Source organism: Streptomyces sp. NPDC051677 (genome assembly GCF_044453465.1).
Classification (GTDB): Bacteria; Actinomycetota; Actinomycetes; order Streptomycetales; family Streptomycetaceae; genus Streptomyces.
Genome location: NZ_JBITCT010000064.1, coordinates 1 through 42,120, shown reverse-complemented (window position 1 = coordinate 42,120; position 42,120 = coordinate 1). Strand labels below are relative to the sequence as shown.

At 68.0% G+C, this 42,120-nt stretch carries 30 protein-coding genes and 6 pseudogenes; 16 read left to right on the top strand and 20 right to left on the bottom strand.

Annotated features, from left to right (window positions below):
• Positions 1 to 802 precede the first annotated feature (802 nt).
• The 4 genes from ACIBAF_RS43430 (at position 803) to ACIBAF_RS43415 (ending at position 3,898) form a co-directional block, all read left to right on the top strand.
• Positions 803 to 1,021 (top strand): hypothetical protein, encoded by a 219-nt coding sequence (locus ACIBAF_RS43430; protein ID WP_399471321.1) that lies wholly within the window; start codon positions 803 to 805, stop codon positions 1,019 to 1,021.
• A gap of 811 nt (positions 1,022 to 1,832) precedes the next feature.
• Complete coding sequence (locus ACIBAF_RS43425; protein ID WP_399471319.1) at positions 1,833 to 2,177, top strand: hypothetical protein; 345 nt, start codon at positions 1,833 to 1,835, stop codon at positions 2,175 to 2,177.
• A 70-nt stretch (positions 2,178 to 2,247) separates the two neighbouring features.
• Positions 2,248 to 3,261 (top strand): helix-turn-helix domain-containing protein, encoded by a 1,014-nt coding sequence (locus ACIBAF_RS43420; RefSeq protein WP_399471317.1) that lies wholly within the window; start codon positions 2,248 to 2,250, stop codon positions 3,259 to 3,261.
• 403 nt (positions 3,262 to 3,664) lie between these two features.
• Complete coding sequence (locus tag ACIBAF_RS43415; protein ID WP_399471315.1) at positions 3,665 to 3,898, top strand: hypothetical protein; 234 nt, start codon at positions 3,665 to 3,667, stop codon at positions 3,896 to 3,898.
• 73 nt (positions 3,899 to 3,971) lie between these two features.
• On the opposite strand, the gene ACIBAF_RS43410 is transcribed toward ACIBAF_RS43415, so the two are convergent.
• The 9 genes and pseudogenes from ACIBAF_RS43410 to ACIBAF_RS43370 form a co-directional block, all read right to left on the bottom strand.
• A complete protein-coding gene (locus ACIBAF_RS43410) occupies positions 3,972 to 4,151 on the bottom strand; it encodes a hypothetical protein (protein WP_399471313.1) in 180 nt (59 codons plus the stop codon).
• A 69-nt stretch (positions 4,152 to 4,220) separates the two neighbouring features.
• Entirely contained in the window at positions 4,221 to 4,424 is a 204-nt protein-coding gene (locus tag ACIBAF_RS43405) for a hypothetical protein (protein ID WP_399471311.1), read from the bottom strand.
• Between the two features lie 68 nt (positions 4,425 to 4,492).
• Positions 4,493 to 5,020 (bottom strand): hypothetical protein, encoded by a 528-nt coding sequence (locus ACIBAF_RS43400; protein WP_399471309.1) that lies wholly within the window; start codon positions 5,018 to 5,020, stop codon positions 4,493 to 4,495.
• Positions 5,021 to 7,949: 2,929 nt separating this feature from the next.
• A complete protein-coding gene (locus ACIBAF_RS43395) occupies positions 7,950 to 8,159 on the bottom strand; it encodes a DUF6207 family protein (protein WP_399471307.1) in 210 nt (69 codons plus the stop codon).
• Between the two features lie 546 nt (positions 8,160 to 8,705).
• The gene (locus tag ACIBAF_RS43390) at positions 8,706 to 9,791 is read right to left on the bottom strand and encodes a patatin-like phospholipase family protein (protein WP_399471305.1); all 1,086 of its coding nucleotides are present in this window, start codon (positions 9,789 to 9,791) and stop codon (positions 8,706 to 8,708) included.
• 17 nt (positions 9,792 to 9,808) lie between these two features.
• The gene (locus ACIBAF_RS43385; protein ID WP_399471303.1) at positions 9,809 to 12,319 is read right to left on the bottom strand and encodes a ThiF family adenylyltransferase; all 2,511 of its coding nucleotides are present in this window, start codon (positions 12,317 to 12,319) and stop codon (positions 9,809 to 9,811) included.
• A complete protein-coding gene (locus tag ACIBAF_RS43380) occupies positions 12,316 to 13,611 on the bottom strand; it encodes a hypothetical protein (RefSeq protein WP_399471301.1) in 1,296 nt (431 codons plus the stop codon). The genes ACIBAF_RS43385 and ACIBAF_RS43380 overlap by 4 nt, the downstream gene beginning before the upstream one ends.
• A gap of 445 nt (positions 13,612 to 14,056) precedes the next feature.
• On the bottom strand, positions 14,057 to 14,431 hold the full coding sequence (locus ACIBAF_RS43375) for a hypothetical protein (protein ID WP_399471327.1): 375 nt from the start codon (positions 14,429 to 14,431) through the stop codon (positions 14,057 to 14,059).
• A gap of 48 nt (positions 14,432 to 14,479) precedes the next feature.
• Positions 14,480 to 16,157, bottom strand: a pseudogene (locus ACIBAF_RS43370) (ISAzo13 family transposase); the annotation flags it as partial.
• A gap of 53 nt (positions 16,158 to 16,210) precedes the next feature.
• Here ACIBAF_RS43370 and ACIBAF_RS43365 point away from each other — a divergent pair.
• The 3 genes and pseudogenes from ACIBAF_RS43365 to ACIBAF_RS43355 form a co-directional block, all read left to right on the top strand.
• Positions 16,211 to 16,672 (top strand): annotated as a pseudogene (locus tag ACIBAF_RS43365) (transposase); the annotation flags it as partial.
• Positions 16,669 to 16,944: pseudogene (locus ACIBAF_RS43360) on the top strand (hypothetical protein); the annotation flags it as partial. The pseudogenes ACIBAF_RS43365 and ACIBAF_RS43360, both read left to right, overlap by 4 nt.
• Positions 16,945 to 17,023: 79 nt before the next feature.
• Positions 17,024 to 17,428 (top strand): hypothetical protein, encoded by a 405-nt coding sequence (locus ACIBAF_RS43355; RefSeq protein ID WP_399471299.1) that lies wholly within the window; start codon positions 17,024 to 17,026, stop codon positions 17,426 to 17,428.
• A 238-nt stretch (positions 17,429 to 17,666) separates the two neighbouring features.
• Here ACIBAF_RS43355 and ACIBAF_RS43350 read toward each other — a convergent pair whose 3' ends face one another.
• The 7 genes from ACIBAF_RS43350 to ACIBAF_RS43320 all read right to left on the bottom strand — a co-directional run bounded on the left by ACIBAF_RS43350 (position 17,667) and on the right by ACIBAF_RS43320 (position 26,103).
• On the bottom strand, positions 17,667 to 18,113 hold the full coding sequence (locus tag ACIBAF_RS43350) for a hypothetical protein (protein ID WP_399471297.1): 447 nt from the start codon (positions 18,111 to 18,113) through the stop codon (positions 17,667 to 17,669).
• The gene (locus tag ACIBAF_RS43345; protein ID WP_399471294.1) at positions 18,106 to 18,663 is read right to left on the bottom strand and encodes an RNA polymerase sigma factor; all 558 of its coding nucleotides are present in this window, start codon (positions 18,661 to 18,663) and stop codon (positions 18,106 to 18,108) included. Before ACIBAF_RS43345 ends, ACIBAF_RS43350 begins: the two co-directional genes overlap by 8 nt.
• A 4-nt stretch (positions 18,664 to 18,667) precedes the next feature.
• On the bottom strand, positions 18,668 to 18,910 hold the full coding sequence (locus ACIBAF_RS43340) for a hypothetical protein (RefSeq protein WP_399471292.1): 243 nt from the start codon (positions 18,908 to 18,910) through the stop codon (positions 18,668 to 18,670).
• A 611-nt stretch (positions 18,911 to 19,521) separates the two neighbouring features.
• Positions 19,522 to 22,779, bottom strand: a complete 3,258-nt coding sequence (locus ACIBAF_RS43335; protein WP_399471290.1) for a tetratricopeptide repeat protein — start codon at positions 22,777 to 22,779, stop codon at positions 19,522 to 19,524.
• Positions 22,776 to 23,774, bottom strand: a complete 999-nt coding sequence (locus ACIBAF_RS43330) for a hypothetical protein (protein ID WP_399471288.1) — start codon at positions 23,772 to 23,774, stop codon at positions 22,776 to 22,778. The genes ACIBAF_RS43335 and ACIBAF_RS43330 overlap by 4 nt, the downstream gene beginning before the upstream one ends.
• A gap of 6 nt (positions 23,775 to 23,780) precedes the next feature.
• Positions 23,781 to 24,701, bottom strand: coding sequence for an AAA family ATPase (locus ACIBAF_RS43325; RefSeq protein ID WP_399471286.1), 921 nt, complete (start codon positions 24,699 to 24,701; stop codon positions 23,781 to 23,783).
• Between the two features lie 94 nt (positions 24,702 to 24,795).
• Positions 24,796 to 26,103 carry a toll/interleukin-1 receptor domain-containing protein gene (locus ACIBAF_RS43320; protein ID WP_399471325.1) on the bottom strand — a complete coding sequence of 436 codons (1,308 nt, stop codon included), beginning with the start codon at positions 26,101 to 26,103 and terminating at the stop codon, positions 24,796 to 24,798.
• Between the two features lie 165 nt (positions 26,104 to 26,268).
• On the opposite strand from ACIBAF_RS43320, the gene ACIBAF_RS43315 reads away from it, so the two are divergent.
• The 4 genes and pseudogenes from ACIBAF_RS43315 (at position 26,269) to ACIBAF_RS43300 (ending at position 29,355) form a co-directional block, all read left to right on the top strand.
• Positions 26,269 to 27,357, top strand: a complete 1,089-nt coding sequence (locus ACIBAF_RS43315) for a hypothetical protein (RefSeq protein ID WP_399471284.1) — start codon at positions 26,269 to 26,271, stop codon at positions 27,355 to 27,357.
• 122 nt (positions 27,358 to 27,479) lie between these two features.
• A pseudogene (locus ACIBAF_RS43310) lies at positions 27,480 to 28,109 on the top strand (IS701 family transposase); the annotation flags it as partial.
• Positions 28,110 to 28,171: 62 nt separating this feature from the next.
• Complete coding sequence (locus ACIBAF_RS43305; RefSeq protein ID WP_399471282.1) at positions 28,172 to 28,471, top strand: transposase; 300 nt, start codon at positions 28,172 to 28,174, stop codon at positions 28,469 to 28,471.
• On the top strand, positions 28,468 to 29,355 hold the full coding sequence (locus tag ACIBAF_RS43300; protein ID WP_399471280.1) for an IS3 family transposase: 888 nt from the start codon (positions 28,468 to 28,470) through the stop codon (positions 29,353 to 29,355). Before ACIBAF_RS43305 ends, ACIBAF_RS43300 begins: the two co-directional genes overlap by 4 nt.
• Here ACIBAF_RS43300 and ACIBAF_RS43295 read toward each other — a convergent pair.
• Positions 29,301 to 29,603 (bottom strand): helix-turn-helix domain-containing protein, encoded by a 303-nt coding sequence (locus ACIBAF_RS43295; RefSeq protein WP_399471323.1) that lies wholly within the window; start codon positions 29,601 to 29,603, stop codon positions 29,301 to 29,303. The genes ACIBAF_RS43300 and ACIBAF_RS43295 overlap by 55 nt on opposite strands.
• Positions 29,604 to 29,863: 260 nt before the next feature.
• Between ACIBAF_RS43295 and ACIBAF_RS43290 the strand changes: the two are divergent.
• Positions 29,864 to 30,019, top strand: a pseudogene (locus tag ACIBAF_RS43290) (IS5/IS1182 family transposase); the annotation flags it as partial.
• A 3-nt stretch (positions 30,020 to 30,022) separates the two neighbouring features.
• Here the strand turns inward: ACIBAF_RS43290 and ACIBAF_RS43285 are convergent.
• Positions 30,023 to 30,595, bottom strand: a complete 573-nt coding sequence (locus ACIBAF_RS43285) for an SMI1/KNR4 family protein (protein ID WP_399471278.1) — start codon at positions 30,593 to 30,595, stop codon at positions 30,023 to 30,025.
• Positions 30,596 to 30,804: 209 nt separating this feature from the next.
• Complete coding sequence (locus tag ACIBAF_RS43280; protein ID WP_399471276.1) at positions 30,805 to 33,018, bottom strand: DUF262 domain-containing protein; 2,214 nt, start codon at positions 33,016 to 33,018, stop codon at positions 30,805 to 30,807.
• 2,368 nt (positions 33,019 to 35,386) lie between these two features.
• Between ACIBAF_RS43280 and ACIBAF_RS43275 the strand changes: the two genes are divergently transcribed.
• The 3 genes from ACIBAF_RS43275 (at position 35,387) to ACIBAF_RS43265 (ending at position 37,312) form a co-directional block, all read left to right on the top strand.
• On the top strand, positions 35,387 to 35,875 hold the full coding sequence (locus tag ACIBAF_RS43275; RefSeq protein WP_399471274.1) for an RNA polymerase sigma factor: 489 nt from the start codon (positions 35,387 to 35,389) through the stop codon (positions 35,873 to 35,875).
• 2 nt (positions 35,876 to 35,877) lie between these two features.
• Positions 35,878 to 37,077, top strand: a complete 1,200-nt coding sequence (locus ACIBAF_RS43270; protein WP_399471272.1) for a sugar transferase — start codon at positions 35,878 to 35,880, stop codon at positions 37,075 to 37,077.
• Between the two features lie 109 nt (positions 37,078 to 37,186).
• Positions 37,187 to 37,312: a hypothetical protein gene (locus ACIBAF_RS43265; RefSeq protein WP_399471270.1), complete on the top strand. Its 126-nt coding sequence runs from the start codon at positions 37,187 to 37,189 to the stop codon at positions 37,310 to 37,312.
• A gap of 2,305 nt (positions 37,313 to 39,617) precedes the next feature.
• Here ACIBAF_RS43265 and ACIBAF_RS43260 read toward each other — a convergent pair.
• A pseudogene (locus ACIBAF_RS43260) lies at positions 39,618 to 40,178 on the bottom strand (transposase); the annotation flags it as partial.
• Between the two features lie 823 nt (positions 40,179 to 41,001).
• Between ACIBAF_RS43260 and ACIBAF_RS43255 the strand changes: the two are divergent.
• Positions 41,002 to 42,078, top strand: a complete 1,077-nt coding sequence (locus ACIBAF_RS43255) for a helix-turn-helix domain-containing protein (RefSeq protein ID WP_399471268.1) — start codon at positions 41,002 to 41,004, stop codon at positions 42,076 to 42,078.
• Positions 42,079 to 42,120 lie beyond the last annotated feature (42 nt).

The window sequence follows — 42,120 nt, the reverse complement described above, 5'->3', positions numbered from 1 at the left end:
CGGGGCGGAGGGGCATAAAGCCCCTTTGGGAATTCCTGGCGGAATTCCTCGCCCCGGAATTCGCCTGGCGGCGAATTCTCTGTGAGTTTATGCCGGGCCGCTGGCGCGGCCCTTGGTTTGGCGCGTGAATTTGCCTGGCGGCAAATTCTGGGTTTTTGGGTGGAGTTTGGGTTTATGTATTTTGCCTGGCGGCAAAATTCTCGTTTGGGTTTTATTGGGCCGCTGGCGCGTCCTTTCATTGAGTTTTTGAGTGGTGTGAATTTTCGAGAGCGCTGGCGCGCTTAGTTCCTCGTCCTGGAATTCGCCTGGCGGCGAATTCTGTGTGGCTTATGCCGGGCCGCTGGCGCGGCCCTTGGTGGTTGACTGTTTTTCAGATGTAGCGCGGCGTCATTTCGGGCGTCGTGACTGGGTGTTGGGGTGTTGCGGGCCTGGTGGCCCGCAGGTGGGTGGGGCTGGCGCGCCTGTCGGCGCTCGGGGTGGTTTTGCGGGTGCTCTGTATATGGGTGTGGGGGTTGGACCGAGGAGGAGCGGCTGGCCTCCGTACTGCTGAGCGTCAGCGTCGCGGAGGGCCGAAGGGCTCGGGGCCCCTTGGGGATCGGCAACCTCCTCGCCGGGGAGCCGATCCGTCATCGCCGGCTTCGGCGTGCGGTACGAGGGGCTGCATGGCGTCGACGAACCCGTCCTGCTCCTCCACAGTGGGCTCGGTCTACCGGTGAGGCGTCCTCTCCCTCCCTCGTTGGAGGCTGGCGCCTCCGGGTGCGTCACGGCCACCGTCTGTCTGTTCGTGTCCGGGGAGGCGGTGGTGACCGCCCTCCTCTTGGTGCTGCCGCCGATCTCGGTGACGGTCATCTCCTCGATCGACTTGGAGAAGACCGTGCGCTCGGTCGTCTCCTTCAAGGCCTTGGTGGCCATGTGCTTGGCCACGGCGGCGTCGGTCCTCAGGTGCGTCGTCGCGATGCTCCTTCTCCTGCTCGGGGTGCGGTCGCGGTCCGGGGCGGCGCGAGGTTGCCCTCGGTACTGAGTGACGCGGCGGGGTGGTGGTCATGGTGTGCGTCTGCTCAGCCGGGTGGCTGCCGGGGCCGGGCAGGTCGGCGCCGAGGTGTGCGCTCCGCGCTGAACGTCTCTTCGTTCGGGGCATGTTGTCGCAGTTCACAGTTCCTGTGGCTGAGGTCGTGGTGGCCGCCGCGATGGTCGTTCCGGACTCGATCGCCGGATCGCCGGGGTTGCTCCTCGGCGTGCGGGCGATGGTTGGGAACTCGGCGCGGGGGCCGGTCCGTTGGGGTGTCGTTGGGCTGCTTCGGCGAGCGCGTCGTGGACTGGGAGGGCCTTCATGGACTGTGTGCCGGGTTCTCGATTCCGCGGCGGCGCACCGATGTTGAGCGCGGCATCAGCTGCCGCTTGAGCAGGTGAAATGCCCAACTGACGTGGGGGCAGGGGCCGCTGAATGATCTTCAGAAGTGGCTCACGGCCTCAGCGAGTGGTAGCGCGTAGGTAATGATTGGTACCGAGGACCTCTCGCACCTCGACAGCGTCGGCTGCAACTGACGCGACGGGGGCACGGTGCTCGAGCACGACCCAAATCCCTGTCTGGACCACCAGGTGAAAGGAGTTCAGGAGCCCTCGACGGTGGCGCCGCTTATCGGCGCCACCGTTTCGACCACATCTGAACAGATAGTGACGGATAGTTAGGTATAGGCGTGATCCATTCCTACGAGCCCTCGAGCTCGTCTTCCATCGGGACGGGGCCGTTCTTTCTTATGGACGGCCGGCTGGTCCCCTGTACTCCTGCGCAGGACGCTCCCGGTGTTGTGGCTGGCTCGACGTTCTCGGCCTTGCCGGCCGCGCCGACGGGCCCGTACTTCATCGTCAACGGCGCCATGCAGGCCTCCGAGCCGGTCATGCCGACGGCCTCGGTGTCCGTGCCGGTGTCCGGCTCCGCGCCGCTGGTCGTCCACGGCGTTGTCCTGCCCCCGCCCGGGGCGGGTACGGCGATCGGCGCGGCCAACGGCACGGCGAACACCGTGTCCTGGCCGTCCGTGGCGATCACGGCGATCGTCGCGGCGGTCGTCGTGACGTGCATGGTCCTGGGCAAGTCCACCGAGGCGACCGGCGCAGGCGTCCTGCTGATCGTCCTGCTGGCCAACCATGTCCGGGCCTCGCTGGGCTCCGGCTCCTGACGTCCTGGACCCCTTCGGCCGGGGCCCTGACGGGCTCCGGCCTTCGGGCCGGACAGGAAGGAGACCGGCGATGGCCCGTACACCCGACCCGCTGCCCCAGCGGGACGATCCGGTGATCAAGCTCGCGCGGTTCCTGCGTGTCACGCAGTCCGACGCCAGCACGATCACCGAGTCCATGACCCTGAAGAAGATCTCGCAGATGTCCGGGGTCTCGGAGGGCTCGCTGTCCAAGGCGCACAACGGCGATCCCCGCGTCTCGTGGCGGACCGTGGAGGGCTGGATCCGCGCCTGCAACGGCGACCTCATGACCGCGCGTCGCCTGTGGAACAAGGTGTCCGAGCTGCAGGAGGAGGAGACTCCCGCCGACGCGGCCGCGCTGCAGGCCCGGGCGTTCGGCTACTGGGAGCGCACCCGGGGCCGGGCGGTCGTGCCGGGCCTGGAGACCGAGACGCAGTTCCTCCTCGCCCTGACCGCGCTGCGCAAGTACACCGGTATGTCGCTGCGCGAGTTGTCGCAGGCCACCGAGCGCATCGGTGTCCCCTACAGTCGGGCCACCCTGGGCGCCGTCCTGGCCGGGGAGCGCGCCATGTCCTTCGAGCACCTAGCCGCGGTCCTGGCCGGCTGCGGCGTGCCGGTACGCCAGCAGCAAGGGTGGGCGCGCACCTTCGCCAGCCTCGACCCGGCGCGCGACGTGCGCACCGGCTGGAACCCGCGCTCCCTGCGCAGGTCTCGCCTGGTGGAGCCGGCCGGCGAACAGGCCGGGGATATCGTCTCCTCCCTCGCGCGCACGCGCTTCGCGTACGTGCTGGAGCGGGCGCTGACCGAGGAGGACGTGACCATCAAGGAGTTCGCCGCGCGCGCCAAGCTGGACATGCCGCTCGTCGACCGCCTGTTCGCCGGCAAGTTCCTGCCCGCCCACATGCTCTCCCGGGCGAGCGAGGCGGCCGTCGGGGCGAGCCCCCGCACCAGGAGGGAACTCACCGTGCTGGCCCAGACGCTCGTACGCTCCCCCACCCCCGAGGAACAGCGGGAGTGGGGCAGGTTCTGCCGCGAGAGCGGCACCGCCGAGCCCTGGGCCGGGTAACCGGCCTGCTTGTCTGGGGCGGGTACGAAATGTTCGTCGGCCTCGCGCCCGCCCCTCTTTTTCTTGGCTGCAGGGCGTGGGCCTGTTCGGGTGGAGCGGGATGCCCGTCGGGCGGAGGGGTGTTGTCCTGGCAGCTCGGTCACCACCGGCAGCACGGCATACGGCGGCTCGGCGGCGCGGTCCGGCTCCGGGTTCGCCTGCTGCCCTCTGTCTGAAAGGGGCGCCGGTCACAGGCCTGGACCGGCCGGTGGGACACAGACATGCGAGGGCACCCTGGCTGCGCCGCCGATCCCATGCAGCACCGTCGTCTCCGACTCGCCGGAGGCGGCCGCCGGACGGTCGCGCACCGCGCCGGCTCACCGTGAGCGCGGCCGGCCAGGCGCACACCGTCTCCTCGGCCGTCATGGCTCCTTGGCCTCGCGCCCTGCGCATGACGTGCGCCTCCACCAGCGTCTCGGACCTCCACGTCGAGGTCGTCGCCGGTACCGCCATGCCGGAGAAGGCCTCCGTGTTCTTGGCCACGGCGAACACCGTCAAGGGCGGCAGCCGGTGCAGCCGCGCGGCCATGTCCGGCTCGCCGAAGCTGCCCTCCGTCTCCCGTACGGCGGGGAGCGAGGAGCTCTCCTGGGCTCCGTGACCACGGCAGCGCCGGGTGGACGGGACACCGGCAAGTCCACGCGGCCGTCGTGACGGACACCGCCCCCTGCGGATCACCCCGGTGCCGGTGGTGGGCCGGTGAGGAGGGCCGCCGACGATGTCATGGTGCAGATGTCCTCCACGCCGCCGAGGACGCGACGGAGCAGGCCGCCGCAGGTGAGCAGCACAAGCTCGACGGCCTCTCGCGCCGGCTCGCTGTTCCCGGTTTTGTGGCTGTCTCCCTTGCCGGGCACGCTCTCTGTGCCTGAGTGCCCCGTCCGGTGAAGCCCGCGCGGACGGCGGTTCTCACGACCGTGGCCATCTCAGTCCGCGATCGGCGCCCATGGCACCTCTGTCTCGTCCGGAGGCCGGCTGCACCAGCCCTTGAGCAGATCGAGGTTCTCCTCAGGGTCCGGGGCGAGCGGGTAGGCGACGACGTCGACCGTCTCTCCGCGTTCGAGGTGCTCCACCCGCAGGGGCCGGCCTTCCTCGTCCCCGAGCCCCAGCACCAGGCCCGTCCACCGCAACGCGGGACCGGCACATGTGCAGGCCGCACCTGAGCCGTGAAGTGCCACGGCAGGGTCGTGCGAGGGCGTCAGCCGTCTCCGCACGACGGGGCCTGTTTCACTGGCAGGACACCCGGCGTGCCCTCGGTGACACCCGTGATCTCCAAGGCGGCGTCGGAATTGCCCACGCTCATCACGGTCCAGTCGTCCGACAAGCGGGAGAGCCCTTTGCCGTCCCGTTTCCAGACGACACCGTCCCGGTCGCGGAAAGCCATCCAGCGGACGACGCCGGGTGGCCGGTCACCCGGCGCGTACGGCGGCCCCTGACCCGACTGTCCGGCCCACACCTCTTCCTTCACGACCGTTTCGGAGCACGGTCCCAAGACCGGGAACTGGAGCACATGATCCGGCCTCCCTTCTGCAGACGACAGGAGCAGATCGGCTTCCGACACCGGATCCGGCGAACTATTGATGACATGTAAGCGCTTGACGTAGGGCGTCGGGTATTCCGTCCAGTAGGACACGCGCAGGGCCTGGGCACGGGTCTCCTGATCGGCCGCCTGACGCGCCTGCTCCAGCCCGCCCTGCGAGACGAGCGCGTCGTAGAGCGTGGACACGCCCGTGAGCAGCAGTCCCGCGAGAGCGGCGACGACCGCCGTGATGGTGCCGGCCCTGCCCCAGTCGATGCGGCGCCACCACCGCCGGAGCCCTGCCGGACTGCGGGGCCGGGGCCGGGCTCGGACCCGGACCCGGCCGGGTCCCGGCCGCCTGGCCAGTCGTACCGTCGTCGCCCGTTGCCGACCGCTGCCCACCATGCCGCCCTCCCCCTTGCGTCCGCCGGAAAGAAAGACGCAAGGGCCGTCTGCCCGGATGCGCTGCGCCCTACGACACCGGATACCCGGTCGGGCCGTGGTGGCCAGTAGACGTTTACAACCTCAGCCGTGATGATCACGGGAACGTTGACGCCAGCCTTTCCGGCATAGCCACCTATCCAAGGACGTGACGTCGTCCGGCACCGCCTTTCTGAACAACGTTTTCTTCGAGGGAGTCCTGTCAGACCTCCCAGTTTCCCGAGGTCTGTTCACATCACACACGCCGGAGAGAAGTGCAGCAGCGACCGGGGCCGTGTTTACCCGTACACCGCCGGGTTCGATCCACTGAAAAGGGGAATCCGCTCCTGTGAGAGGATTCCTCTGCCGCAGTTTCCACACCCTGCCGAAGGTGCCGCATCAACGGTCACTCCAGCGAGCATGATCATGCGCTTCAGAAAACGACAACCAAAAGTGCCCGGCATCGGATTTGTTCGCTTTTTCCGATAAAATAAATGAAGAATATTTTCGATGGTAAATTTCTCTAGAGGGGAGGTAGTAAATTTACCCAGAGAGGGGGTGCGCGCGTGCATGACGCCTCTGGCGCCCCGGCCGGGCAAAAAGGAGCAGGCCCGCACAAAGAACTGTCCGATGCCCTCGGCTCTGTGAAACACCCGGTCCATGCGGCAGTCGTCCCACTCCGGCTGGCGCCGCAACTCCTGCAGTGCCCCGGAGAGGCCTGCGCCGCCCGTGAACCGTCGCAGCGCGATGTCCAGGTGTCCTGATGGCTGGTCCCTGGACGGCGATACATACCCGTCGGTCTGGGCAGCCAGATGCCCGCTGCGCCAGCCCCGCCGGTGTCCAGTGCCTGCTGCGAACAGCCGTGTTCAAAAAGACCAGTGCGCCGCCACTGCCGGCGTGGCCTGGCTGCCTGGGCGCAGAACTCTTCCAGGGCACGCTCCAGCGTCCCGACCGCGGGCTGTTGCCAAAACTCTGCACGAGTGCCCGGATCGCCGCGGGCACCCGTGATGCCGGTCCCTGAAGCCTCTGAGCATCTCCAGCCTGCGCTCAGGGCCACTGAAGCACTGGATTTCGAGTGCTTCCCAGTACGGCTCGGCCATCCGCTGCCCGGGCTGGATGAGGTCCAAGTAGGCTGCCCGACCGGCCCCATGCAGCCGCTGCATGCGCTATGAGGCTGCCGCCTGGCAGCGCTCTGGTGTTCCCTCCAACTGGCCAGAACCACGGTTTGACAGCAGGCGCGGCAATCCAGAACGCTTCGGCAGCCACGGACCTGGCTGGGCCGGGGACCGGCGCTCCAACGGTCCGACACATCCGACCACCGCAAGCAGTCCCTCTGAGAGTCCGTTGCGTGAGGCCCCAGCAGGACCTCTGCGTCAGCTACAGAACGCGTTCCTCGCAGGTGGCCGCCCGTTGCTTCGCTCGAACGTCAACCACGCGGCAGGCTGGCGCACCATCCGATGAGCCGGCCGATCCTCCGCTGCGGCGTGTGGGCGGGGCCCAGCAGACAGGCCCCGCCACACGCTCAGAGGCGCAGGTGAGGCTGCAACCAGCACCCACGCAATGCTTCCGTCACCCCGTCTGGACCAACAGATGAAGAATGACGAACAACCGGGCACAGGAAAGCCCCTACAGGGACCAACGACCGTGCCTGAAGCGACCATACGCGACTCGCTTCGTGTTCCTCAGCATGGGCGAGGAACACGAAGAACCAGAAGCCGGCGAGACACCGCGAGACAGATCTGAAGAATGGACGGCTCTGACCTGCTCAGACACTGCGGTTGTCTGCAGTTGTTCAGACCGGACCGCGGCGTCAACTACTGCTGCATTGAGGCACAATTGGCTCCTTACCGGGGGCTGCTCCTACGTTGCCTTGCCCGTGCGAGTGGCGCCAGCACTGCGCGGGAAGACGAGACAGCGCAAAAGAATGAGCTCCTCAGGCCACCGCAATGGCCTGGCATGCGGGCTGTTCAGGCCTGAGCGACGGCCGGATCAAACCGCCCTGGATCCATGCAGGCCCGCTCACAACCCTGGCTGCTAACGGCGCCGTCACGGCTGCAGCGGGCCATACCAGTGCCGGAGCCCGCATGACGGAACTGCCCTCGCCTGGCAGGCGGCTTGGGCCAGCACCAGCCCCCCAAGACAGCTTCCCGGGGCCGGCCATGGCAGCAGCAGCGGGCCGTTCCGGTCGTGCAGCAGGCACCGCCAGGCCGGGCGACGACTGGCCGGAGCTGGCACACCCCGAGTACTCCGCGCCGTGCCAGGCACGCACGCCCTGTTCGGTCGAGTCCCAGGCAGCGGCGTTCTCTTGGCCGGCTCACACTGCCCGGCTGAAGAATCCGATGCAGAGTCGTGCATGCAGCAACGCACGCCCGCTCGATACAGCAGGACTACCGGCGGGATACCTCTCAGTCCTGCGCCTCAACAGCACCTCGGACCGCTACTGAGGTCCCGTTTCACTTGAAAGGTGACATCTGATTCACAGTTGCAATTTATTTTGTAATTCGCTTTCGAGGTGTCATCGCATTCGGGATATTGTCGCAGCAGATGTGACCTACTGCGCAGCTCAGCACGAGCAGCAGTGTGCGACCCACCAGCGGCTGCGGCAGTGACGCGGCAGACGCGCCGGGACAACACCCGGCGCACGCCGACAGCGCCTACCGGCTCGGACGCAGATGAAGCGCGGGGACGCCGCAGGGTAGCTGTACCGCTGATGTGCCTATGAGCCGAGCGGCTGGCGCGTATCCAGATAGCAGCGCAGCCGTACGCCGGGCTGGCCTGGGTCGCGCGTCACACAGTCTGCTGTCGCCGTCGCCCACTGCACGGCGAGAGCATCCTGGAGGGCGAGCGCGGTCGCAGCGTCGGCGGCTGTGACGTCGACGACGACCAACCCGGGCTCCTGCACGTGCACTTCGTTGATCGGGTTCATGTACGGCACTACGCCAGGGCGGCGGGCAGGGTTCCGCTGATGCGGCAGCGTCACCCGACCGAGTAGCGACTGCCGCGGCTCCGTTCCTGCCCCAGGGCCTCCACGGCGTGCCGCAGTTCACACGCCGGACGGCATCAACGGGGGAACAGACAAGGGCAGTTCGCCGTTCCTGCATACGTGGCTAGCGGAGGGGACAGTGTCCCCGGGCCTCACCTATAGCCCATGGGGACGATCGTCCGGCTGAAGCCCCATGGAGCCCTCCGCCGAGAGGCGACCGCCCTCCGCACGACACCACCTGCCGCCCCGGCTGGCCTCCCCCGTCCAGCCGGGGCCTGCGCGTGGCCCGCGCCCACGTCGCGGGCTGCTGGCGAGCGAGCGTCACCGTGATCGGCTCATTCGGCAGCGGCTCAGCGTTTCGCTGAACGCGGCGGGGTCGGCAGCCAGCTGGTAGCGGGTCTTGTCGGCCACCCAGTCGGTGGCGTACTGGCAGGCGTAGCCGGCCGAGTGCGGCAGCAAGGTGCAGGCCTGTCCCGCAGGTCGTCCGGGTTAGTCCTGGTGCAGGTAGAGCGGGAGCAGGGAGCGCATGAGCTGTTCGCCCCGGGTGGTCAGGGCGATGAAGTTGGCGCGGCTGATCGCCGCGAAGTTCGTCGGGTAGGAAGCGACGTTGTCCCGCGGGACGAGGTCGGCGGGTGGAGCGGGCAGCCGGTGATCTTGCATGCCCAGGTAGGCGAGTGTGAATCCGTCGATGCGTCCGGCAGCACCCCACTCGTGGAGCCGGGCGCGGCCGCCGTCCTGGTTCTTGCGGTGGACGACCTCGAAGGAGCGGCGCAGGCGTCCGGCGACGAAGTGCGATGCCTTGGAGGGGAGTTCGCCGGGTCCGGCGTCGCAGGCGATGATGTAGGGCACGTCGAAGACCTGCGGGGTGAAGGCGGGGTTGCGGCCGGGTTCGAGGACGGACAGGCCGAGGTTGTCGAAGACGCCGCCGTCGGTCAGCAGGACGGTGTGGCGCTGGCGTTGGCCGGAGCGTTCGAAGGTGAAGGTGCGTTCCATGGCTGGCAGGAGGACGGGGAATGCCGCGGAGGCGGCCACCGCAGAGGCGACCTGGACGGGTTCGGTGATGGTTCCGTAGCGGGAGCAGCTGCTTAGGGTGCTGCCGAAGCGGACAGCGTTCGTGGTGACCAGGTCGGTGGCGGAGATGACGGTGTCGAGGCCGGGATGGGTGACCTGGTCCATGGTCTTGGAGCCGAAGGCCCGCTCGGCCAGGAGGGCGGCCAGGGCGTCGGTGCGGTTGGCGGTGCGTGTGGCAACGACGGTGCGGGAGAACAATCCGTTGGCCCGCGCCCGGCTTGCGGCGGTGAGGTTGCGGGCCACGGCGGCGGGGGTGAAGGCCTTGCGGATGATGTCCCACTGCAGGCCGGTGCGCAGCAGGTCGGTGGTGTGTGCGTCGAAGTCCGCGAAGTCAGCGGGCCCGTAGGCCCACAGGGCGGCCAGGAGGGAGCCGCCGGAGATCCCGGAGACGACGCGGATTTGGGTGAGGAGGTCACGGTCGTGCAGGGCGCGCAGGCAGCCGAGGTGGAAGGCGGCGGCGCGGGAGCCTCCGCCGGACAGGGCGAGGCCAATGGTGCGGGTCATGGGCGGGCGTCGTCCGATCAGCGTGAGGCGGACAGGCGGTGGGGCTGGGTGGCGTAGCCGCCGGGCCACCAGGTGATGTCCGGCTGTCCGGTGGATGCACGGGCCGTTGTGGGGTCGGGTGCGGGGGTGTCGGTGCGGTCGGCGAGGCGGGCGTAGAAGTGGGGTGGTTCGTTGTCCTCGAGCCAGGCCTTCCACGTGGGGGTGGGGCCGCCGGCGATGAGGACGAGGGCGCGGGGCGGGGTGTCCTCCAGGGGCAGGGTGAGGGTGCCCATGGCGGCGAGGTCGGTGGGGCTGGGGCGGGCCGGGCCGTGCGGGTGGGTGTGCCACATGCCGAGGAAGCGGGTGGTTGCCTGGGTGGCGGTGCGGCGGGCTGCGAGGTGTTCTCGGATGCCGGTGGTGCCGTGTTCAAAGTGGTGTTCGCTGAGCAGGGAGTCGGGCGGCGGGCCGGTGGCTTCGTCGATCCACAGAATGCGGGTGGCGTCGTCGATGGCGCCCAGGAGCATGCCGCCGGTTTCCACCCGGGGGCCGCGGACGCGGGCGCCGCGGCGGGCTTCGGCACGCATTTCGGCGAGGGCGGCGGTGCTGATGCGGACCTGGTAGCCGCCTTCCTCGGTCAGGACGGTGTCGTTGGGGCAGGTCCACCAGCGGGCGCCGGGTAGGACGGGGTCGTGGGGGCCGGCGGGTGAGCGGACGGTGAGGGCGGCCATGGTCTGCTGGGGCTCGGGGGTGTTCAGGGCGTGGAGGATGCCGGTCATGAGCTGGCCGGCCAGGCCGGTTGCGTCGGCGGCGGAGCCGGTGAAGGTGGCGTCGGAGCACCCGGGTTCGGGCTGGAAGAGGTCGGTGCGCGGCTGGGCGGGGAAGAAGTCGTCGAGGATGTCGGCGTGGGCTCCGGTGGCGTCGGCGCGGAGGGCGAGCCCGGTGCGGCGCAGGATGTCGGTGCCGCCTCCGGTGCCGTGGGTGGGCGAGAGGGCGGCGATGCCGCGGGTCGCCTGGTGGCCGATCATCACGGTGGCCAGGGGCGGCCAGGCGGTGGGGGCGGTGGCGCGGGCGGCTTCCAGGTGAGCGCGCACGATGCGGTTGGCGGTGGCGTCGACGATGAGGTCGTAGGAGGGCACGTCGGCGTCGGCGAGGGTGGTGACGATGTTGCCGGGCAGGGGTTCGACGCGGGTGGTGTGGGGGGCGATGGCGGAGAGCCGGCCCGCCAGGGTGCGGCATTTGGAGAGGCCGATGTCGGCGTCCGTGTAGGGCTGGCGGGCGAGGATGCCAGGGTGGACGAGTGAGGAGTCGGCCACGGTGACGCGGGCTGCTGCGGCGCGTACGCACATCTCCGCGAGGGGGGCGCCCAGGGCGCCGGAGCCCAGGACGAGGATCTGTTTGCCGGTCAGCCATGCGGCTGGGGTGCCGGCGTCGCGGCGGACGGTGACTTCCGGGCGGGCTTCCTGGATGCGGGCCCAGCGGGTGGGCAGGCTGTCCAGCCATTTCTCGCTGGTCTGCTCGAGGAAGTTCTTGCCGAGTTCGGCCAGCGGCGGGTAGTCGTCGAAGGCGGCTGCGGACAGGCGCCCCATGATGTCGGCCAGGTCGGGGAGGCTCCAGGCGACCAGGTGAGGCAGGAGGTGGTCGCTTCCGGCGATGCCGCGGGAGGGGGTGCCGAACAGGAAGTAGAGGGGGGCGACGGGGGTGTCGTCATCCGGGTCGGCGGCGGGCAGCAGGACGGTGCGGTTGCGTTCGGCGGCCACACCGATCAGGCCCAAAATCATGGCGGGCGTGATGCCTTGGCCGGCGAGGAGTCTGATCAGCTCGCGGGCGGTGTTGGGGTATTCGAAGGTCAGTTGCCGAGTAGTGATCAGGGCGGGGGCGAGGAAGACGTCCGCATCCGGCGGCAGTGCGGCCGTCTGTCGGGCCTGGTCGGCGCTGGCGGGCCAGGAGCCCAGGGGAAGCCAGCCGACGACGTCCTGGCGGTCGTCGCGGACGCGGTGCAACAGTGCCGCACCGATCCAGGGCAGGTCGGACGCGGTGGGGGCATCGTGGCGGACGACCAGCAGGCCCGCGGCGTGGTGCGTGAGGGCGTTGGGCGGGTGGAGCGGTTCGCCGGGGGTGTCGAGTTCTCCTGCGGCTGCGGCCTGGAACCAGTCCCAGACGCGGGTGATGAAGCCGTACATGCCGTCGGCCGGGTCCCATTCGGTCGCCGGTGAGCGGTACATGCACAGATAACGGGCCCAGTTGACGTGTGGGGCGCCCGCGAAGCGGGTGTGCGCGGTGCGCACCTGGGGCACGGCGAACGGAAACCTGGGCGGGATCAGCAGGGTGATCGCCTCCCGCCGTTTGAAGTGCAGGCCGGCGGGCGTGCGGGGCAGGGTGGAGCAGTCCATCCCGAGGCGGGCCTCGATCCAGCCGGGGTACCCGCCGGCCTCATCGGCGGTGGTGATGCGGCCCAGCTCGAGGGCGCGGTTGGTGGCGGCGATCCGCTCAAGGTGAGTGACGGCCAGCTGCTGGCCGGGAGTTGCTGTGGGCAGGAGGGACTCGCTCACACGTCACCGAATCCGACAGAGGTGGCGGGGACGGCCTCGTCGCCGCGGGCCTGGCGCACCGCTTCGCGGCCCGCTTCGATACCGCGCTGCTGCGGAACGTCGGGGGCAGCCTCCAGAGGGACGCTGTGGGTCAGGCCCAGTGCGGTCAGCAGGGTGCCTGAGCGGCCTGCCAGGGCAGCGGACTTCTCTTCGAGTTCGCCGGTGGCCACCAGGTCCAGGCCCAGGCCCGGTTCGAGGACGAAGACCACCGGGCGGGGGTCGTCCTCGCTGGGGTGTTCCCCAGTGCACAGCACGGGCAGTTCGCTGATCGTCTCGTAGGCGGCGCGTGCGAGCAGGTGGGGCGGGTTGTCGCCGCTCTTGTCGCTGGGCCTAAAGGGCAGGGAGCTGGCTATTACGCGGGCGTCGGACCGGGCATGGGCCTTCAGCTGATCGAGGATGTCCTGCTTGAGCTCCTCGGCTCCGTCCTCGCCAGGCGCGTACATGACCTTCTTCGAGCAGTGGTGCGGGGAGAGCAGGATGTCCCACTCGACGCGCTCGGTGCGGTCGTGGGATTCGCTGTAGTCGAGGATCTTCTTGATGGTCGGGTAGGCGAGGTCGCCCAGAAGCAGGATGCGACCCTCCGTACCGTCCTCGGAGGTCAGCTTCACCTGCAGGGCGAGCGAGGTGTCGTTGCGCTCGCCTGCGCAGTCGCCGCGGAACGGGGCGTGGACGAAGGCCTCGAACCGGCCGGAGACGTCGTTGCCGTCGATGGCGCTGATCGGATTGCCGGGGGTGGTGAAGTACGCGTCGGGAAGTGCGGCGTAGGAGTGCTGGTCGCGGTCGTCGTCGTAGCCGATGATGCGGACCTTGTCGCCGCTGTCCGGCTCCTTGCCGGCCTTGACGGCCTCGATGGTGGCCTTCACGCGGCGTTCGACTTCGTCGTGGAAGAGCTGGGCGTCCTCGCACATCGGGGTGTCCTCGTCGCGTTCGCGCCACAGCCGGGGCGTCGCCCAGATCTCACCGATGTGGATCGGGCTGTCGAGCAGGTCACCGAAGCCGCAGCAGTGGTCCTTGTCCGCGTGGGTGAGCGCGAACAGGGCCAGGTAGGGCGCCTCCCCGTCGGGCTGCTTGGGCAGGGTCTCGGCCAGCCGGTCGATGACCGCGGCCACCACCGCGTCGTCTTCGTCGGCGGCCTTCATGTCGCGTAGGTCGATCTGCATGACCAGGCCGTCGCCCAGCACGATGGTGGTGGAGTCGCCGGTGCCGACCGGCCAGAACACCACGCCCTGCTCGGGAAGTTCCGCCTCGACCATGTCCTACCTCTTCACGCCATTGTGATCAACAAGCCGGAAAAGCACACGACTTCACCGTGACGTCCAGGTGTACCACCCGCCACTGACAACCGGCCCCGGACCGTGTCCGCGATGGCGCCGATTGGTTTCCCGGCCAGCTGGTACCGCTTCCCCATCCATGCGCGCGGCCACCTTCGTCACCTGCGCCCGTCACACAGCCGCAGCGACGTGCCCCACATCAGCCTCCGCTCCCGCCCCCAGCGGCTCCTCCTCCGCTGCGCGGCCGGCGTCGCCGAACGGGCCCGGCCGCACCTGGGACGGCCTGCAGCGCCCGCAGCGCCTCGGAGACAGGACGGCGAGCGGCATCGCTGTCCCCGCGCGCGGCGAGGAACTGCAGCAGTTGATGCTGGAGGTGTTTCCGCAGGCCAGGCACCAAAGGTGCTGGGTCCATAGAAGCCGTAAACAATCAACTTGTCGGTGTGTCGGCTTCTTCGTTCGCGGCGGCGAGGAGGTCGGGGGCATTGCGGTAGCGGGTGATGGCCGGGGGTGGGAGGAGTCCGCTGTCCGCAAGCAGGGGCCGGATCTCGCGAACGAAGTTCCCGATCGAGGACCTGCTCACGTCCCCCAGCGCGTCGGCAAGGACGTCCAGGGTGCACAGTTTCCGGAGGTAGAGGACGGCGACCACGACGCGCTCTCTGTCACCGAGCTTCTGAGGGAAGACGCCGCCGCGGCTGCCCGGCTGGCGATCGGCACCCCGGCGCTGGTAGGAGGCCCGTTCGACCTGGGCAACCTGGCGTGGGGCGAGGCGGCGAGTGAGCTCATCCAGCTCCGCGCGGGACATGCCGGTAAGCCGTGGATGGGACAGGCTGTCCATGATCCGGGTGCGGGGCGGGGTCTGGTCGGTGTCGAGGAAGGTCATCAGCGCGTCCGCCGTGGTGAACCGACTGGAGGCGTAACCGGGCCGGTGGCCGTGGTCCTCCAGGACCCGGCGGGTCTCGGCGACGAGGTGACCGATGCAGGTGGGGGTCACCTCCAGCATGTCGCCCAGCAGCTTCATCGAGCACACTTGCCGCTGATAGAGAAGAGTGAGCATCACCCGAGCGCCGTCGTCGAACAGCGGCTTGGCCCCGCTGATTGCCGGTTGCGCGCCGGGCGCGTCCGCCACGTTGCTCGCTGTAGCGTTCCTGGGACCGGGCGGCCTGGTGCGGGGCCAACTCGGCGCGCAAATCAGCGAGTTCCATACTGCTCAGCCCGGTCAGCCGCGGGTCGGCCAGGCGGACTAGAAGCTCGCGACGCCGGTCGGCGACGCCGTGCGTCTCGCCGGCGGGCAGGGCCTGCGGCGCGGAGGACTCGGGCAGCAGGGTGTAGTTCCACTGGCTGTGAACCTCGTGCCGGACCAGCGGCAGCGCGGCAAAGCGGTCCTTGCTGATCGCGATGCCGGTGGGGTAGTCACCGGGATCCAGCTGGGCTTCGACGTGCAGGCCAGCTCGGGTGCGGGTGGCGGCGATCGTCTTGATAACGACGTCGTGTCTGGTCAGCGGCCTGCCGCGCCAGTTGTGGGTGATGTGGGAGAACAGCCGGTGCTCGATTTTGTTCCATTTGCTTGTGCCTGGAGGAAAGTGACACACCGTGATCGCCAGCCCGGTTTCTGCGGCCAGGGCGGCCAGTTCGCTCTTCCAGACCCGGTAGCGGTAGCCGTTGGAGCCGCCCGCGTCCGAGGTGATCAGCAGCCGTGACGCTCTCGGGTAGTCAAGGCTGCCGCGACAGCGCCACCAGCGGCGGATCGACTCGACCGCGAAGACCGACGTGTCGTGGTCGACACCGACGTTGACCCAGCCGGTGTTGCGGGCGATGTCGTAGATCCCGTACGGGATCGCCTGCTGAACGTGCGGGCCGCTGAAGAAGAAGTGATGGTCCTCCACCTCGACCGGCTCGCCCGTGGGGCGCCACTCGCGGCCGGCCATCGGTAGGCGTCCGATCTGCTCCCGCTTCTTCGTATCCACGCTGATCACCGGCTCGCCGACGGCCTGGTGCTGCTTGACCTGCTCGTTGATGTAGCGGAACTGGGCATCCCGGTCGGGGTGCTGTGCACCTTCGAGGGTCTTGACGTTCGCCTGCAGACTGAACCCCTCCTGTCGCAGCAGCCGGCCAACCGTGGGCGCGGACACCGGGTGCCCCTGCCGGGTCAGCTCCTCGGCCAGGTTCCGCAGCGACTTCGTCGTCCACCGCAGCGGCGACTGCGGATCACCCCGCTCGTCCGGCTCGACCAACCCCAACAACGCCGTGAGCAGAGCAGGGTCGTTCTCGTCCGCCCGCTTGCGGCCTCCGCCTGGTGCCCGCACCCGGCTGCCCGGCAGCGGCCCGACCCCCGCTTCCAGCTCCCACACGCCACGTCGCACGGTCGTCTCGCTGACCTGCGCGATCCGCGCCACCGCCCGTATGCCGCCGTGTCCGATCAGCCGGGCCTCGGTGGCCAGGGCCAGACGTCGCTGCCGCTCGTTCAGATGCGGCAACAACACCGCGAACCTGCACTGGAGTTGGGAACAGAGCTCCTCCGAAACCGCCATACCCTGACAACGAGCCCACCCATATAAAGCAGCACCTTGATTCTTTACGGCTTCATAAAACCCGGAACGTGGTCAACGCCCTGCCGAAGTCGGCCCAGCCCGGAGCGAAGAAGGCATTGCAGGAGATCTACAACGCCGAAGACCGTGACCACGCAGAGAAGGCCGTCAAGGACTTCGATCGCGCTTACGGCGCGAAGTGGCCCAAGGCGGTGAAGAAGGTCACCGACGAAACTGATGAACTCCTGGCGTTCTACGACTTCCCCGCCGAACACTGGGTCCACCTCAGGACGACGAACCCGATCGAATCCACCTTCAGCACCGTCAAGTTGAGGACCCGGGTCACCCGCGGAGCTGGCAGCCCCGCAGCGGCCCTGGCCATGGTGTTCAAGCTCGCCGAGTCCGCCCAGGCCCGCTGGCGCGCGATCACCGCACCCCATCTCGTCGCCCTCGTCCGCAACGGCGCCACATTCCACAACGGCTACCTCGTCGAGCGTCCCAAGGTGAGCGCAGCATGACCAGGCACGGGAGCCGTCCACTGCTCTTCCTGGACGTCGGCGGGCCGCTCCTGCCGTTCGGTGACGGCCCGCAGCGCGATCTGGCGGGCACCGCATCGAACTCGCATCTGGCGCGGCTCGACCCGCAGATCGGGCCGCGGCTCGCGGCGCTGCCGTGCGACCTGGTCTGGGCCACCACCTGGGAAGAAGAGGCCAATATCGAGCTGGCACCGCGGCTCGGCTTGCCGCAGCTGCAGGTCGTGAACTGGCCAGAGCCCTCAGCCGCCCACGAAACCGACGCCGCTGGCAGGGCACCTGCCCAAGACCGTCGCTGCGCAGCTGCGGGCGGAGCTCGATCTGGATCCGGCCGGTGTGCGCAGCGCGCTCAGCAGCTATCTGCTAGCCCGCCTCGACAGCGTTGATGAGCGCCTGGTGTCGGTTGATGCGCTGCCGTGGCTGGCTGCGGGAGACGCCCTGCGCCTGGCCCAGCTGCCGCGGGACCGTCCCGTCGATCTTGAGAAGTCCCGGAGCCGACCCGGCACCCACCGTCCGGCCGACCTTGTCCGCTGGCGTACCCGTGCCGAAGCCCTGGCCGTGTCCGAAGCCGACAAGCATGCCATCTTCACCGAATTCGCCGCCGTCGAGGACGAGTTCGAGGAGTTGGAGACCCTGATTCACATGGCCGCAGACCAAATCGAGGACGGGGTGGAGGAAGGCCTCAGGCAGGTTGCGGAACTCGCGCAGTGCGAGGACTTCGAACAGGGCGCCCAGGGCTAGCCGCCCTGTTCGGGGCTTGGCGCCGGCTTGGCAATCCACAGGACAACCGTCATTGTCTGTGGGTTCCTGTTGGCTGCCCTGCACTACATGCGCCGCGGTGCCTCAGGCTCTGAATCTGTAACAGATCCGGTGCCGGGTGCGCCTGCCCCGCACCCACTGTCCATCCCCCGCGCCTGGAGCCTCGCAGCGGGCCGGGCCCCTCGTTGCATGCGGCAGGGGCCGCGGTCAGGGGCCGCGGTCACTCGATGAGGCTGCTCAGGACGGGGGTGCTGGCGCCGACGCTGGCCAGTCCGGCGAGCACGGAGACCTCCACAGAAGCGCCAGTCAGGACGGTGAGGCAGCCAACGACCATGCCGATGCCGAGCGCGGCCAGCACAACAATGGCGGTGCGCAGGGACAGGAACGGCTGGGTAGCAGCCTGCTGCACCGTGATCCTGCGCTCCCTGAGGCGAGTAGTCGGCGGCGCGGCGCGAACAGAGGGCGCGCAGGTACGTGGCCGTGGTGCCGTGTCCTGCACGGACGGCGGCGCCTCGGCACGCAGCGGCTTCAGCGCCTCGAGACCAGCCTCGGTGTCCAGCGCATCAGCCATGGTGTTCAGGAGTTCGACGTGATTGCTGGCCAGGACTTGGTCAAGCAGTTCCTCCGCGGTGCGGCCTTCGCCCTCGCGGGGCGTGTGGTCATTCATGTGCATCCCCCTTGCTGAGGTCGAGGATGGAGATCAGGTTCTTGCGCGCCCTGCTGATGTTCTGTCGTACGGCTTCGGGTGTCATGTCGAGTGCTCGGGAGATCTCGCTGTAGTCGAAGCCGTCGAGGCGCCAGGCCATGACGGTCCGCTGGGCGGATGTGAGCCGATGCAGCGCGTCGGTGATCCGCCGCTGGGTCTCCGTGAGCACCACTTCGGACACCGGGCAGGTCCCGCCGGGGCGATCGGGTACCGCGTCCGTCGGAGATACACGCCGGTCGTTCTGGCGCCAGTAGTAGCGCTGTGCGGTCACCCGAAGCCAGGCCCTGGGGTATTCCACGGTGCGCCATTGGTCTGGCAGCAGTTTGCTGATGGCCTCGTGCGCGGCGTCGGCGGCTTCGTAGGGGGTGGCGCCCTGGTGCATCAGGAATACGGACACCGCCCGCACCTCACGGGTGTAGAAGGCGTCGAAGTCGTCACGCTGGACAGCCGGAAGGCCCAGCACCGGCGGGTGCTGGGTTTCGGCCCCGACTGGCGTCGGGGGTTCCATCATGTGATCACCCCTCCTGGTTCCCGCCGGCCGGGAGGCTGCCGCCGACCACGATCTCGACCTCGCGGTCGGCAGTCTTCTCGGTCAGTCGGCTGCCCGGCGGCAAGGAGCGGGTCCGCTCCGACAGGCCCTGCTGGTCCAGTTCCGCACGGCGTACGTCCGCGCGAGTCCTGATCCACCGGACGCCGAAACGCAGCAGATAGCCCGCCGTTGCCGCCCCCGCCGTGACCGCAATCGTCACCGGTTCCATGCCCACTCCACTGTGCCGGCAGCGCGCCCGCCGCGCTGCGTCTGCCCCCTAAAACACGAAGCCCGGCAAACGTGACATGGCACTTCCAAGGAATCTGCCGGTGAGGTGCCACGCGGCGCCTGGAGAGGGCGGAACCATTTCTGCAGAGGGACAGGAGTACGTGCATGACGCCCTGTGGCACCGCGCGTCCCAGTCGGAGACGAGCAGCGGGGCAGCCGGGGCATACGGCGTCTTTGACGGGCCCGGATTCTCTGCCCTACCCCGGGCGGCGCATCGGCCGCCGCGTGCACGGTGATGGCGACTCTTGAAAACGACCGGGCTGCTCCTCGGCTCACTTGGTCAAGTCCTCAAGCGGGTGGGGAACCTCGGTGAGCGCCTGACGCTGTCGAGGATCTTGAAAATCGGGGTTCCAAGCGGCCCGTCGCCGACTTCCTCGACCTCACCGCGTAGACGCCGTTCGTCACCAGCCTCGTCCAAGCGATCCTCACCCTCCGCCTCAACGCCTCAAGCCGAGGTTGAAAAGGCTGAGTGTCAGCTGTCAGGATCCTTATCTGTTCCCAGAGGACCGCTCCCGGCCTCGAGGCCGTGGATGCTCGGGCAATCGGTCCGGGTCAGGTGGACAGGATCTCCTCTACGCGTTGCAGCATCTCGCGGGTGCGTTCCGTCTCGGGATGCCCGGGACCTTGCGATCTGATTTGGTCCTCCAGAAGCGAGGCGAGCTCTTCGGCGGCCTCCGCGATGCGGCCCCGCGTCACTAGGATCAGGCAGCGTGTGTGCCGTAATGCCATGGTTAGGGGCGAGTCCGGAGCCACCGGACTGCTCGAGAGGGCGGTGTCGATCTCACGTTCCGCCTCGTCCGTCCGATCCATCTGGAGCAGGATGCGTGTGAGCGTCTGACGGATGCGCAGGGTCTCGGGGTTGTCATGACCCAGTTGGCGCAGGCTCACCGCAAGGAGGTCGCGCGCCTCGTCCAGTACCTCGCTGACATGGCCCAGCGCCATCGTCGCCCGGACGAGGGAGTGACGTGTGACAAGGGTGTCGGGGTGTTCCGTTCCGTGCACCGCGTACTCGATCTGGACGATTGCCCGCAGCAGGGATTCGGCCTCGGCGAACCGGCCCTGTTCCAGTACGCTCCTGGCCAGGGCGTGGCGAGCGGCCAGGGTGTCCGGGTGGTGGGCGCCGAGGACTTGATCCCGTACGGCCGCGATCCGTGCGAACTCGTCCTCCGCGTCTAGGGCTTGCCCGGCCTCCAGGGCGACGCGGCCCCTCTCAAACTTCAGTTGCAGGATGTCCGGGGAGTCCTCGTCGAAGCCGAAAGTCTCGCACCCGGCGATGATCGGGTTGACCAACGCGGCTGCAGTCGGCAGCACACCAACGGCGATGAGATACCGGGCCGTAAGCCGGGCGAGGACGAGAGCGGACAGCGCGACGTCAAGATCGGGGGCATACATGCCTGTGTGGAGGGCCGCCCGGAGAACCTCGATGGCGTGAGGAGCGACGGTAGCCCATAGGCCCCAGTTCGCTGGCATGTCGGGTGGCAGCTCTTGGGCGATGCCCTCCAGCAGTTGGAGGTTAAGCCGCTGGTAGTCGACCTGCCGACGTCGGACGTCTTCGTCAGCACGCATCAGGCCGTGGATCACGGGGTGCAGGTGCAGGAGCGGGACGGGGTGGGATACTGCCGGATCCGCCGGCTCAGCGCCGGGGCGCTCGGCCCCGACCTCGATAAGGCACAGGTCGGCCAGCCCGCGCAGCGCAGCGTTCCGCTTGGCTCTGGAAAATCGCGACGGTCCGGCGAACAGTGGGGACAGCTCAATGGTGTCACTACTCATCAGCGCGTCGACCGGGATAGGGGTGGGCGCGAGGCAGGCGAACAACTTGAGCAGCGGGGCGGCCTCAGGCAATCCTGAGCGGGTCAGCAGCTCCAGCGACATGCCGCATACCCGCGAGGTTACGTCGAGGCCCATTACGCTGTGAAGTCCTCTGTCGCTCATGCCCGGCGCCTCATCAGTGCGGGACCTGATGGCTTGGGTGTAGGTCTCGAAGTCATGGACCGCCGGACCCGAAAGAGAAGTGTCGGTGACCGAGTTCAGGTAGGCGGCGGCAGTATGCAGGGCCAAGGGCAAGCAACCGAGTGTGACGGCAAGCTCACGCGCCTGGTCCATGGTCCCGGCTCTAGGGGCGCTTTCCAGGAGCATCGCGGCGCCGTCGACCTCATCCAGTGAGTGTACGAGGTGCACCATGCTGTTGGACGGCCAGCGGCTCTGGTTCCTGCTCGTCACGATGACCAGCCCGTGTGGGGTACGCGGCTCGCGCAACCAGCCCGTGCCTTCGGCTGCATCCCTCCCCCTGTAACCGAGTTGGCTGGGCTGGTCCACGTTGTCGAAAACCAGCAGCCAGGGCTCGGGGGCCGCTTCGAGCGCACTCCACACGATGTCATGCGGCGCGTCCCCATTACTGACGGCCTGATCGAACAGGCTGCGCGGCGTGCCCAGCTGGTAGGCGACCTCGCGCATGGCAGTTGTGATCTGGTCTGCCCGGACCCACCACACCGTCCTGCTCTCTCGAAGCCGGTGGGCGGCCTCCAGGGCGATCCGGCTCTTCCCGGAGCCGCCGATGCCAGCGAGGACGTGGACCCGTGAACGCTGGTCTCGTGTGGGCGACAGGATCTCGATGAGGATGTCGCGCGCTACCCCTCCGTGGAGGGGGGTTGCGATCTGGCCGTAAGGCGGGCTTAGAAAGACACCGCTCCGTGTGGGTTCGTACTGGTCGAACTGCTCCGGCTGCTCCGGCGAAGCAGATCCGGCGGAGTCGTGCTCTGTTCCTTCCTCGTGTATGCGAGGCGGGCGGCCGCTGCCAACCAGGGCGTCAGCGGGGTTGTCTGCGGCGACCTCCGCATCGAGGTCGTCCTGCATCGGTACGGCACCGGGCAACCCGTACCGCACGGTCGCTGAGGAGTCCGGCGCGCCAAGCTGGTAGATGACGCCACGGGCGGTCCGTACGTAGACCGGCACGTGGGAGACATCCACCGCAGCGGTGCCGTGTCGGGGAACGCGGAGTTTCTGTGCCCGGCTCCAGTTCACCGGATCGGATGAGACATCGAGGACGCGCGGGTGGGTGTCCGGCACCAGAATGCCCTCCACGGGCCACACGGGGTCTCCCGCGGTGATGTACGCGCCGTCGTGACGCAGAGTCAGAACGATGTCGGTACTGCCCTCGAAGCGCAAAGGCGAGGGGTGTCCTGATGCGGAGGCATCGGGCCCACCGCCCTGCACGAGCACGTCGAACAGGGCCTGCGCTCCGGGCGCGAGCCGCACCCGCTCGGGAAAGCGCTGCCAGGCTCCGGTGAACCAGCGTCGCAGGCCCTCGCGGCGGTCCGGTTCCTCCAGCGCCGCCCGTAGGACTCGCTCCAGCATGCGGTCGATGGCCGTATCGGGGTCATCGCCGCCGTCCGTGGCCAGGCCCGCGTCGGCCAGCACGGCGGCCCAGGTGACCTGCTCCTCCAGTGCGAGAGCGGGTGACAGTCCGCGGTGGGCGCGGCTGATCACTGCGCCGGTCCTCCGTACCGCGCCCTTGCCCGGGTCGGCAGCGAGCTCTGCGCTCAACAGCCCGCGCAGCGGGATGAGCAGGTCGTGGTGCAGCGCCATGTGGTCTGCGCCGCTGCGGCTTGCCCAGTCGCCGAACCAGAGCGTCGCCTCGGCACCCACGTCGAGCGTGGGCCGCAGCTCCAGCCGGGCGGTGCGCATGAGTTCTGGCTCGATGCGCGTAGCCGTGCTGAGGACGACGGCCAGCCTGCGTGCGGGTTGCGGGAGGTCCTCGACGCGGAAGGGTTCAGGCTCCTGTCCGGGCAACCGGCCGTGCCGCGTGTTCATGGCAGCCTCGACCGTGCGACGGCGGCCGTGGTGGTCCGGTCCCAGCAGAGCGCCGGCATAAGGTCGGTGAGCCAGTGTGGCCAGCGATCAAGGGGCGCGGGGACGAGGGCCACCGGAGAACAACCGTTGTGCCGGATAAGGCCGGCGGTATGGCGCCAGTCCTCCTCGTATCGCGGCGGGAGACGGCCTGCCGCGTCGAGGTGCAGTCCGAAGTCGCTGAGGACCAAGACGCGCGTCCCGGTGGCCGGGGGATGGTAGGAACCCCAGGTCCAGGCCGCTCCCGGTCCGGAGCGGTGGAGGGGGCAGTCGGCAAAATAGAGTACGTCGCATCCGTGGCGCCCGCTGATGGCGGCCGCCCTTTCCAAGACCCGCATCGCGTCGCGTAGGAACGGCTCCATGCCTTCGCCGAGGTCCACGAGGACCTGGACGCCGAAGCGGACTGTGCGAACCGGTTGGCGCGGCAGCTCGGTGACGACGGTGGCCGTTCCCATCAGGCCCAGCAGGCGTTCGATGTCGACGGGGCCTTCGGCGACGAGCCGGGACACAAGGAGCCGCAGCGTCGCGGCCTCGGAGTGCGGGGGGAGCAGCCCTTGAAGGGCGGGCCTCTCACCAGTGGCCCGCGAACTCGGTCCGGCCAGCGCCGGTTCGCTCCACACCCGGGGTACAGAGTCCCACGCGGACAACGGCTGGAGCAGGGGTACGGCCAGACCGTCGCGGCGCCTCTGGCGCGGGTCTTCCTGCGCTGGCGGGGTGGGCGACGACGGCGGAGCCGACGGAACCGTCCTCGGACGCGGCCGCGGTTCGGAGGAGCCGGAACGGGATGGCGGACGGACCGGGGCGGCCGTCTCCATGCCCAGCAGGTTCGCGATCCTGGACAGCACCGCCTTGTCCGCCGGATCCACGCTGAGCGCGGCAACGGCCCGGACAACGTCGCCGATCCAGATCTCCCCCCGCGGCCGGTCGGGCTCGCCGGTCGGCGGCTGGTGCGCAGCCATGCGCGGTCAGTCCCTCAGCCGTTGCGGCTTGATGAGGGTGAGGCCGCGGACCGCCTTCCAGCGGCGATCATCTACCCCGATCTTCAGCGCGCGGCACGCCCAGAACGCGTCCAGGTATTCAGCGGTGCTGGGCTCGCGGATCCCTTCCGTGCGGGCCGAGGCGCGCGCTTCGCGCAGCTCCCCTGCCAGTTCCACGGCCAGTGCGCGGTCCTCCTCGGTGACCTCGCCTAGCCGGATACGGAGATGTTCCTCCGCGATCCTGACCAGTTCGTGGGCGCTGTCGGGCGGTGTGAGTTCGGCAACCACGCAGCGCCGGAGGAAGGCCTGCGGCAGTTCCCGTTCCTCGTTGGTCGTGATAACGACCAGGTTGCGCTGGAACGGTTCGCTGCGTTCGGCCGACGAGGTCTCTTCGATCTCCACCCGGCTCCCGGACTCGGCGACCGTGAACCCGTGCGAGGACAGCGGTTCCAGGAGTCCGTTCGGAACGTCCGGGTCGGCTTTGTCGATCTCGTCGATCAGCACCACGGAATGCCGCTCGGAGCGGCCCTCGTTTGCCTTCTGCAGAGGATGCTCGAAGACGGGTGCGGAGTTATCGTTAGCCCGCTTCCACGCATTGGCCTGGATGTGCCGGGAGGCCGACATAGGCGCGAACGCCCACCACAGGGGCCCCGGTTCGACGTAATAGCCAGGATCGGACGACGCCTGGCTGATCTGGGCGTCGGCCAGGCGCCGGACTCCGTCGAACGTCCACTGGAGGTCGCGCGCACGGGTCTGTGAGGTGACGACGAAGGAGTAGTAGCGCCAGTTCCGCTGTCGCGCGACGTAGGGGGCGAGCGAACTCTTGCCCGATCCCGGCTTGCCGCGCAGCAGCAGGGGACGCCCGGCAGCCAGGGCGACCCGCACCGCGAGGTCCAGGTCGTCGGGCATGACGTAGACCAGACCATCGCCTCGGTCGGGTACGTCGAGCTGGGAGCCGGTCGCGTCGGTCATCCTGTCGTCCTCTTAATCTGAATGCTGTCAGTCATCCGGTGGCCCCGGCGACGTCGCCGAGCATCTGGTCGAGGCGGAAGGCCCTGAGTTCCACATCGTGGCTCAGTGTCACGGGGACCGCGCGATCGATGCCGAGTTCGCGGAGGGTCTCTGCGGACGGAGCTCCGTCCGGTATGAGGACGATCACCGTCACCCAGGGGAAGTCTGCGTGGATCCGGTTCACCACCGCCGCTATGTCTCGCAGTTGCCGCCCCGTCGAGTCGATGACCAGGTATTCGCCGGTCTGCCTCTGCCGCACATGGCCGGGGGCCAGGGGCATGTTCGGTGGAACGCCGAACACGGTCTTCAAGGCGGCGTTGCACATGGCCATGAGCGCCTCCTCCGCCGTGCTCTCGTCGGCTCGGATCTGCCGGCTCTCCGGAAGCCCTCTCAGCCGGTAGCTGCCCGGCGCGTTGTAGACGGTACGGCGCACGTGCTGTTCCGCCGTCCACTCGGCGTAGGCGCTGAGCAGGACAAGCGGCCGGTCTTTGGCCGTGCCGTCCACAGGGGGCGACGCGAAGACTTCGGCGTCGGCCGGGTCCACCCAGCCCGGCACGACCTCATCCTTGAGCTGGGTCAGTTGGTTACCGAGGAGCCCAGGGCGGAGGGCCGCCAGTGCCCCCGGTAGCGCGCTGTCCGCTTCGCCGTCCCGTACTTTCTCCCCTTCCCTCAGCAGGACGTGAGCGAGAAAGAGCTCGGCGCCGACCCGTGCGCGCACGTGCAGGATTTCGTCGTCTGTGCAGCACAGGGCCGTTGCTGCGTCGACAACCGTGTCGAAGTCCCGAAGCCGGGCGCTTCTGAGGAATCCGGAGATGCGGCTGGCCCACTGGTGGAACTCGCTGGCGACGCCGACAGGGCCGACAATGGGGGCGAACTCGGCGGTGATCCATTCCGCGAACTGCGTGACGTCCGTGCCCTCGGGCATGGGATTGCTTTCGCGTCTGCCGAATTCCGCCTGGATGTTCAGCAGATGGCCAAAACCTCTGCGGCGGGCCTCCTTCGTATCCTGTGTACCGATGAAGACGGGCAGCACTGTGCGTAGGCTGCGCACGATGTGCCGGCTCATCAGCACTTCTGCCTCGCGCCTCACCCAGTCGGACTCGCGGATCGTCCGCGGCCCGAGGAGCACGATCGCCGCATCGCAGAGGTACATCTCCTCGAAGAGAACCGGATGCCATTCATCCCCGACCCGGAGTTTGTCCACGTCGGTGAACACGTCGTAGCCACGGTCGGTCAGATGGGCGACGATGCACTTGCGTGCCGCCTCGACCTCTCTGTCCATCCCCGACCCGTGGGATATGAAGACCTTCAGTGCCGCTTACCCCCTGGATCCCGCCCGGCGATGCCCCTGTCTCCGGCGGTCAGCTCTCGCCCCGCGTCAATTGTGGTGGCAAACTGCGCGGCCGCGCAGCCCTTTCAGCTGAAAAGCCCTACTTATATGGCAGTTGCCAACTACGCTGCTCCGGTGACGACCCCGCACCGGCGTGAGCGCCCTGTTGTCGCCGTGATCGGCAGCGTCGACCCTGACCGGGAGTTCAACCCCCCGCTCAGAAACGCACACCTGGCCCCGTCGGCGTGCCGGGAACTGGGCCGCGAGCTGGCTCTCGCCGGCTTCGACCTCGCGGTCTTCTCCAGCAAGCCCCAGTACGTCGAGAGTTACGTGGTCGAGGGGTACGCCGACGGGACGGACGAAGCCCAGCCGAGCACCGTATACGTCCACCTCCCCCGTCATCGGGAGGCCGACTTCCGATTGCCTCCGGGTGGCGGCATGCGTATAGAGGTGGTGCGCGACTCCAGCAGCGAGTGGGAGGTGTCCTTCTACCGGACGATCGTGGGCTGCGACGGCGCCGTACTGATCGGAGGCGGGCAGTCCACGCGGGTCGCAGGCGTGGTGGCCATGTCGCAGCGCGTCCCGCTACTGCCGGTGGCCGCCTTCGGCGGCGGAGCCGGCCTGGTCTGGGTGAACCTCGACAAGGTGCGCAACGACGCGCTCGACGAGGACATGGCCGTGCTGGGCGGGGACTGGGCACCGGACTCGGGGCAACGGCTGGCCGCCTGCCTGCAGGCCCAGCGGCACCGCAGGGAGACGTTCCGGGTCGCGGCCGAACAAAAGGCACGGCGCAGCGCCCGCCGGTCCGCCACGGGCCTCGCCGTCGCGGCCCTGCTGACCGTCCTGTCCCTGCTCGGCATCATCGTGTCCGGGGAACCCCGCCCGGCAGACGCACGCGGCCTCGCACTGCTCCTGGGCGCTCCCCTGCTCGCCGCGATGTCCGGCGCGATCATCCGCAACTCCTTCGAACCCACGCCGAGTTGGCCCACGTCCTGCGTTCGCGGCCTGGGCGCGGGCATGGTGGCCGTCCTCACCTACGTCGCCGCTCAGTTACTGGCCGTACCCGCGATGCTGGACGAACTCGACGTACGGAGGCTGCTGTTCTTCGTGATCACAATCGGGTTCACCGCGGGATTCACCTTCGACCTCGTCTTCGAACGTCTGCGAGCCGCCCCGGACCCCTCCGACTCTCGGGCGTCCGGGCCGGCTCAGGACACCAACTAATACTCCAGTTGCACTTCTCCATTTGTCCTGGTCACAGGCCCTTTTGGGAGTCTAGCGAACTGATGCTCCGTCAGGGAGGTGGTGGTTCGTGACTCACTCGATCGGGGTGCGTTGAACCAGGCATGGGGACGGACAGCGATGTCGAAGTACATCTGTGGGATGCCGAGTTGGAGTCGCTACTGCAGCGAGTGAGCGGGCGCTTCGGCCGCGTTGAGCCGCGGCGGCGGATGCGGGACTACGTGCGCGGCCTGCTGGGCCCGGTGGGCAGGAAGAACAGCTGGCAGATAGCCGAGTACGCAGGCCACGGCACGCCGTATGGGCTCCAGCGGTTGCTGTCATGGTGCCAGTGGGATCCGGACCAGATCCGCGACGACCTGCAGGACTACGTGGCCGAGCGGCTCGGGCAGCCAAACGGCGTGCTGATCGTCGACGACACCGGCTTCCTGAAGAAGGGCACCGTCTCCGCCGGGGTGCAGCGGCAATATTCCGGCACTGCGGGCCGTACGGAGAACTGCCAGATCGGAGTGTTCGCTGCCTACGCTTCTACCAGGGGCCGGGCGCTGGTGGACCGCGAGCTCTACCTGCCCAAGTCCTGGACTGAGGATCCCGATCGGTGCCGCGCGGCCCGGATCCCCGAGGAGAAGTCCTTCGCTACCAAGCCGGACCTGGCACGCGTCATGGTTCAGCGGGCGCTGGACTCTGCTCTGCCGATTGCCTGGGTGACCGCGGATGCGGCCTACGGGCAGGTGAAGCTTCCCCTTGATCGTGGACACCTGGAGACTGGGACCTGAGGTTCCAGAGGAAGTAGCACCAGGTGGGAAACAAGTACACGAAGCGGTACACCGAAGAGTTCAAGCGGGACGCGATCGCGCTCGTCGACTCCTCGGGCAAAACGGTCACGGCGGTCGCCCGGGAACTCGGCATCAGCTCCGAGTCCCTGCGCAGCTGGTACCGCCGGGCCAAGGCAGACCAGAGCAAGGGGCAGCCGGGCGAGCTGACCAGCGCTGAGCGTGAGGAACTGCGGCGGTTGCGCAAGGAGAACCGCGAACAGCAGCAGACCATCGAGATCCTGAAAAAAGCGACCGCCTTCTTCGCGAAGGAAAGCGACCGGTGAACGCGTTGTACCGGTTGATCCATGCGGAGAAGGCGAACTGTCCGATCGTTCTGCTGTGCCGTGTACTGCACGTGGCCCGCTCCTCCTACTACGCCTGGCGCGAGAGCGAGGCCGCCCGCCGGGCCCGCCAAGCGGCCGACGACGCACTCGCGCACGAGATCACCGTGCTGCACATCGCCTCCCGCCACACCTACGGTGTCCCGCGAATCCATGCCGAACTGCGGCGCCGGGGGCGACAGGTGAACCGCAAGCGCATCGCCCGCCTGATGCGCGAGCGCGACATCCGCGGCGTCACCCGCCGCAGGAGACGCTCGCTGACCAGGCCGGACACGAAGGCGAAGCCGGCCCCGGACCTGATCGGCCGCGACTTCCATGCCGAGCGCCCCGGCATCAAGCTGGTCGGCGACATCACCTGCCTGCCCACCGCCGAGGGCTGGCTCTACCTCGCCTGCTGGCTCGACCTGGCCACGCGCGAGGTCGTCGGCTACGCCATGGCCGACCACCATCGCGCCGAACTCGTCACCGACGCCCTCGACATGGCTCACGGCCGGGCGCATTTGGAGCCCGGTTGTGTCATACACAGCGATCGCGGCAGCGAGTACACATCCGTCCAATTCCGCGACCAGATACGAACGTTGGGGCTGCGCCAGAGCTGCGGACGCACCGGATCATGCTTCGACAATGCCGCCGCGGAGAGCTTCTGGGCTCTGCTCAAGGAGGAGATCGGAACCCGGACCTGGCCCGACCGGGCCACCGCCCGCGCCGAGGTCTTCACCTTCATCGAGACCTTCTATAACCGCCGCCGTCTGCGCAAACACAGGACCTTCGGCTATCTCACCCCGGTCGAGACCAGGCAGCGACACCAACACACTCTCGCGGCATAACCAACGAGTGTCCAAGAGCACGGGGAAACTTCAGTTCGGGGCCCGCCCCGGCGTTTGTCCTCCAGCCCCGCAACACCCCACTCGGCATAACGGGACTTACAGCGGTCCACCGTCAACGGTGCCACACCGGCGAGCTCGGCGATGTCCTTGCGCCGTCGTCCCTCCGCCGACCACAACACGATCCGCGCGCGAAGCGCCACGACAGCCGGCACATCCCGCGAACCCGCCAACTCCCGTAACTCAGCCATCTGTTCAGAGGAGAGATCCATACTGGACTCAACGATCACGGACGCCTCAAGTTCCACAAACAGAATCACGAAATACTAGCTGGTCCAGCTTCCCAGGCTCCGGTTCTCTGGCGTGTCCCGTGTCATCGAACCTTGAGCGTTGCCACTGAAGTTTGATCACGCCCTCCATGCGAGGCACTGCGTGCCCCTATATGCGTCCGTCGTGTCGGCTTGTGAACCCTGTGTCCGACGACGCCTCACATACTGCCGCGTAGTGGTGGGCCGGCAACCGGCACGACTCCCGAAGGCGGGAGGAATCCGGCGCCAAAGCCGCCATCGTCAAAACTACGACGATTGCCCATGATGGTTATCAGGACACCGGTCTGGTCATTCCACTCCGTCGCCGCAAGGGCGAAGAGCTGGTCCGTTGCTGGAAAGGGTCACTTTCCCCGTGCGCCGCGACGTTCCCCGGAATTGACGTACGAAGGATTCCTGTCGCCCCACAACATCGTCTCCTCCATCGTCTCGACGCCCGGTTGCGCAGTCAGTACGCGGACCAGGAACTCCACCATCCCGAAGTCGTACTGGGTCCAGACGTCATCGCCGTGGCTGAAGACCAGTACGGGCCACTTGCCCGGTTCGCCGCGGGTAAGCCAGCAGAAGAGGTCGGCACTGCACGCGGCTCCCCAGGTCACCAATTCCTCAGGTTCGGCGTCGATTCCAGAGGGCTCCGTGTCCGCCCAGGTGTCGCGGGCGTCCGCCGTGATGAAACCCATGCCGCCGCGCGGCGCGCCGGGCTCGTCGCAGGTTGCCGGTGTGACGATGGAAGGGGGGATGACCTCGAGATAGTCCCCGAAGAGTACATCGCCGTAGTGGGCAATGAGGTTCTTGTAGTCGGAGGGAAACTCAAGCCCCCAGGCTTCCTCGACCGCTGCCCAGTCCACGACCAGGCCGCTGCCCGGCCGTTGAGGCAACAGCTCCGTCAATACCTCAAAGCTATTTCGCGCTGCCATGACTGCTGTTCTCCTACCTGTACCTACCGCTCTCGCTCCGCGCGCTCGCCGCCTCCTTGCTGCGCTCGGCGTCGAAGCCCTGCGGAGTAGCAGCTCCCCGCGCCTCCGCCAGGAACTCTGCGCGCTGAGGGTCGAGTCTGCTCGGTCTCAGCAGGCAACCGAGAGCGATGCGGGTGCCGTGCGTTGTGTCACTCCGCCGAACGGCGGGGTTAGAGGGTCCCAGATGCCACTGCGCGATCGCGCAGGGTGCGCAGACTGATGCGGACTCCTGCTGCGTCTTCGATGTGCCATTCGTTCATGCCCTGGCAGGTCTTGGTGCCGCGGGCGACGGCGCCGGCTTCGTCCACCCGGCCGTAGGGGGTGCCGCCGGTCGCGGTGAGGATGATGCCGCCGTCTTCGTCGATGGTCGCCCAGTGATCGGTGGAGCGGTAGGTGAGCACGATCCGTGTGCCGGCGGTGATGATCCGGGCCGCCACCATACGGGCGACATCGGTGCGGCGCCGCCCGGCAACCGACCGACGCTGCGCGGCAGCCTGCCGGGGCAGCGCCGGCGGCTGGGTGCCGCCTTCTGTCTCGCTGGTCGCGGGCACGGGCAGGCCGAGGCGCTCAGGGTCCCAGATACGTTCGAACAGGCACAGATACAGCTCCTGGCGGGTCTGTACGACCGAGGTCATCGTCTCCCGGGGGCCGAACGGCCTGAGGACCCTGTCGAGCTTGTGGGTCTTGATGAACTCGCGCAACAGGGGGTTCCGTTGGTCGTAGCCGGGGGCGATGATGCCCAGCAGGACGTTGCTGCGGGCGTAGTAGGCGGCCTTGTCGTTCAAAGGCAGGTCGTTGATGCTGGAGTTCTCGCGCCCCATGAGCAGTCCGAGGCCGCCCAGTTGGTTGCGGCGACTGCGGAAGACGACGGGGTCGGGTATCTCCTTGTGCACGCGGTGGTGGTGGTTGGCCCACAAATGCTCGATGTGGAATCGGTCGCGGTCGAGATAGGCGAGCACGTCGTGGGGGCGCTGGCAGGCCTCTTCGACGTAGGCGGTGGCCCGGGCCAGCAGATAGCGGATCTGATGGGCATTGTTGCCGCGCAGCCCGAGCGTGATCGCGTCGCGTATCGAGCTTGCGTCCTGGGTGACGAGGTCGCCGAGCGCGGCGGCGACGTCGGCCACGGTACGGCACCTGCGCAGGAGGGGAACGAGGGTGTCGTAAGCCAGGGCGTCGGCGTCGGCCGACTGCACGGGCAGGTCTTGCAGGACCCGAAGGGCGTACCAGCGGTCCATGTAGTCGGCAATGAGGCGGCCTTTGTCCTTGGCGTCCGAGGGCCGGTCGTCGGGGTCGATGGCGGCGAGGATGGCGACGGCCTGGCAGCCCAATCCGTTGCGTTCGTTGAAGAGCACTGCCTCCAGACGGTCGCCGCCTGCCTTGAGCGCGCGGCCGGCGGCGAGGAAGGGCCGGAACAGCCTGGCCGACCTCAGCAAGTCCTGCACGAAGTGCAGGAATCTGTCGGGCCGTTCGGGCAACAGTCCCAGGTGGGCGGCGTTCTGGCGGACCCATACGTTGAGATTGCTGTCGATCTGCCGACGGTCCTCGTCCTGGCCCTCGCGTGCGCAGCGGGCCAGCAGGAAGGCCTTGATGAAGCGGGATGCGGCCGTGGAGTCCTCCCGGTCCGTGGCCAGTTCCCGCAGCATCTCCTGCCATTGGGTGTTCAGCTGGTCTTCGTTCGCTCCGACGTGGGAGAGCAGGTGACTCTTGAGGAGGTCGACGGCCGTCAGGCGGGCGCCGCGGTCGTTCATCGTCTCGAACATGCGGTAGCCGTGGTCGGAGCTGGCGGCGCGGATCCCGACCAGGACCACCCGGTCCAGCAGCCACTCGGTGAAGCGGGTCAGGTTTTCTGTATCGAGTTCTTCTGCGAGCTGGGATTCGATCTGCTGGCTGCGGGCCCACAGATTGCGGCGGGAGAGCGAATCCCCCATGCCGGTTTCGTACGCGCGGGCCTCGGCGACCGCGCGTAGGACGGGTTCGTGATCGGTGATGCCGAGCGAGAAGTGCTCGCCGTCCGTCGTGATCACCCGGTTGAGCCGGTCGACGGCCCGGGTGTCTGCGCGCTCCTGTGCCGCCAGCCGCAGCTGCAGGAAGAGCAAATGAAGCGTGACGAACCGCTGCTGCCCGTCGACGAGGTAGCGCCGGTTCTTGAAGGGTTCGTAGTAGACGAACGGCCCCAGGAAGTACTGCGGCGCGGTGTGCGGCCGGCGCAGGTAGGACGGGTTGGCGGACCAGTTCCGGAACGATCCGCACAGGTCCCGCAGCAGTGTGCGGACTTCTTCCTCGCCCCAGGTGTAGTCGCGCTGGTAGTAGTCGATCTCGTAGGTCACGTCACGGAACAGCTCCTTCAGGCTGAAGCCCTGGGACCTGATCTCGTCCGAACCCATGACACCACTCCCCCGCCTGCCCGGCTGTCTGCTTATGGTCCCAACTCCCCCACCTTTCCTGTAGTCCTGGATCGCATCTGGCCGTCACGCCGTGTGGGGGTGGGTTGTTGGCGTCGCTTCGATAGGGCGGAAGGCGGTGGGTCCGACGACAGCTTGCGGCACTGGGTGCCAGGTCCGCCCGACCTCATTCCACTTCATTCGCAGCTGCAAGGGTCAGGGGTCCGCCGGATGCGCGGGCGGCCTCGGGATGGGGTACGGGCAGGGTCGCCCGCCTGCAGGCGGGGCGCCGGCCACGCCGGTGGTGTCGGTGAGGATCGCCGCGGCCTTCTCGCGGCCGGTGAGGTGGCGTCGGTGTCGCCGATGATGGTGAAGCGGATGCGGACCTCGGCCACGGCCTTGTCCGTCTTGGTCTCGGCGTTGATGCCGATCTTCTGGGTGAACATGTCGCCCGCCCTTCGCGGTGAGCTTCGCCGCGCTCGCGTCCTGGAGTTGGTCGACGGTGCCGCCGGGGGGGCGGGAACGTGCTCGGAGTGGACGGCGCGCCCGGTGTGCTGGGCGTGCTCGGCGTCGACGGGTTCGAGGAGTTCCCGCCGGGCTTGTGCGTGCCCGGCGTCTCCTTCGGCCTCGCGGGCGAACGGGCCGGGCTGGCCCCGGGGTTGTCGACGCCGGAGGGGATGCTGCGGGTGCCGTTCGGGATCGCGTGCGTGCCCTCGCGGCGGGACCAGCCAGGACAGGACCGTCTTCAGGCGGTCCTGGGCGTTGTTGTAGCTGAGGATCGCGCGGTTGAGGTCAGCCTCGTTCGACAGATCCCAGCCGTCGCGGGAGAAGGGAGCGGCCGACGAGCGCGGCGTCGTAGACGTCGTTGGGATCCCTGGTGCCGCTCGTCGCGCCCCGGCGCACCGGTGGTATGGCTGCGCTTCAACTCGTCGCCGACCCGGGGAACATGACCTTCCGTAACCAATAGAACTTTCAGTAACCGTCCCCGCCCGGACAGTTACGCCCTCGCCGCGGTCCGGGCGGGTCCCGACTCGACACAAAACACATGACCGAACGTCAGAACATACCGGCTGGTTTCGACTTGACCTGCGGGTTTCGCCGGGGGCTGTCCGGAGTCAACGCTCCCCCCATGTGGCGTGCGCCACGTATCGCCCTGCGTAGTCGTTCGTCCGCCCCTGCGCCGGATATCGTCGTCTCACCTTTCCCATGGCCCCTGCCGTTCCCTAGGGGCAACAGGGCCCCGAACCCAAGGGAAAGGCGGTTCCGATGAGCCGTTGGTCTTTGACGAGGATTCGGAACCTGCGCAGGTGGGCGCGACGGACGCTTCGGTCGGTCGGGCGCAGCTGGGCCAGGGTCACCGCGGGGATCCGAGAGATCCGGCGGACCGTCACATGGCGTGCGGCCGCCAGGTTCTGGAGGATCTTGGTGTGGATCGCCGAGTTCTACTCGGTCGTCCACTTCACCGTGGCGATGCTGGGCAACTGGCCCGTCTAACGGCGACGGCCTCGACCCAAGAGAGTCGAGGCCACCTGCGGGGTTCGCCAGGGTCTCACCCACGGTCTGTGGTAGGTCGGTGGGTGAGGCCCTTCTTTTGTTTGCTCCCGCAACCCGGAACGTCACGCGGTTCACAAAGTGTGACGCATGTCACGCACCCCGGGTTTGCACGTCCCATCATGCCTTTTACTCGGGCCGATTTCTACACGGCTTGCTGATTGACCTGGGGTTTGACCTGAATGTCTGCTCCAGGCCCTCTGAAGAGGCAAGCCTCACCAGGACTTTCCCCACAGACGCACCAGCGGTGTGTGTTACGCCACAACCAGACGTCAGCCGTCGCCTGAACCGCCGTTCTACCCGCGCAGATCCGTCCCCGGCGGGCCTCGCTCGGCCGCGTTTGTCGGACCCCCCTGGTATAAGGCGCCCGTGTACCCGGCTGGGATCGCGACCCGTTATCTGCACCCGGCCGGCCAGGCGGAGTTGTCGAATGCACCCAGGGCAGTGCACCGGTGCGCTATGCCTGGCCCTGTGCCACATTGACGCCCTGTCACGCGGTGCCGCCAACCCCCGGGCGGCACCGCGTGCCTGGAGCTGGATGTGCCGGCGCGCCCGCTCCCGCCGAGCCGAAAGAGGTCTTCGTGACGGCTTCCGCCGGCGACCCACCGTTATCAACGCGGCACGCCGCGGCAGGAGAAGAAAAAGCCGCACCGGGCATTGCACGTCCCGGCCGCCTCGCTCCCCTCACGGTCATGAGCAACGCGGCCAGGGCGACCCGATGGTAAGGCGCGCCGGTGAACCAGCATCATCCAGACAGGACCAGGGACGAGAGGGGTTTGACGAGTTCGCCAACTTCGTACAGTCAGAGCACAAGCGACTCGTGCGGTTCGTCGCCACTCTCGGAGCCACCTGGGAGGAAGCGGAAGACGCCGTATCCGAGGTGCTGATCGATCTCCTGCCCCGCTGGCATGAGATCCGCAGTCCGCGCGCTTACTGCCGTCTGGCCGCGGAGCGCGCCTACGTCAACAGTGAGGTCCGGCTGCGCAAGGCTCCCGACGCCGCAGTGCGCGGGTTCTGGGCACCCGCCCCACAGGGCGCAGCGGATGCATACGAGGGGCTCGAACACGATGACGCGCTGCGGCATCTGCGCCTATTGGACCAAGAGCAGCGCCGGGTGATGGCGTTTTTGTATGACGGCTATTCGCCCGATGAGATCGCCAAGTTGCTGGACAAGAAGGCTGCCACGGTCCGTTCAAACATCCGGCATGCGCGCAAACGGCTAAAGAAGGCCATCGCCGACGAACAGGCACTCGAACTGAGCGAGGCCGGCGCTCAGTTGGAGACGAAGCATGACTTGGGGGGTAAGTGATAGTGGAGGATTTCAGCAACTGGGACGTCAGGAGGATCCCCCGGCAGAGCTACCGGGTCATTCTCTCGGAGGAGAACGATCCGGTGGGCGAGGCTCTCATCTCCGGATACATGGCCGAGGTGGATGAGGCCGCCGACCGGATCATCACGCCGAAGAAGACGGACGAGCTGCTGCTGAAAATCAAGGTCAGCGCGTTCACCAAAGCCGCCGTGGAAAGCCACGAGTCCGGGGACGACACGCTGACCAATCTGGTGATCCAGCGTGATCTGCTGGATCCTGCCGCCGGCACCTGCCCGCCACCGCGCCGCAAGTCGGCACGGCTGAGTCTGCAATGGGCGCTGGCAGCGCAGATGACGGCGACGGTTCTGGCGCTGCGGCAGCTTCTTGCCGGCGCCGGCATCAGGGGCGGGACATCGGACGCGGTGACCATCGCGGCCATGGTCGCCTCCTTCGTCCTGACCGCGGTGATGGTGCTGCGGCGGACCGGGAAACGCCGTGCCATCACCGGGCTGGCGTGTGAGCCCGTGCCGCTGTCCCTCAGCCGCAGAATGGTGGACGTGGCCGTGGCCGTGGCCGCACTGCTGGTGACCGCGCCGCTGATGGCGGTCACAGCTCCGACGATCCTGGTGCGAGGCGGTCGTCCAGTGATCGAACGCAACATCCGAGTCGGGCAGGGCGGTTACCCGATCCGCCTGCTGAAGTATCACAGCACACAGTCATCATCGCGGACCAGCAGGTGCCTCAGGGTCTTCGAGCACTTTCCCCGTCTGTGGAACCTGTTGCGCGGTGATCTCACGCTGGTCGGCCCCAAGCCGGAACCACCCGAGGTGGCGGTGCGCTATCCGCATGACTGCCGCTGGGTCTTCCAGCACCGGCCGGGGCTCATCGGGGCTGTGTACGAAGACGCCCGGGACCTGGAGACGGATACCGACCGCTATCTGGCGGAGGTGGTTCCGGCCCAGGTGAAGGTCTTGTGCGAGAGCGTGCTGTTCAACAAGCGGCTTGCTCTGCGCCTGCTGGGCAACGCGGCCTTCGCCATGCTCGTCTTCCGGCCGGGCACCGGTCCCCAGCTGGGTATCCCGTCCCGGACAGAGGCTAATCCCGCGTTAAAGGCCGAACGGCAAGGCGACGGACCGCCGCAGGTGACCACCGAGCGGATCCGTCTGGAACGCTGGTCCCTGCACGAGACCGCGACGGCCTGAGGCCAGACGTAAGGAAGGGGGGTGATGCCTGTTCGGGCATCACCCCCCTTGTCACCTCCCCGCTACGACGAACACCACGGCTAGCAGGATCAGGGTCAGCACACCGGCTGTGCACATCACGAGGTACGACCCGCTGGTCACGTATGACCCCAGCCCGGTCACGGCAGCGGAGTTGAACGCTGCGACCTTCTCCGACGTACTCATCTTCGCCGGTGAGCCGGAGGGAACCTCCTGATCTTCGCTTTCCCTCTGCAAGGCGGCCCCTTCTGACAGTTCGGGAGTAGATCGAACGCGGGCTCACAGCCGCCCGGCGCGGCCCGCGTCATGTAGGGCATCTCGCCATCCCCGGCGTGCAACACGCTCCGTCAACCCCAGGCCAACCGATCAACATGGTGAAGATTGCGATCAACTGCGCTACGACGGGGCCAGAAGAGATCACGACGTGCCTGCCCGCACGGTGTGTGCCGGTCGGCGCTGAGGCTGGCGTGTGAGGCCCAACCGCCCTGTCGGTCAGAGAGGTCGCCCTGTGGTCTGCTTCCCGGCTGTTCCACCCCGTCCCCTGCTTCTCCACGTGCTGCACGCCCCTTCCGCAGGCACGTAACCGCAAGGGCTCGTCTGCTGGTTGTCCGGCCTGGAAGACGCTCTGCGAATGCGGATGCCGGAGCTGACCCGAGCCGCAGGGTGTCTGCTCCGTCGCGCTGTCGGCCCGTGCTCGGCCTGCTGACGGTTGGCCTACGCCGACCGTGGTACCTGCGGCGTGTCTGTCCCGCTTGAGTCGATGCCGAATCGGTTCAACTGTGCAGGCTGCAGTCTCGTCAGCGGCGGCGCAGTTCTGCGGCCCAGGTGCGCAGTTGGTCTTCGAGGGCGAGGTTGTCGCCGCGGGTCACGGTCTGGAGCAGCTGGGCGCACACGGTCGCTTCGGCGGCGAGGCCGGCGGGGCTGCCCGGGATGGGGAAGGCTTCGCGGACGCGGGCGACGGTGCCCGGCTGGAGCAGCGTGTAAGCGTAGAGGGTCGCTGCGTCGAAACCCTCTGGCGCGCGGCCCCAGCCCTCCCAGTCCAGAATCCGCAGGGGCTCGGTGAGATTGGCCCAGTGCACGTCGCCGTGGGCGGTGGTCCAGCAGGTAACCGCGGGTGCCGGGATACCTACGAACTTGGGGATGGCCCGGTCCATGTACTGCTGTCGTACGGCGATGCGGTCGGTGTCGGCGGCCGCGACCTTCTGCAGCGTCCCGGAGAGCTCCTGCCACCAGGAGTCCGGCAGCTGGAGATCGCGCTGGAGGATCGGGTCGTCGGACAGGACGGGCTGGTCGACGCAGGCCGACAGTTCCGCCCGGTAGGCAGTGCCGTCGTCGACGGCGTCGTGCACGCCCAGGAGCGCGGGCCGGTGCCCGTCGAGGTCCCCGAAGACGTGCTGGGCGTCGAGGGCGCCGTCCCACAGCTTCCCCGCGGCCTTGTCCTCCGGGGAGGACACGAGCCGCAGCCACGCCGGTTGCCCGGTGGCGGTGCGGGCCGGGGCACCCAGGGTGCGCCCGGCCCAACCCCAGAACTCCCCGCCCGGCTCGACTCGTGAGTCCAGGGCCTTCGCGGCGAGGGCGTGGTGGGCGCGCATGCGCTGTTCGGTGTCCGGGTCAGGGGGAGGCGAGTACACCAGTGATCTCCCGCAACTCGGCGGCGGACAGGGAGGTTGAGCGACGGCGTCGGCCGCCTCCCTCCAGTGTGGCGCACCGGAGGCGGCCAGAAGGACGTCCGTCACTCCTGGGCAGGACGCGATCGCCAGGACGCACGCCTGTGCGGGGGTCAGGCCCGGCCGGATGAGGTCGGCGAGCTCCTGGTCGACCACGGCGGGCAGTTCCCCGCCATGCAGCGGTGCGGAGACCATCACCCGCAGGCCCGCGCCGACGGCGGCCGGGAGCGGCCCCCGGCCGTCCAGGGCCTGCACGATCGGCGTCATCATCACCAGGCTGACCGGCAGCTGGACGGCGGCCAGGTGGCGCTGTCCGCCGGCGGCTTCGGCGGCCAAGGCGAGCAGCTCCCCCACCGTGAACGCCTCCTCCTCCAGGCCCGCCCACGTGGCGACGCCGTACCCCGCCACGTGCCCGGCCGCCACGGCTTCCTCGTCGTCCCAGTGAACGCCGAAGCCCTCGGTGCTGGTCCACGAGGCGTAGAGGTTCGTCTGGACGCGGGTGTGCAGTTCGCGCTCGATCGCTTCGCAGAGGCGGGCGAGGGGCGAATGGAGTTCGTCGACGCTGTCCAGGGCGAGGGAGGCGTCCTCCTTCAGGCGGGCGTGCAGTTCGGCCGGGTGCAGGCGGTGCCACACGGTGTGCCGGCGGGTGGCGACCGGTGTGGTGTAGCCGCCGACCAGCAGCGTCTCGCTGTCGCGGGACAGCCTCATCCGGGGCGGTTCCAGGCGGTGGCCGGCCAGGATCTGGTTGAGGTCGTCGAAAGTCATCAGTCCAGCGACATCGAGGGCGCCGGGTACATGACGGTGTTCGCGGTGCAGTGCCTGGGCGAGGAAGTCCTCGCCCAGGCACGCCGCGATGGACACATACGTCATCGCGTCAATGATGCGGCCACCCTCGCGGACCTTGTGGGTGAGCGCGTCGACCCAGACGAACGCATACGGCCCGGCGTCCAGGGGCCGGTTGCGGAACGCGGCGACCTGCTCGTCCAGGTGCTTCGCCATCGCACTGACCTGTGGCTTCGACAGCTGGGTGACACCGAGGGGCTCGGCGAGCTTCTCGACCCGGCGCGTACTCACGCCGAGCAGGTAGGCGGTGGCGACCACGCTGATGAGGGCCTGCTCGGCCCGTCGGCGCCGTTCAAGCAGCCAGTGCGGAAAGTAACTGCCCTGACGCAGCTTGGGGACGGCGAGCTCGACGGTACCTGCCCGGGTGTCCCACTCGCGTGGGCGGTAGCCATTGCGGTGGTTGACGCGTTCGTCGCTGACCTGGCCGTATTCGGCGTTGCAGAGGGCGTCGGCCTCCGCGGACATGAGCGCGTCGGCGAACGTCTTGACCATCGCACGCAGCAGATCCGGACTCGCCGCGGCGAGGTTGTCTTCCGCGAGCGCATGCAGGGGCACACTGTCAGGCGCGGTCATCGTGCTGATCTCTTTCGAGGCTTCGACACTTCGAAGATCAGCCGGTGGCCGTTCATCTATGCGGGCACCATCCCGATGCCGGAGCAAACCCCCGGATCAGGTCGAACCCGTACACCACTTCCCTGGACGCAACCGTCGCAGATGGGCCGCCAGGAGCGGACGTCTCCTTGGGAAACAAACGCAGCGGGACGCGCTCGGCGTGAAGGGTCGTGTTGCAGGCGGCTCTGTGGAGTACGCGGGCCTGTCCGATGAGCGTGCTTTCGGACGAACCGTCGACGTGTTGTGACCGCTACCGGGATCACTATTGTCGTTCACGGCAAAAGAGCCGGCCCATTTTGTTCGGCCGACTCTTCCGCGAGTCATCCGCGCGCCAACGCATCCGACTCAACTTCCCTGTTCAGCTGCGGTTGGAGCCATAGAGACAGGGCGTCGTCGCGGTGAGCGGCGACGGTGATTGATGTTGCCAGCTTCGGCCGTTACCTCGCAAGCAACACTGAGACAAAGTGAAATTAACGAGCACCGTGAGAAGCCGATCTCCACTCACCTCTCCATGGCATGGCTGGTCAGCGGTTCATTCAATTCGTCTCATGCCGTACGGAGTCGGCACATCCGAACGAGACAGAGCCGAATTACCTCGTGAGGGAGTGGGGCGACGGCATTCGAGGTGGCAGGATGCTGTGCACTCCTTCCGGCAGCGCCAACTGCCGCCCGGAGTCTTCAGGTTGGAGCCATAACAGTTTCGTCAGCACGGCGGAACAGTAAAGAGCGGAGCGCTGCCAGTGGAAAGTCGTCGCCCTTCTCGTCCAGAGCGAGGTGTGAAGCGGTGGGCCGTCCTGAAGGTTCGATCCCGAACACCCTGAGTCCGGCAGCGGGCAAACTCGCCGCCGCCTTACGAAACGGGCGCAGGCGGCAGGGCCTCTCCTATGCCGAGCTTGCGCAACGCACCAGGGACTACAGTGCGGCGACCTTGCAGCGGGCAGCATCGGGGGCCACCGTTCCCAAGCTCGATGTGGCCCGGGCGTTCGCGCACGCGTGCAGGCTGGACATCGGCGAGATCGACCGGATGTGGTTCGATGCCTACCTCGAGCGCACGGGGCATGAGGACTCTGCGTCGGGTGCTCCGCAACCTCACCTCATCAGAAACTTCCCCGAACTGTGCGCCGCGCTTGCGGAGCTAAGGCTGTCGTGCGGAGCACCGCCGTACCGGGTGATGCAACGCAGGGCGAGTGCGGCCGGCATGGAGTTGTCCCGCAGCTCAGCCCACCGCATCGCCGAACGCCGGCAGAAGCCTGGTTCGTTGACGGCTGTGAGGGCTTTCCTCGTGGGGTGCGGACTGGCCGAGCGCAGTCATGCGGTGTGGCTTGAGGCATGGCTGCGCGCGCAGCAGCATGCCGACAACACGCACTGGGCGACCGTGCATGAAGTGAAAGAGCTGAAGACCATGGTTGCGGACGGCGAGAAGGGTGAGGTAGCCCAGGGGACCGCCCGGAGATTGCTGCGCAAGGCCGGTTTCGCCGCCCAGGAGCGCTATCGCACCTTCGAATCGGCCTGGACCGTGGAGTGCCTGCAGTGTGCCGCGATTATGCGGGTGCGGTTATCTGACGTCGTCATGGGCCGCGCCGCCTGCCTGGACTGCCCCACCGTCGGAGATCGGGTCCGGGAGGCGTGGGACGATCTTTTGGCGAACCGCTCCGGCGCCCTCACTGACGAGGAAGTGCGCGCCTTGAGTGCGTGCACGGTTCTGGAAGCGCGTCTGCAGCGCAATCAGCTGGATGTGCCGGTGTTGGTGGCCGATTCTGACGGCGAGAGCATCCTGCACACCCCCACATGGCATCCGGCTCTCAAAGTGAGGTTCCCCCGTCATGCGGGATGTGCTGATCAGCTGGTCAGCAGGGGTTGATGGGTGTTCAGATTCGTTGGTTCGGCCGTCGCCTGTTCGGCG

Coding starts and splice junctions, on each gene's coding strand:
- ACIBAF_RS43420 (WP_399471317.1), top strand. CDS start 2,248: ATGGCCCGTACACCCGACCCGCTGCCCCAGCGGGACGATCCGGTGATC.
- ACIBAF_RS43415 (WP_399471315.1), top strand. CDS start 3,665: ATGGCTCCTTGGCCTCGCGCCCTGCGCATGACGTGCGCCTCCACCAGC.
- ACIBAF_RS43395 (WP_399471307.1), bottom strand. CDS start 8,159: ATGAACCCGATCAACGAAGTGCACGTGCAGGAGCCCGGGTTGGTCGTC.
- ACIBAF_RS43390 (WP_399471305.1), bottom strand. CDS start 9,791: ATGACCCGCACCATTGGCCTCGCCCTGTCCGGCGGAGGCTCCCGCGCC.
- ACIBAF_RS43380 (WP_399471301.1), bottom strand. CDS start 13,611: ATGGTCGAGGCGGAACTTCCCGAGCAGGGCGTGGTGTTCTGGCCGGTC.
- ACIBAF_RS43375 (WP_399471327.1), bottom strand. CDS start 14,431: ATGTCCCGCGCGGAGCTGGATGAGCTCACTCGCCGCCTCGCCCCACGC.
- ACIBAF_RS43350 (WP_399471297.1), bottom strand. CDS start 18,113: ATGAATGACCACACGCCCCGCGAGGGCGAAGGCCGCACCGCGGAGGAA.
- ACIBAF_RS43345 (WP_399471294.1), bottom strand. CDS start 18,663: ATGATGGAACCCCCGACGCCAGTCGGGGCCGAAACCCAGCACCCGCCG.
- ACIBAF_RS43340 (WP_399471292.1), bottom strand. CDS start 18,910: ATGGAACCGGTGACGATTGCGGTCACGGCGGGGGCGGCAACGGCGGGC.
- ACIBAF_RS43335 (WP_399471290.1), bottom strand. CDS start 22,779: ATGAACACGCGGCACGGCCGGTTGCCCGGACAGGAGCCTGAACCCTTC.
- ACIBAF_RS43330 (WP_399471288.1), bottom strand. CDS start 23,774: ATGGCTGCGCACCAGCCGCCGACCGGCGAGCCCGACCGGCCGCGGGGG.
- ACIBAF_RS43325 (WP_399471286.1), bottom strand. CDS start 24,701: ATGCCCGACGACCTGGACCTCGCGGTGCGGGTCGCCCTGGCTGCCGGG.
- ACIBAF_RS43295 (WP_399471323.1), bottom strand. CDS start 29,603: ATGGCTGAGTTACGGGAGTTGGCGGGTTCGCGGGATGTGCCGGCTGTC.
- ACIBAF_RS43285 (WP_399471278.1), bottom strand. CDS start 30,595: ATGGCAGCGCGAAATAGCTTTGAGGTATTGACGGAGCTGTTGCCTCAA.
- ACIBAF_RS43280 (WP_399471276.1), bottom strand. CDS start 33,018: ATGGGTTCGGACGAGATCAGGTCCCAGGGCTTCAGCCTGAAGGAGCTG.